Genomic DNA, 55,231 nt, shown 5'->3' on the forward strand with positions numbered 1-55,231 from the left:
CCCGCGCCGAGCAGGGCCAGGCCGACGCCGACGGTGATCGCGCACCGCCGGATTGTGGGCCGAGTCGACAGCTTGGCCGGCATGGATGCCTCCAGGGACGCCTGCCGCGGACCGGGTCCGGCGCCCGGTCCGAGCGCCCTCGATCACGATAGGCGCACCTCGCGGGGCCCGCCTCCGGGCGAGCGGGACGGCGGCGGCGGCCCTACCCTGTGCCCCCTCGATGCGCTTACGACGGTTTTGCCGACCGTTCGATGACCGTGACGCTCGATGGGGTGAAAGGCCGATAAGCCATAACTCCGATGGTTCACCGGCCGTTTTATCCGGTGCGGGCGAGTGCCCGCGACCATGTCTGGAAGGCAGGGACCCCATGAGACGGGTTACCCGAAACGGTGTGATCGCCGTCGCCGCCGCGTCCGGCGCGATGGCGGTGACGATGCCCGCGTACGCGGGCTCCGGCGCGGACGGCGCCGCGGCAGGCTCGCCCGGAGTGATCTCCGGCAACACCGTGCAGCTCCCGGTGCACCTCCCGGTGAACGTGTGCGGGAACACCGTGAACGTGGTGGGGCTGCTCAACCCGGCGGCGGGCAACAGCTGCGCCGCCCAGGACGGCGGTGGCGACGCGGCCGGGACGCCCGAAGGAACGTCCACGGACGGCGGGGCGACCGCGAACGGCGGCGGAAAGGATTCACCGGGCGTGCTGTCCGGCAACGGTGTGCAGCTCCCGGTCCACGCTCCGGTCAACGCCGGCGGCAACAGCGTGAACGTCGTCGGCATCGGCAACCCGGCCGTCGGCAACGAGTCCGTGAACACCTCCGGCGACCGGCCCGCGGACCCCCGGACGCCCGGGCAGCCGGCGCCGGAGCAGACTCCGTCGCCCGGGACCGACGCCGGTCCGCAGCCGGCGCCGCCCGCCCCGCGGCCGCACTTCACCGCCGAACTCGCCGAGACGGGCACGGACCAGACCCTGCCCGCCGTCGTGGGGAGCGCGGCGCTGATTCTCGGCGGAGCGGCCGTGTACCGGCGCTCCCGCCCGCGCGTGCCGCGCTGACCGGCCCTCTCGACGGAGGACGGAAGGCCTTGCCGGGCTCGACCGGTGGGGCCTGCGCCTGGCGGCGACGCGGTCGGCCGGCTTGCCGCACCGTCCAGGTGTTCACGCCGCCGACACCGCCGTGAGCAGCACCATCCCCGAGTCCCCGTAGTCGGGCAGGGTGGGGTCGGCGTCGATACGGGTGACGGCCAGCTCCCGGGTCAGCGGCGCGAACACCTCCGTGACGACGTCCGGGTCGACCGGGCAGCCCGGCCAGCGCGAGGCGGGCCCGATGCGGTACGTCGGCATGTTCTCCATGAACGCGGCCACCAGACAGCCACCCGGCGCCACACAGCGCACGAAGAGCCGGCAGAAGTCGGCGAACTCCGCGCGGTCCTCGGTCGCCCCTTCCGCGACGAAATGCATGGACGCCAGGTCGTACCGGCCCGGCGGGAGGTCACGGACGTCGCCGTGGACGACGTCGACGTGGGCCAGCGCCCCGGCCAGGGTCGCGGGCAGGGCCGGGTTCAGCTCGCGGCACAGCGCGTGGAACGGCACCCAGCTGGAGTCGGGCCCGCACAGGATCTGCCGCTCCAGATAGGCGACATTGCCGGCCCCCGCCTCGACGGCGTCGATACGGCGGCTCGCCGCGGCCGCGAGGATCAGCGGGTAGAGGTTCGGGCCGGCCCCCAACTCCACCGAGCGGCCGACGCTGCCCGGCGCGAGCCGCCGGTAGAACGCACAGTGGTGGGCGATGACCGCCGCGTCCGACGGGTGCACCTCGCGGTAGTTCTCGGCGAGATAGTCCGCGACCGGCCAGCTGTCCCAGTCCACGTCGTCGTTGTGCGTCGTGGCGGTTTCACCGGACTTCGAGACTCTCCAGGTCATCGGCGTGGTCCTCTCAGCCCTTGACATGGCCTTCTCGCTCCTTCGACTGAATGGGGAACCGTGCCGCCAGCCGGGTCAGCGTGCCGGTCAGGCGGTCGATGTCCTCGTCGGAGTTGAGAGCCGTGAGCTGGACGCGGAAGCCCACCCGGTCACGCGGTACGAGCGGATACGCGGCCACCGTCACGTAGATGCCCTCCTCCCACAGGAACGCGGCGACCGCGTCCAGGTCGGCCGGGTTCCCCAGCGGGATCTCCACGATGGGAAGCCGGTCCGTGTTCAGGGTGGCGATACCCAGGTCGTCGAGATGGTCGAGCACCCGGACCGTCTTGCGGTACAGGTCGGCGCGCAGAGTGTCGCCGCGGAGGTCGTTGACTTCCAGTCCGGCCATCGCGGTGGCCAGGGACGCGGTGGGGGAGGGGCCCGAGTACAGGTAGGGCGCGGCGGCCGTCTTGAGGCGGTTCTTCAGGTCGGTGGGCAGAGCGAGGAACGCGAGCAGCGACGAGTACGCCTTGGAGAAACCGCCGGCCAGCACGATCCCCTCGTACGACTCGTCGGTGTACCGCACCACGCCGTTGCCGCGCGAGCCGTACGGGGAGAGCTCGGTCGGCCCGCGCTCCCCGATCACGCCGAAACCGTGCGCGTCGTCGACGTACAGCGTCGCGCCCCGGTCGCGGCACAGCGTGGTCAGGGTGGGCAGCTCGGAGACGTTGCCGCTCATGCTGTTGACGCCGTCCAGGCAGACCAGTTTGGGCGCGCTCGCGGGCACCGCGGAGAGCAGGGCCTCCAGTTCCTCGGGCCGTTCGGCGTGGAAGCGGTGCAGGGTGGCACCCTGCCCGCGGGCGACGACGCAGCCGTCGTACACCGTGCGGTGGGCCGTCGCCTCGACGAAGACGTGGCCCGCGTCGGCGAGGACCGGGATCACCGAGGAGTGGATGACGGTCAGTGTCGGCAGCAGCAGTGTGTCCGGCGCGCCCAGCAGGGCGGCGAGCCGCTCCTCGATCTCGGGGTACAGCCGCGGGCTGCCCAGCAGCCGGGACCAGCTCGGGTGGGTGCCCCAGCGCCGTACGGCGGGTTCGATGCGGGCGGCGATCTCCGGGTCCCAGTCGAAACCCAGGTAGTTGCAGGAGGCGAAGTCGATCAGCCAGTGGCCGCGGCTGCGGATGTGCCGGCCGCGCACCTCGTCGATGACCGCGTCGGTCATCGGGCTGGTCCGGCGTAGATGGTCCAGGTCGGCCCAGCGGGTCTCCCGCTTCGACGTTTCGTGGCGTGCCGTCTTGCGCGCGGCACCGTTCGCGGGCGCGCGGCTCATCCCGTCGCGCAGCACACGCTCGCTCTGCTCCACCGTCATCGGCCGCGCGAAGAGGAAGCCCTGCCCGAACCGGCAGCCCATGCCCGCCAGCAGATCGCGCTGCGCCGCGTCCTCGATCCCCTCGGCGATCACCTGGAGTCCCAGCGTGTCGGCGAGGCGCACGATGCCCTCGACGAGCGCGCCCTGCTGCGCGTGGCGCGTGATGTCGTCGATGAACGTCTTGTCGATCTTCAGTACGTCGATGGGGAAGTCCCGCAGATAGCGCAGCGAGGAGAACCCGGTGCCGAAGTCGTCGACCGCGATGCTCACGCCCAGGTCCTTCAGCGCCCGCAGCATGTCCTGGATCTGGCTGTCGTGGCGCAGCAGCACCGTCTCGGTGAGTTCCAGCTGCAGCGATCCCGGCGCCAGTCCCGGCGTCCGCAGCACCTGGTCGACCTGCTCCACGAACCCGACGTCGCGGAACTGGCGGGCGGAGACGTTCACGCTGAGGTAGGGCGGCGCGCCCGGGCCGGGCAGGTGCTGCAGTCCCGTGATGTCCTGCACCGCGTTCTCCAGGACCCACGACCCGAGGGGCCCGATGTGCCCGGTCTCCTCGGCCAGGCTGATGAACTGCTCCGGCGACGCCGGCGGGTGCGGGGCACCCGGCCAGCGCACCAGCGCCTCGAAGCCGACCACCTCGCCCACGGTGATGTCCACGACCGGCTGGTAGCGCAGGGCGAATTCCTGGTCGTTGACCGCCCGGGCGAGCCGGTTCTGCATGTCGTGCCGCTCGACCATCCGGGCCCGCAGCATCGGCTGGAACCGCCGCCACTGTCGCTTGCCCGCCGTCTTCGCCGCGTAGAGCGCCAGGTCGGCGTGGCCGAGCAGTTCCTCCGCGTCCTCACTGTCGCGGGCGGTGGCCACACCCACACTCGCTGACACGGTCACCGATTCCCCGCCGAGCACGAACGGCCTGGTCAGCGTCTGGATCACCTGGGCGGCCAGCAGTTCGGCGTCCAGTGGTTCCCGCGCGTCCTCCATGAGTACGGCGAACTCGTCGCCGCCCAGCCGGGCAGCGGTGTCGGTGCGCCGCAGCGCCCCGGTCAGGCGCCGCCCGACGGCGGTGAGGAGGCGGTCGCCCGCCGAGTGCCCCAGCGTGTCGTTGACGAGCTTGAAGTCGTCCAGATCGACGAAGAGCAGACAGGTCAGGGACGACTCCCGGCGGCCACGCAGGAGCGCGCGCTCGATCCGCTCCAGCAGCAGCGTCCGGTTGGGCAGTCCGGTCAGCGAGTCGTGGAAGGCCCGCTCGGTCAGCTCCTGCTCCAGCCGGCGCTGCTCGGTGACGTCGCGCAGCGTGACCACCAGTCCGGCCACGGTGCGCTCGTCCCGGAAGTCGCTGCATCGCACCTCCACCTCCACCCGCCCGCCCCGGTGCCGTATCCACCAGTGGTCGTGGGTCGTCCGCGGTCCGTCGTCCCGTATCGCGGTCAGCTCCCGGATCGCCCGTTGCCGGTCGCGGGGGTCCAGCAGGTCGGGCAGCGCCGTACCCGCCAGGTCCGCGGTGCCGAAGACGGACGTGGCGGACGGGCTGACGTACCGGATGGTGTTGTCGTCCTCCAGGATGAGGATGACGTCGGAGGTGTTGCGCACGAGTGTGCGGAAGTACGCCTCGCTCTCCCGGCGCACGACCTCCTCGCGGAGCACGACGCGATCCATCGCCAGTCCCGCGTGCGAGGCGAGGATCTCCATGGAGCTCCACGTCTCGGTGAGCCGCCCGGGCGGACCGGCGACCAGCAGGACGCCCCGTCCCTCCGAGGCCGTGGGACGGTCGGGCGGGGTCATGGGGCACACCAGGACCGTCGGCAGGCCGCCCAGTTCGGCGGTGAGGGCGGGATCGAGGTCTTCGGCGGCGACGAACCGGGTGTGGCCAGGGGCCAGGCCCGCCGCCCGTTGGGCCGGCAGCAGCAGGGTCCGGTGGTGGACCGTGGACCCGAGGAGCGCGTCGACGGCCGACTCGCACGACCGCGCCACCTCCTGTTGCCGGACGGCCGACACCAGCGAGGCCGCGGCCGAGCGCAGCGCCTGTTCCCGCGTCACCGCCTTGCGATGCGCCACGACCATCCCTGCCAGACGCAGGATGACCAGCAGGAAGAGGACGCCGGAGAAGGCGGCGATCACGGCGGCGTCGTGCGGCGCGCTGGTGAGGCCTTCGTACAGCAGGAGCCCCGGTGCGATGAGCGTCGCCACGGCGAGCAGGACCAGCCGGCGCGGCGGCGGGAGCAGGGACGCCCGCTGCGGCACGGCCGCGGTCAGTTCCACCATCGACGGGTGCAGCGCGGCCAGGCCCCAGGCGGTGTAGAAGACGATCCACCCGACGTCCAGCACCGTGCCCGCCTGCCACAAGTCGTTGAGCTGCAGGATCCCGTACGCGATGTCGAAGCAGAGCAGCGTCACCGTGCCCACGACCAGCAACTGGAGGGACCGGTTGTGCCCATCCAGCGAATGCGGGGTCAGCAGCCGGGCCAGCAGCGCCAGGACCAGCACGTCGCCGAGGGGGTAGGCGATGCTGATGGCGCGTTGCTGCCAGGTCAGCCCTTCGACCTCGGTGAGCGGCTGGACCAGGTAGACCCACACCGGCAGCGCGAGCCCCGCGGTGAAGATCATCGCGTCGAGGAGGCTGGGCAGGTCGCGGCCCGCCCAGCGGTAGCGGACCAGGCCGAACAGCCCGGCGGCGAACAGCGGGTAGGTGGCCAGGTAGAAGGCGTCCGCGGGGGAGGGGAACGGGTTGGAGGCGTGAAAGTACTCCTCCGCCGCGTTGTAGTACGTGTCGCCCGTGATGAAGGTGAGCAGTCCGGCCGCGAGGATCCACCAGGGCCAGCGGTGCGCGGGCCGGTGCACTTGCGAACCGGTCACCACCGCGGCCACACCGGCGAGGCCGATGACGACCCAGAGGGGAGTACGGGCCGCCGGCACCGTCATGTAGATGCTCGTGGCAACCGCCGCCACCGCGAGATGAGCGGTCATCAGCCGATGTGCCGACAGCAAGGCAAGCGCCTCCCCCCGACGGAGGGAGACCGGGCGGTCCACCTGGCCTGGGTCTTCCTCGATCGTAGGCACCGCAGGACGCCGCCTGCATCTCGGGAGGGTCAGGGCGGTGCCGCGCCGGTCACGGGCCGTGTGGCCGTCAGTGCATGCCGCGATGGAAGCGGCGGTGCAACGCGCGGACCGCATCGGTCAGTTCGGGCACCGGGCCCTCCGCCAGCACGCCCGGCGCGACCTCGTTGACCGGCAGGGTGCGCACCGGCGGCTCGGGCACCCCCAACTCGGCCAGCCAGCCGGCCAGTTGCTCCGACGAGGCGACGTACACGATCCGCCCGAGGCCCACCCAGGCGTGCGCGGCCGCGCACATCGGGCAGTGCTCGCCCGAGGTGTACACGGTCGCGGCCGCCCGCTCCTCGGGGGACAGGCGGGACGCCGACCAGCGTGCCAGCTCGAACTCGGGGTGCCGGGTCCGGTCGCCGGAGGCCACCCGGTTGTGGTCCTCGGCGAGCACTGTGCCGTCCGCCCCCACCAGCACCGACCCGAACGGCTCGTCCCCCACCTCCAGCGCCCGGGCCGCCAGCTCCACACAGCGGCGCAGGTACGGCAGCTCCGTGTCCTTCACGGCCATGGCGAAGAACCCTCCTCGTGACGTGATCTCCGTGCCGCAGCCTACGGCCGCCGGAGCGCGGCCGGAAAGGCAAGGCCGACCGGCGGCGGTGCGGCCACCGACGGGGGACGACCGGTAAAGCTGTTGCCCCGGCAGGGCCCGGGTGCTGCAGTGAGCGCATGGATCATGCCGCGATACTCGCCCTGTACGACCGGGACATGCGGGAAGGCGCTCAGCCGGACGGCCCCGGCGCACGGATCGAGCGGGCGGGGCGTGTGGTCCGTCAGGTCTCCGCCGCGCACGGCTGGAACGGCGTCGTCTGGTCGGACCTGGACGAGGCGGGCGCCGAGACGGCGATCGCCGAGCAGGTCGCCCACTACTGCGGTCTCGGTCTCGACTTCGAGTGGAAGCTCTACGGGCACGACCGGCCCGCGGACCTCGGGCTGAAGCTCGGGGCCGCCGGGTTCACGCCCGAGCCGGAGGAGACGCTGATGGTCGCCGAGGTCGCCGATCTGGCCCTGGACGCCGAAACACCCGAGGGCATCCGCTTCCTTCCGGCCACCGACCGGGCGGGCGTCGACCTCGTGGCGGAGGTCCACGAGAAGGCGTTCGGCACCGACGGCACCCGGCTGCGCCACCAGTTGACGGACCGGCTGACGGACGACCCGGACTCCGTCGTGGCCGTCGTGGCGCTCGCCGGCGACACACCGGTCAGCGCCGCCCGCATGGAACTCGTGCCCGGCACCCGCTTCGCCGGTCTCTGGGGCGGCGGCACCGTCGAAGCCTGGCGTGGCCGCGGCATCTACCGCGCCCTGGTCGCCCAGCGGGCCCGCGCCGCCGCCGACCGCGGCTACCGCTACCTCCAGGTCGACGCCACCGGCCAGAGCAGGCCCATCCTGGAGCGCCTCGGCTTCCACACCCTGACCACGACGACGCCTTACGTGTACGTGCCGTAAGCCTCGTTCCTCCTGCGCGACCGTCAGTGCGGCCCCTCGCGGCTCAGTCGAGGCCGAACGCGTCCGCCAGGGCGTCGACCTGGGCGGTGAGCAGGGTGTCTCCGTCGTGGCCCATGCCCGCGAACTGGCCCGACACCTCCAGGCTGACCGCTCCGTGCAGGTGCGCCCACGCGAGCACCGCTCCGGCCAGCGCCGGGCCCTCGGCCCCGACGGCCACATGCCCGCGCACCCAGGCGGCCACAGCCGGATCGTCGTCCGCCCAGGCCTTCATCTGCGCCACCACCGGCGCCACAGCCGGCGACGGTTCGGACCCCTCGAAGGCCCTCAGGAAGGGCGAGAGCACCGCCCGCGCGCTGTCGAGCGTGTCCGGGGGCGCCGTGTAACCCGGCACCGGCGTGCCCTGGATCAGCAGATAGCGGTGCGGCTGACTCACCGCCCACTCCCGGCAGGCCGCCGCGAGCGCCCGCATCCGCGTGCGCGGTGAGGTGTCCGTGGCCGGCGCCTCCCCGGCTGCCGTCACGGCCGCCGCCAGGTCGGCGTACGCGTCACGGATCAGGTCCGTCAGCAGCGCGTCGCGGCTGTCGAAGTAGCGGTACAGGGCCGGCCCCGAGAGACCGACCTCCTTGGCGATCCGGCTCAGGGCCACGGCCGCCGTGCCCCCCTCGGCCAGCTGCCGGAGCGCGATCTCCTTGATCTCCGTGCGCGTCCGCTCGCGGTAGCGGGCCCTCGGACTCTGCACGTTCCCGGCCATCGGCGGCTCCCTTCTCGATGCGTGTGACACACCTTAATGGCGGCCCGAACCTCCCACTCTTGCTAGTGTTACTCGCAAGAGTTACAGTCTCTAACAGAAGTGATGAGCACTCGCTCGTCTCGGGGAAGGGATCACCATGACTGCCCACGCCAACGCCGTTCGCTCCCTGCACACCGTCCTCGGCTCCGGCCCCGCCGGCACCGCGCTGGCCCGCGAGCTCGTGCGCCGGGGTCACGCCGTGCGCCTGGTCGACCGCACGGGACAGGGGCCGGCCGTCGACGGGGTCGAGCGGTACGCCGCCGACGTCAGCACGGCCGAGGGGGCGCGCGAGGCCATGACCGGGGCCGCCGTCGTGTACCACTGCGTCAACGTCGCCTATCACCTCCAGGCTGAGGTGATGCCCCGCGTCCAGGAAGCCGTTCTCGCGGCCGCCGAAACCGGCGGTGCGCGGCTGGTCGTGCTCGACACCCTCTACCCGTACGGCGAGACCGGGGGAGCGGTGATGACCGAGGACTCCCCGTGGAAGGCGACCAGCCGCAAGGGCAGGATGCGCGCGGAGCTCGGCGAGAAGTACCTCGCCGCGCATCGCGAGGGCCGGGTCGGGGTCGCCCTCGGCCGGTCCGCCGACTTCGTCGGCCCCGGGGTGCTCAACTCGTCGCTCGGCGCGGCCGTGTTCCCGGGCGCGCTCACCGGCGGGCAGGTACTCGGCCTCGGGGACATCGACCTGCCGCACAGCTACACGAGCATCGCGGACGTGGCCCGGGGCCTCGCGACCCTCGGTGAGCGTCCGGAGGGCGACGGCCGTGTCTGGCACCTGCCGACCGCGCCCGCCGTCAGCACACGCGAGATCCTCACCATGATCGAGAAGCGGGTGGGCCGGACCCTGGACGTCGTGATCATGGCGGAGCTCCACCCCTTCGGGCCGTTCGACGAGCAGTTCGTCGCCGAGTACGCGGAGATGTTCTACCAGCACACCGAGCCCCAGATCGTGGACTCCTCCGCGTTCGAGCAGACCTTCGGCGCGACGCCGGCACCGCTCACCGACACCGTCGGCGACACCGTGGCCTGGTACGGCGAGTGGCTCGCGCGGCAGTGACGCGGAGGAGGGCGACGCCGCCGGATGTCACATCCCGGGCGGCCCGATCCGTCGCACGGTCATGGCGACCAACGACACGACCCACCAGAGCCGGAACATCCTCCTCGCCGGCGCGACCGGCGTCCTCGGCCGGCACATCACCCGCGCCCTGACCGAGTCCGGCCACCAGGTCACCGGACTCGGCCGCGGGCCGGCGGCCGGCATCCGCGCCGACCTCATGGACCGCGACGCGCTGCTCCGAGCCGTCGACGGACACCGCTTCGACACGGTGATCCACGCCGCGACCGCCCTGCGCAAGGCCCCCATGCGCCACCGCGACATGAGCGCCACCAACGCCTTGCGCACCGAGGGCACCGCCCACCTCGTCGAGGCCGCGCAGGCCGTCGGCGCCCGCCGCCTCGTCACCGAGTCGATGGTGTTCGGATACGGCTACGGCGACCACGGAGACCACCCGGTCACCGAGGACGACCCCTTCGGCCCGCCCGGCACCACGCCCGAACGGGAAAGGCACCTCGCGGCCATGCGCACCAAGGAACAGCTCACCTTCCACACCCCGGGGCTGGAGGGCATCGCCCTCCGCTTCGGCCTGTTCTACGGCCCCGGCGGAACCGACACCCTCCTGACCCTGCTCCGCAGGCGGCAACTGCCCGTGTCCGACGACCACGGCCGGGTCTTGCCGTGGGTGGAACTCACCGACGCGGCGCGGGCGGTGACGGCTGCCCTCGAACGCGGCCGGCCCGGCCAGGCGTACAACGTCGCCGACCGCACGCCGCTCGGCTTCCGGGCGCATGTGCTGTGCGTGGCCGAGGAGTTCGGACTGCCGAAGCCGATGACCGTACCGCTCTGGCTGATGAAGCCGATGTCGTACGCGCACACGGTGATGTCGACGACTCTGCGCGTCTCCACGGCGAAGGCGGAGCGGGAACTGGGATGGACACCGGTGCATCCGTCGGCCCGGGACGGCCTCGCGGAGATGAGGGGCATGGCGGGCACGGTGGAGAGGGGGCATGAGGGACCCGGATCGGTGAGCGGGCTACGGCGCCATGGCCAGGGGAGCGGTCCGCAGGTCGAGCTGGTACTCCACCGACCGATGCGTCGGTACGTAACCCAGCGCCTCGTTCACCGCACGCATCGGCGCGTTGCTGTCCGCCGTGTCGGTGCACAGCCCGGCGAGTTCAGGGTGCCGCGCCCGGGCCCGGAGGATCGAGGCGGCCTTCATCCAGCGGGCGAGGCCGTGGCCGCGGTGCTCGGGAAGCACCGCCGTACCGTAGTGCCGGCCGTCGCCCCGGCCGTCTCCGGGGACGACCAGCTCGGAGAAGCCGATCACCGAGCCGTCGGACGCGTCCACGGCGGCGACGGTGTGCAGCAGGTCTCCGCGCTTCGCGACCGCCTCGGCCACCGCGATCACCCGTTCCACGTCCCAGACGACCGTGCCGTAGTCGGTGCCTTCCATCGGCATGTCGTCCATGGCCCGCCGCGCGTCGGCGTAGGACTGTGCCAGCTCGGGCGGCACGGTGCCGTCCCACTCCGTCAACCGGTACCCCGGACGCGGGAGTCGGGCGACCTTCCCGATCGCCGCGAGGTCGGCGTCGGCCGGCGGCAGCCGGGCGAACGTCAGTCCCAGCACCCGGCGAAAACCCCGCGCCGCCAGGAAAAAATCGGCGGGGGAGTCCCGCTGGGCCTGCGCGAGCACCGACCGCCGTCCTTCCTCGCGCGCCGCCGTGACGGCGGCCTCCAGCAACTGCGTGCCCACGCCACGCCGCCGTTCCGCGCCGTGCACCGCGATGTCCAGCTCGGCGAGGTGCTCCTGGCCCGCCCTGGTGAACAGCCGGAGAAACGCGGACCCGAGCGGAACGCCCTCGGCTCCGGAGGCCAGCCAGGCCAGACGACGGCTGGAGGCGCCCGCCTCGGGATCGGCGAGCGGGGTGATGCGCGGGGTCAACGGGGCTCCGTCACGGTCGGTTCGGGCGCGAGCGGCCGAAGCCGGCCGTCGCGACGTGCCGTCCGCAACGCCATTCCCGGGCGGGGGCGGGCGGGGCGCCTGGCGCGGTTCGGGCGCGCCCCCGCGGCGCGCGAGAGGTGCACGAGGGCAGGTGAGAGGTGCACGAGGGCAGGTGAGGTGCGCCCTGACTGCGCAGGGCGCGCCTCACCTCGCGTACGCCGCCTGCGACCCGCCGCCAACCGCACGCCTCAGCGGCGGCGTGCCTTCGACCGGTCCAGTGCGCTCACGCCGAGCGCGGCGAGGCCGATCTGGATGAGCCACTCGACCCAGTCCACGCCCTTGGTGTCGGCCACGCCGAACGCGCCGGCGAGCGCGGAACCGATCAGCGCGGCGATGATGCCGACGAGGATCGTCCACAGGATTCCGATGCGCTGGCGCCCGGGGATCACGAGCCGGCCCAGGACACCGATGACGATGCCGATCACGATCGCACTGATGATGCCGTCGATCTCCATCTCCGCCCCTTTCGTCAAGACCCACGCATTTGCGTCAAGACCCCCGCATCAGTGCGTCTGCCCCCTGGAACCGCGGACAGTCCGGTCCTGTACCAAGCATTGGCCAAGGCCGGGACGACGCACGGATACTCCTTGGTGTCGGAGCCGAGCGGTGACAGGAAGGCGGCCGGGGTGGAGGAGACGTCCCTCGAAGGCGGTGCCGTCAGCGAGGCCGTGCGAATCGGCGCGACCGTGCGGCGCACGCCGACGGCACGGTCGCCGTACGTGCGGGAACTGCTCGCGCTGTTCGAGCGGCGGGCGTGGCCGGGGGCGCCGCGCTTCCTGGGGACGGACGAGCGGGGCCGCGAGGTGTTCGGCTACATCGAGGGGCGGTCGGCACTTTCCCCGCGCGACCGGGCCGCCGCCCGCACCGACGCGAGCCTGGTCCGCGTCGCCCGACTGGTCCGCGCCTTCCACGACCTGACACACGGCACCCCGTCCGCCGGTGACCAGGACGTGGTCTGTCACAACGACCTCGCCCCGAAGAACACCGTGTACGCCGTGGACGGCGACGAGTGGCGGCCGCTGGCCTTCGTCGACTGGGATCTCGCGGCTCCCGGCGAACGCGTCCACGACGTCGCCCACCTGTGCTGGCAGTACCTGGGCCTGGGCCCGGAGCTGAGCGACGTGCCGGAGGCGGCGCGCCGCCTCCGTCTCGTGTGCGACGCCTACGGACTCGACGAGCGGGGCGGCCTCGTCGACACGATCCTGTGGTGGCAGGACCGCTGCCGGCGGGGCATCGACGCCGGCGCGGACCGTGGGGAGCCTGCCATGGTCGCCCTGCGTGAGGCCGGGGCCGTCGACGATGTGCGGGGCGCCTGGGAGTGGGTCGCCGGGCACCGTCGCGAGCTGGGCGCCTTGCTGGGCTGACGTCGACGCCGTGCGTCCCCTCACCAGGCGCCCGACGGCCGGTCCGCGCGGGCGCGGGCCGGCCCGGGTGCGCGTCTGTCCTCCGTCGTTGTGGGCGCCTACGCCCTCGGGACGCTCTTCGCCGCCGTAGCGATGCACATCAGCCCCAGGACCACGGCGAGGGCACCGATGATGATGTTGTTCCAGATGACCCCGGCGTCCGGGCTCTCGCCGACGATCCACGGCGAGACGATCATCCACACGCCCAGCGCGCACATGGCCCAGCTCAGGCCGTACATGCGCTCGGGAGCCCGGGTGAACCCGAGGGCCAGCAGGCCGATCGCTATGCCCACGACCAGGTTGTGGGTCACGAGGTCGGGCTGGCTCGTCGTGTAGTGGAGTATCCACGGGGACACGGCACAGTACAGACCGAGCAGGAACACCGGTCCGTCCACGAGTGCCACATCGCGACCGCCGAGCATGCGGGCGTAGCGGTCCCGCATCTCCGGAGCATCAGGGTGGGTGGTGATGTCACCTCGGGTGGGCGAGACGTTGGCCATGACTCGTCTCCTTTGACTTGCTTGGCCTGACCGCGTCGGCGCGGTATGCGGTGTAAACGCCGCGTAAGTGCATTCTGCTCTTATTTCCCCTTTATGTGTAGAGGCGGGCGTCTATGGCGCCTTCTCACTCGCGGCCGCGGGCCTGTCTGAAGCGGGCCAGCCCGTCGGACAGCCCGATGATCGGGTCCGGATAGTCGATCGCCGCCCGGTCCAGGCCTCGGAGATTCCAGGGTTCGTGCACCGACGGTCCGGCGAGGCCCGTCAGTTCGGGAACCCAGCGCCGCACGTACGCCCCGTCGGGGTCGTGCCGCCTTGCCTGGGCGGTCGGGTTGAGGACCCGGTGGGGGCGGGTGTCCGTGCCGGTCCCGGCCACCCACTGCCAGTTGAGCTGGTTGTTCGCGACGTCACCGTCGACCAGCAGGTCGAGGAAGTGCCGGGCGCCGACGCGCCAGTCGACGTACAGCGTCTTCGCCAGGAAGGAGGCGGTCAGCAGGCGTGCCCGGTTGTGCATCCAGCCTTCGTGGCGCAGCTGGCGCATGCCCGCGTCGATCACCGGGTAGCCGGTGCGGCCCTCCCTCCAGGCCTCGATGTCCGCGCGGGCCGTGCGGTCGGACCGCCAACGGTCGTGCTTGGTGCGGTAGTCGGCGGTGGCGACGCCCGGCCGCGCCGCGAGGACCTGCCGGTGGAAGTCGCGCCAGGCCAGCTGACGTACGAAGGCCTCCGCGCCGGGGCCGCCCGTCCGGCGCGCCCGGTGGACCAGCTCGACAGGGGAGAGGGTGCCGAAGTGCAGGTGCGGCGACAGGCGTGAGGTGGCGTCACCGGCGAGGTCGTCGTGCCGGTCCTCGTACGTGGCGACGCCGTCCCTCAGCCATGCCGACAGGCGTTTCCTGCCTTCCTGCTCGCCACCCCGGGCCAGGCCCCCGGACACTCCGGAGAGACCGTCGCGGGTGGGGAGTTCCTCGGAGCCGATGCCGTCCGGCACCCGTACGGCACGGGGTGCGGTGAGAGTGTCGCGCAGGTGCCGGCCGGACCACTGGCGGAAGTACGGGGTGAACACGGCGAAGTGGTCGGAGGAGGCAGGAGTGACCGCACCCGGCGCGAGGGCCGTGGTCACGGTTTCGTGCACGTGCAGCCGGCGCCCCTGCGCCGCCAGGGCGAGACGCAGGCGTTCCTCGCGCCGGTGCGCGTAAGCGCTGACGTCGGCCGCCAGGTGCACCTCGTCGGCGTCCGCCTCGGCGGCCACCTTGCACACCTGGTCGACCACGTCCCCGGAACGGACGACGAGCCGGCCGCCCCTCTCGCGCAGACCGGTGTCCAGTTCCCGCAGGCAGTCGGCCAGGAACGCCAGCCGGTTGGCGGCGGCGAAGCCGGCCCTGTCCACGGCCCGGTCGCGTACGAACAGGGGCACCACCTGGCGGTTCCCGTCTGCTGCCGCCCGCAGGGGAGGGTGGTCGTGCAGCCGCAGGTCGGCGGTGAACAGGACGACCGAGACGTTCATGACGCGTGCTCCGGGGACGAGGGGAAGGTGCCGGTGGTCTGTTTCCCGGGTGGCCGCCTTCGTGGATGCGATGGTCAACGAGCGGGCGTCCGGTCGGGCGCGGGAGTGAGCGGCGCGCGGGCCGCGGCCTTCGCGATGTTGCGCGCCATGCCGCCGAACACCAGGGCGTGGAAGGGGGAGACGGCCCACCAATAGGCGTGCCCCAGCAGTCCGCGGGGGTGGAAGAGGGCCCGCTGGCGGTAGCGTGTGCGGCCCTCGCGGTGCGCCGTGCCGCCACTCGCGAAGTCGGTCCCGCCCTCCTCCTCGCCCTCCGTCTCGGCGTACATCTCCAGCCAGGCCAGACCGGGCAGTCGCATCTCCGCCCGCAGCCGCAGCAGCCGGCCCGGCACGATCTCCTCGACGCGCCAGAAGTCCAGCGAGTCGCCCGCCCGCAGCCGGGCCGCGTCCCGCCGTCCCCGGCGCAGACCGACCCCGCCGAACAGCCGGTCCAGCCGGCCCCGCACCGCCCAGGCGAGCGGGAACGAGTACCAGCCGTTGTCCCCTCCGATCCCCTCGATCACCCGCCACAGTGCCTCGCGGGAGGCGTCCACCGACAGCTCCCGGTCGTCCGTGTACAGGCTGCCGCCGGCCCAGTCGGGGTCGGTGGGCAGCGGATCGCTCGGGGCGCCGGGAACGGAGGCGGACGACCAGCGGGTCGCCACCTGGGCGTCCCGGACGCGCCGCAACGCCAGCCGTACGGCTTCGTCGAAGCCGACGGGATGGCCGGGCGGATCGGGAACGTACCGGGCGATGTCGTGTTCGTGGCACACCACCTCGTGCCGCAGCGACTCGGTGAGCGGCCGTGCGATCGCCGCGGGGACCGGGGTCACCAGCCCGACCCAGTGGCTGGAGAGGCCGGGGGTCAGAACGGGGACGGGGACGATGACGCGGCGCGGAAGCCCGGCGACGGCGGCGTACCTGTTCATCATGTCCCGGTAGGTCAGGATGTCCGGCCCGCCGAGGTCGAAGGCCCGGTTCACGTCGTCCGGCATGCGCGCGCTGCCGACGAGCGCGCGCAGCACGTCCCGTACCGCCACGGGCTGGATCCGGGTGCGTACCCAGCTCGGGGTGACCATCACCGGCAGCCGCTCGGTGAGGTAGCGCAGCATCTCGAAGGAGGCCGAGCCGGAGCCGATGACCACCGCGGCCCGCAGCACGGCCGTCGGAACGCCCGAGCCCAGCAGGACGCGGCCCACCTCGGCGCGGGAACGCAGGTGCGGCGACAGTTCCTGCTCGGGCACACCCGTGGGAGTGAGGGCGCCGAGGTAGACGATGCGACGCACCCCGGCGGCGCGCGCCCGCTCGCCGAAGATGCGCGCCGCCTCGCGGTCGGTCTCCTCGAAGCGGCTGCCGGTGCCCAGGGCGTGCACCAGGTAGTAGGCGACGTCGACGCCCCGCAGCGCCCCGGCGACGGACGCGGCGTCGGTGACGTCCCCGCGCACCACCTCCACGTCGTCCGCCCATGGATGGTCGCGCAGCTTTCCGGGGGAGCGGGCCAGACAGCGCACCCGATGCCCCTCGGCAAGCAGCTCAGGCACGAGCCGGCCGCCGATGTACCCCGTGGCGCCGGTCACCAGGCAGCGCAGCCCCGGCCCCGGGTCGTCCGTTCTCATCACGCCTCGCTCCCTCGGTATCGGTGTTCCCGTCATCCCTTCCACCGATCGGGCCGAATCGGACGCGGAGATCCGCGTGGGATTCGACGGAGGTATCCGGTGGGTTGCGCGGAGCGACACATGCCCGGGCCGTTCGCGGGCAGGCGAATCGTACGAGAGTGGTGGTTCTGGAAGTCGAGAGTCGAGCTGGAGGTGGCTGCCGCTATGGGCGCGAAGGTGTTGGAGCGGTTTCCTGCGGGGGCTCCGCGCGGATCGTGGCCGGCGGAGGAGTACGCGGCGGCGCGCCGCGCCGCGGGCGAACCTGCAAAGGTCGTGATGGACCTGAAGTCGGACGCGTTCCTCGTGGTGGTACCGGCGCACGAAGAGGACCAGGGCGCCTGACCGGCTGATCACGTCGCGGGACAGCCGCGGCGCCTCGTCGACGCAGACCGGCGTGCCGGCCCCCGCGTCTGCGGCATGATCCGCCGGACAGACCCTGGCCGAGGACGGGTTCCGGGGCCTGGCCGGAGCGGGCGGGCTCAGCGCCCGCCGAGCGTTCCGCCCAGGTCCCGGGCCCGGCGTACGAACACCTCGTGCAGGTCCTGCGCCGCCCGCGGCACCGATTCGGCCTTGCGGCGCTGGAGCATCAGCAGGACCCGGGTCGTGTCGCCCTCGATCGGCCGGTAGGTGATCGTGCCGAGCCGTTCCAGAGGATCCCCGGCCACGCTGAAGTCCGGCAGGACCGTCGCCCCGAGCCCTTCGGCGACCATCAGCTTGCCCATCTCGGCACCGTCGGTGGAGTACGAGAAGGACGCGGCGCGGCCGTCCAGGAGCCGGTGGACATAGCGGTGCATGACACAGCCGGAGCGCATCGCGATCAGCGGCTCGGCGAGCAGTTCGTCCACCGTCACCGCGGGCCGTGAGGCGAGCGGGCTGTCGGGGCGCACGCACACGACCGGCCGGCCGTGCAGCAACTGGGTCGACTCGACGCCGGCGGGCACGTCGTCGCCGTCCAGGTGGTTGACCAGGCCGAGGTCGAACCCGCCCTCCGACAGGGCCCGGTGGATCTCCGTCTGCTGTGCGCCGACCACCTCGATCTGGGTGACCGGATGCGCCGCGCGGAAGTCGCGGACCACCGGGACGAGCAGCGGCACGGTCGCGGCGTTCACCGTGCCGACGCGCACCATACGGCTGATGCGGTGCTGCTCGCCGGCCGCCACCCGCAGCCGGTCCACCGCCTCCAGCACCTGCACGATGTACGGCAGCAGCTCCCGGCCCTCCGCGCTCATCGTCGCCCCGGACCGTTTGCGCTCCAGGAGGTCGACTCCCAGCTCGCGTTCCAGGTTTCTGACGGTCTCGCTCAACCCGGGCTGCGACAGGCGCAGTTCCTCCGCCGCTCGGCGCAGGGAACCGAGCCGTGTCACCGCCGCGATGTATTCCAGCTGTTCGGTCCGCACCCCGGCAGAATGCGGGTGATTTCACGGGCCGTTCGAGGGTTTCCCTGTCACACGTTCGTGAAATTCAACGGTCCGCGATACGAGACCGGTCGGGTTTTCCTTGACGGCCCTCGCGCCGACTGCGACGATCGACGGCATGAAGATGCGACTGGGCCTCACGCGGCGACGCCATGTCGACCTCGCGCGCGTCTCCAGCGCCTCCTGTTGCTGCGCGGCCTGATCCCTCCGATCCGCCGCCGTCCCCTTTCCACGCCGCACCCGCATCCACGCCTGTCGTTCGGACAGGCATGTGCCGCGTTTTCACTTCACCGCCTGAATTCGGCGCACGCGTGCCTTTCGAATTCGGCGTGACTCCCCGTTCCGCAACAGGAGTTCCGCATGCCCGCAGCACCCCTCCAATTCGCCTACTGGGTCCCCAACGTCAGCGGCGGCCTCGTCACCAGCAAGATCGAGCAGCGCACCGACTGGGGCTACGACTACAACCGCGAACTCGCCGTTCTCGCCGAGAACAACGGCTTCGACTACGCCCTCAGCCAGGTCCGTTACATGGCCGGCTACGGCGCCGAGTACCAGCACGAGTCGACCAGCTTCAGCCTCGCCCTGCTGCTCGCCACCGAGCGCCTGAAGGTCATCGCCGCCGTCCACCCCGGCCTGTGGCACCCCGGAGTCCTCGCCAAACTCGGCGCCACCGCCGACCACCTGTCCAAGGGCCGCTTCGCCGTCAACGTCGTCTCCGGCTGGTTCAAGGGCGAGTTCACCGCCCTCGGCGAGCCCTGGCTGGAGCACGACGAGCGCTACCGCCGCTCCGAGGAGTTCATCCAGGCCCTGCGCCAGATCTGGACCGAGGACCACACCGAACTCGCCGGTGACTTCTACCGGTTGCGCGACTTCTCCCTCAAGCCCAAACCGCTCAACACCCCCGAGCGCCCGCACCCGGAGATCTTCCAGGGCGGCAACTCCACCGCCGCCCGCGCCATGGCCGGCCGCGTCTCCGACTGGTACTTCTCCAACGGCAAGGACTTCGACGGGGTCGTCGAACAGATCGAGGACGTCCGCAAGTCGGCCGCCGAAGTCGGCCGCCGCCCACCGAAGTTCGGGCTCAACGGCTTCCTCATCGCCCGCGACACCGAGGCCGAGGCCCGCGACACCCTTCGGGAGATCGTCGCGCAGGCCGACACCGAGGCCGTCGAGGGCTTCGGAGCCGCCGTGAAACAGGCGGGACAGTCCGCCGCCGACGGCAAGGGCATGTGGCAGGACTCCACCTTCGCCGATCTGGTGCAGTACAACGACGGGTTCCGCACCGGACTGATCGGCACGCCGGAGCAGATCGCCGAGCGCATCGTCGCCTACAAGAAGCTCGGCGTCGACCTCTTCCTCCTGGGCTTCCTGCACTACCACGAGGAGGTCGAGTACTTCGGCCGCCGGGTGCTGCCCCTCGTACGCGAGCTGGAGGCCCGGCTCCCGGACACCGAGTCCGCGTCCGTCCACGCCCACGCCTGACCGCCCCCCACAGCTTCCGCACCGCACTGCGAGAGAGGTCACCCCCGCATGAGCACCGTCACGCCCACCGACTGGCAGCAGAGCCCCGCCCCGCGGACCGCCGAGGACTGGATCGCCCGCGCCGCCGAGGTCGCCGCCGTCCTCGCCACCGACGCCGTCGCACGCGACCGGGCCGGCGCCACCCCGTACGCCGAGGTCCGGCTCCTCAAGGACTCCGGCCTGGTCACCCTGCTCGGCCCCACCGAGCACGGCGGCGCGGGCCAGGACTGGCCGACCGCCTACCGGGTGGTCCGCGAGGTCGCCAAGGCCGACGGCTCCATCGGCCAGCTCCTCGGCTACCACTACCTGTGGAACTGGGCGGCCCGCCTGGTCGCCACCCGCGAACAGTGGGAGCACGTCGAAGCGGAGGCCGCCAAGAACCGCTGGTTCTTCGGCGGGGCCGTCAACCCCCGCGACAAGGACGTGACCGTCACCGAGGACGGCGACGACCTCGTCTTCACCGGCCGCAAGTCCTTCTCCACCGGCAGCAAGGTCTCCGACGTCACCGTCCTCGAAGGCGTCCTGGAAGGCACCGACAGCCACGTCTTCGCGATCGTGCCCTCCGACTCCGAGGGCCTGACCTTCCACGACGACTGGGACAACATCGGCCAGCGCCTCACCGAGAGCGGCGGCGTCACCCTCGACGGCGTGCGCACGCCGTGGTCCTCGGCGGCCGGCTACGTCGACAGGGTGTTCCAGCCGCGGACCTACAACACCCTCAACGTCCCCACCATCCAGCTGGTCTTCGTCAACTTCTACCTCGGTATCGCGGGCGGCGCGCTGGAGACGGCCGCCACCTACACCCGCACCAAGGCGCGGTCCTGGCTGCACGGCGGCCACGAGCGGGCGGTCGACGAGCCCTACGTCATCGACACCTACGGCGACCTCACCGCGAAGCTCTGGGCGGTCGAGGCCCTCGCCGACACCGTCGCCGCCGAGGGCCAGAAGCTGCACGACGACCCAGACGCGGTCACCGAACAGACCCGCGGCGACTTCGAGGTCCGGGTCGCCGCGGTCAAGGCCCGCGCCACCGACGTCGCCCTGGAGATCTCGAACCGCATCTTCGAGGTCACCGGCGCCCGCTCCACGGCCACCGCGGAAGGCCTCGACCGCTTCTGGCGCAACGTCCGCACCCACACCCTCCACGACCCCGTCGCCTACAAGCGGCGCGAGGTCGGCCGCTGGGTCCTCGAAGGCGAACTGCCCGAACCCACCTGGTACTCCTGACCACCGGGGGCGCCTCCCGTGCGGAGGCGCCCCTCCTCCCCGAAAGAGGCCCCATGGCCACCGTCCTGTCCGTCTCAGGCAGCCCCTCCGCCTCCTCCCGCACCGCGAAGCTCCTGCGCCACCTCGACGGCCGCCTCGCCGCACAGGGACACGAGGTGATCCCGCTCGACGTCCGCACCATCCCGGCCGAGGCCCTGCTCGGCGCCGACTTCCGGCACCCCGCGATCGTCGAGGCCACCGAGCTCTTCGAACGTGCCGACGGTCTCGTCATCGGCACCCCCGTCTACAAGGCGGCCTACTCCGGCGTCCTCAAGGCGCTCCTCGACCTGCTGCCGCAGTACGCCCTCGCCGGCAAGACCGTCCTGCCCCTGGCCACGGGCGGTTCGACCGCCCACGTGCTGGCCATCGACTACGCCCTGCGGCCGGTGCTGAGCTCCATGGGCGCGGGGCACATCGTGCAGGGCTGGTTCACACTCGACAAGGACATCACCGCCCACGAGGACGGCACCCTCACGGTCGCCCCCACCGCGAGCGAGTCCCTGACCCACGTGCTCGACCAGTTCTCGACCGCCCTCGGCCGTACGCCCCTGCTGGCCGCGGCGGGCTGACCCGTGACCGCGAAAGTCGTCGCCGACGACCTGGAGGCCCTGACCGTCGCCCGCGCTCTCGCCGACGAGTTCCACGCCACCGCGTCCGAGCGGGACGCCGAACGCCGTCTGCCCCGGAAGGAGCTGGACCGCCTCACCGCCTCCGGCCTCCTCGCGGTCACCGTGCCCGCCGAGCACGGGGGAGCGGACGTACGCCAGGAGACCCTCGCCGAGATCTTCCGGCTGCTCGCCTCGGCCGACGCGAGCCTCGCGCAGATCCCGCAGAGCCACTTCGTGTACGTCAATGTGATCCGCCGTCAGGGCACGTCGGAGCAGAGGAAGTTCTTCTTCGGCGAGGTCCTCGCCGGGCGACGTTTCGGCAACGCCCAGTCGGAGGCGGGCACGCGACACGTCCAGGACATCCGCACCCGCCTGGAACCCCGCCCCGACGGCTCGTACACGCTGACCGGCGTCAAGCACTACTCCACCGGCGCCCTCTTCGCCGACTGGATCCCGGTGCTCGCCCGCGCCGAGGACGACCACCTGCACGTGGCGTACGTACCCAGGGACGCCCCGGGGCTCACGGTGATCGACGACTGGGAGGGCATGGGCCAGCGGACGACCGCCAGCGGCACCGTACGCCTGGAGGCGGTGCCGGTACCCGCCGACCGGGTCCTGCCGCACCACCTCACCTTTCAAGGGCCCCAACTCCACGGAGCGGTCGCTCAGTTGCTGCACGCCGCCATCGACGCCGGCATCGCGGGCGGAGCGCTGGCCGAGGCCGCCGAGTTCGTCCGCACCAGGAGCCGCCCCTGGTTCGAGAGCGGAGTCGAGACGGCCGCCGAGGACCCGCTGCTGATCCAGCGGTTCGGCGAACTCGCCATCCAGGTACGCGCGTCCGAGGCGCTTTTGCGGGAGGCCGCCCGTGCCGTGGACTCGGCCCGCGCGGACCTCACCGACGACTCCGCGGCCGAGGCGTCCGTCGCGGTCGCCGCGGCCAAGGCGCACGCCGCGCAGACCGCCGTGGAGGTCGGGAGCGCCGTGTTCGAGGTGTCCGGCACCCGTTCCGCGCTCGACTCCCTCAACCTGCACCGCCACTGGCGCGACGCGCGCACCCACACCCTGCACGACCCGGCCCGCTGGAAGGTCCAGCACATCGGCAGGTACGTGCTCACCGGCACGCGGCCGCCGCGCCACGGCCTCCTTTAAGAGATCTTCCGGAACGGAGACCCCACGTGTCCCTCACCTTCCACTGGTTCCTCCCCACCAACGGCGACAGCCGCCATGTCGTCGGCGGCGGCCACGGCACCCCGGCCACCGCCTCCGGACGGGACCGGCCCCCGACGGTCGCCTACCTGAGCCAGATCGCCCGCGCCGCCGAGGACCTGGGCTTCGTGGGTGCGCTCACCCCCACCGGCGCCTGGTGCGAGGACGCGTGGCTGACCACCGCGATGGTCGCCCAGCAGAGCGAACGCCTCAAGTTCCTGGTCGCCTTCCGCCCCGGCTTCGTCTCACCGACGCTCGCCGCGCAGATGGCCTCCACCTTCCAGCGGCAGACCGGCGGACGACTCCTGCTCAACGTCGTCACCGGCGGTGAGAGCCACGAGCAGCGGGCCTACGGCGACTTCCTCGACAAGGACGCGCGGTACCGGCGCACCGGCGAGTTCCTCGAGATCGTCCGGGGGCTGTGGGAGGGCAAGACCGTCGACCTGCACGGCGAGCACCTTCAGGTCGAGGACGCGAAGCTGGCGCGTGTGCCGGACCCGGTGCCCCAGGTGTACTTCGGCGGGTCCTCGCCGATCGCCGGCGAGGTCGCCGCGAAGTACGTCGACGTCTACCTCACCTGGGGCGAACCGCCGGCCCAGGTCGCCGAGAAGATCGCCTGGGTCAGGGGGCTCGCGGCGAAGGAAGGGCGGACGGTGCGGTTCGGTGTCCGGCTGCACGTCATCACCCGGGACACCTCCGAAGAGGCCTGGGCAGAGGCGCATCGGCTGCTCGACGGGTTCGACGCGGAGACCGTGAAGTCCGTCCAGGCCGGGCTGGCACGCAGCGAGTCCCAGGGGCAGCAGCGGATGCTCGCGCTGCACGGCGGCAGCCGGGACGGACTGGAGATCCATCCGAACCTGTGGGCCGGTATCGGGCTGGTGCGCGGGGGTGCGGGGACCGCGCTGGTGGGCAGCCACGAGGAGGTCGCCGAGCGGATCAAGGAGTATGCGGCGCTCGGTATCGAGGAGTTCGTGCTGTCCGGGTATCCGCATCTGGAGGAGGCCTACTGGTTCGGCGAAGGAGTGCTGCCGCGGCTGGCGGCGCAAGGCGTGTGGCGCCATCCGTTCCGCACGGGGAGTGCCCCCGTGGCGCAGGTGCCTTTCGCGAGCTGAAAAGGTACCCGGAACGGCCCGACGGCCCGAATTCAATGAATATTCAACTGGCCGTTGTTCGCGGGTATTTCCCGTCTTTCCCCAAGTCGAACTATTCCCGATCCGTCACTAGCATGGACGTATGAACGGCACACCTGAGTTCTACGTGGTAAGGGAGGGCGACACGCTCTCCGACATCGCGGCCAGGCATCACGTGTCACTGGCCCAGATCCTGAAGTGGAATCCTCAGATCAAGAACAAGAACGTCATTCACCCGAAGGACCGGATTCGTGTGGTCGCGCCCATCGCGGGGCACGGCGGCGGGGACGAGCCCTTTCCGGGCAGGGACTTCTTCCGGCCGTCCGTGAGCAGCCCGATCATCCAGGCCATGGGCTGGCGCCTCATCGAGGAGGAGTGCTCGGCGTATCCCGACGAGCCCGACTTCCGGTGGAGCGAGGCGGACCGGCAGTCCTATGCCAAGTTCCAACGGAAACTGGGCTTCACGGGCAGCGACGCCGACGGAATCCCGGGACGGGTGTCGTGGGAGAGACTTCATGTGCCCGCCCTCCACATGAGTGAATAGCCCGCCTACCGGAAGGGCCCGCCGCACGGTGAACCGGGCCACGGCCGGCCGGCCTCAGCCGGTCAGAGCGGCGAGGTGAGCCGTGCGTGACTCCCGCGTCTGACCCTGCACCAGCAGGAACAGCGCCTCGCGGGCCAGGCGTTGGGCCCGGCTCGTCAGCAGCATCGAGCGGCCTCCCGCGCTCACCACGGCTGCCGTGGTGGCCGCCTGCAGCACCTCGTACGCCTGTGTCCTGAGCGCGAGGCGTTCCGCGACCCGCTCATGGGGCGCCGCGTCCGCGGCCAGGGCGTAGGCACGGCCGCGCACTTCGCTCAGCCGGGCGCGCAGGGGGGCCGCCGTCTCCTCGTCCAGGAAGGGCAGGGCCGCCTCCGCGACGCCGAAGACCGCCGGGTTGGCGTTCACCGTCTTGAGACGGTCCGCCGCCGCCCAGCGGTCGTACGGGGTGTGCAGGACCACCGCCTCCTCCGGCAGCCACAGGCCGTCCAGCTCCAGCGAGACCGTGCGGGACGCGGTGAGGGCCGCCAGCCGCATCGGCTCCGACGCCCGCAGGCCCGGCTGCTCCCTCGCCTCCGTGAAGGCGAACAGGGCCTCCTCCGCGTCGGTCACTCCGGCGAGCATCATGACGTCGTTCAGCCCCCACCCGGTGTACCAGGGCACCGACCCGTCGAACCGCCAGCCGCCCCGGTCCCGGGTGACCCGGACGGGCGTGCGCGGGTAGGCCCGCAGATGGGCGTACGCCACCCCCGACAGCAGCTCGCCGCTCGCCAGCCGGGCCAGCAGGCGCTCGCGCACCGGGCCCTCGCTCTTCGCGAGCGTCAGGACCGGCGTGTGGTGCTGCGTCTGCACGAACCAGGTCGAGCAGCACGCCCCGGCCAGGATCTCCGCCGTTTCACGTACCACCGCACCGGGCGCCGCGGCCCCGCCGTACTCCCGCGGCGCGTTCAGGCCGAGCAGACCCGAGCGCCTGATCTCGGCGAGATGGCTTACGGGCACCTGAGTCTGGTCGACCCGTTCGGCGTGCGGTGCGAGCAGGTCGTCCGCGAGCCGGCGGGCGCGGACGACGAGGGGATGCGGGTATGCGGCGATGGTCATGGAGGAAATCTTCCCGTGGCCTTCGTGCGCGGTGCCGGTTCCGTGCGGGGTCTGCCGTTCGGGCGGCACCTCACACGAGCCGCCACCGCGTCACACGCTCAACGCCTCCCGCACGGACCGCTCGGCATCCTGGCCGCCCTCGCCGGAGGAGGTGACCCGGCCGGCCTCCAGGACGTAGTACCGCTGTGCCGCCCGCATCGCGAAGCCCACGTGCTGCTCGACCAGGAGCACCGACAGCCCGCCGCGCGCCGCCAGGGTCAGGATCGTGTCCTCGATCTCGGCGACCACCGACGGCTGGATGCCCTCGGTCGGCTCGTCCAGAAGCAGGATCCGAGGCTCCGTCACCAGAGCGCGGGCGATGGCGAGTTGCTGCCGCTGCCCGCCGGACAGCAGCCCCGCCCGGCGGTGGGACAGCGCCCGCAGCGCCGGGAACAGGTCCAGCGCCTCGCCGATCGCCGCCCTGCCGCGTCTGCGGCCGTCCGCGACGAGCTGGAGGTTCTCCGCCGTGGTCAGGTGCGGGAACGCCTGCTGGCCCTGCGGGACGTACGCCATCCCGCGCGCCACCCGCTCGTGCGGCCTGCGCCGGGTGATGTCCTCGCCGTCGAGGCGGACCGTGCCGCTGCTCGGCGTGAGCAGTCCGACGGCGGCCCGCAGCAGGGTGCTCTTGCCGGCGCCGTTGTGCCCGAGCACGGCGGCCACCCCGTCCTTCGGCACCTCGACGGTGACCCCGTGCAGCACGCTGCTGCGGTGGTAGCCGACCCGGACGTCCTCGATCTGCAGCATCACGCCTCCTGTACGACCGCGGTGTCCGAGGCGCCCTCGGCGGCTGACGCGTCCGCCGCGTGCCCGAGGTACACCTCCTGCACCTTCGGATCGGCCTGGACCTCGGCCACCGTGCCCTCGCTGAGCACCTTGCCCGCGTGCAGCACACTGACGCTGCGCGCGAAGGACCGCATGAAGTCCATGTCGTGCTCGATGACGACCACGGTCCGTTCCTCGCTGATCCGCTGGAGCAGTTCGCCGGTCGCCTGGCGCTCGTCGTGGCTCATGCCGGCGACCGGCTCGTCGAGCAGCAGCAGCCGTACGTCCTGCACGAGCAGCATGCCGATCTCCAGCCACTGCTTCTGGCCGTGCGCGAGCGTCCCGGCGAGGGAGCCGGCGAGCTCGGTGAGCCCGACCGTCTCCAGCGCCCTGGCGACCGGCTCCGGAACGTCCTTGCGGCGCCGGAGCATGGTCCACATGCTCCGGCCGGCGCCCGCCGCGATGTCCAGGTTCTGCAGGACCGTCAACTCCTCGAAGACGGTGGCCGTCTGGAAGGTACGGCCGATCCCGGACCGGGCGATCCTGTGGACACTGCGTCCGAGCAGCTCGTCGTCGCCGAAGCGCACCGAGCCCGTCGCCCGCGCCAGTCCGGTGACCGCGTCGACCAGGGTGGTCTTGCCCGCGCCGTTCGGCCCGATGAGGAAGCGCAGGTCGCCGGGGCGGACGTCGAGGTCCACCCCGTCGACGGCGGTGAAACCGTCGAAGGACACCCGCAGTTGCCGTATCTCGAGACCCGAGAGCTCACTCATGCCGCTTCTCCCACCGGTACGACGGGCGCCTTCTGCTCCGGCGCCTTCGGGGCTCTGCGCCGGCGTACCAGCACCGCCAGGGAGGCCAGACCGCCGGGCAGGAACGCCAGGGCGACGATGAACAGCAGCCCCTGGAAGTACGTCCAGGCCGCCGGGAACTCCTCCGACAGGGCCGTCTTGGCCCAGGCGACCGCGACCGCGCCGAGTACCGCGCCGGCCAGGATCGCCCGGCCGCCCACGGCGGCACCGATGACGAACTCGATGGACGGCACGATGCCGATCAGGGCGGGCGAGATGATGCCGACCGCCGGGACGAACAGCGCGCCCGCGAGGCCGGCCATACCCGCCGCGACGACGTACGCGACCAGCTTGACGTTCGCCGGGTCGTAGCCGAGGAAGCGCACCCGCTCCTCGGAGTCCCTCACGGCGACCAGGAGTTCGCCGTAGCGGCTCTGGATCAGCTGACGTGCCAGGGCGATCAGGAGCAGCAGGACGGCGGCGATGACGAAGTACACCATCCGCTGGTTGACCGGGTCGTCGAGGGAGTAGCCGAAGAAGCCCTGGATGTCGGTGAGACCGTTGGTGCCGCCGGTCGTGGCCTGCTGGCCGATCAGCCAGATCGCGAAGGCGGCGGCGAGGGCCTGGCTGAGGATCGCGAAGTAGGCGCCCTTGACCCGGCGCCGGAAGACGAACAGGCCGAGCAGCGCGGCGACCGCCATCGGCAGCAGCACGGTCGCGGCGATCGCGAACAGCGGGTTCGCGAACGGCCGCCACCACCAGGGCAGTTCGGTGGCGGTGCCGTACAGCTGCATGAAGTCGGGGAGGTTGCCGGGCCCGGCGTCGGCGATCTTCAGGTGCATCGCCATGGCGTAGCCGCCGAGCCCGAAGAACACGCCCTGGCCGAGCGTCAGCAGACCGCCGCGGCCCCAGGCGAGGCAGATGCCGACGGCGACGATCGCGGTGCACAGGTACTTGGCGAGCAGCCCGAGCCGGAAGTCGGACAGCACGAGCGGGGCGAGGGCGAACAGCGCGACGGCGGCAGCCGCGAAGCCTGCCGCGGCCCGCGCGGAACGGCCTTTCAGCGGGTTCATACGAGACTCCTGGTCCGCAGCGTGTACAGCCCCTGGGGCCGCCACTGGAGGAACGCGACGATGGCGACGAGCACCAGGACCTTGGCGACGCTGACGGTGGTGGAGTACTCGAGGACCGACTGCAGCGCACCCAGCACGAAGGCGACGATGACCGTGCCCTTGAGCTGCCCGATGCCGCCGACCACGATCACCAGGAAGGCGTCGATGATGATGTTGGTGCCCATCGTCGGCCCGATCGGGCCGACCAGTGTCAGCGCGACCCCGGCGACGCCCGCGAGCCCGGATCCGAGGAAGAACGCGGTGCGGTCGACCCGGCTCGTGGAGATGCCCGACACCTCGGCGAGGTCCCGGTTCTGCACCACGGCCCGCACCCGGCGGCCCAGCGGCGTCAGCCGCAGCGTCAGGGACAGCGCGACCACCGCCGTGACCGCCAGGCTCAGGATGAACAGCCGGCTGTTGGCGAAGGTGAGCGGGTCGTCGCCGCCGATCACCGTGATGTTCCCGGTGAGCCAGTCGGGCGCCCGGGTCTGCACATTCGGAGCACCGAAAATGTCCCGGGCGAGTTGCTGGAGCATCAGCGAGACACCCCACGTGACGAGAAGCGTGTCAAGTGGCCGGAGATACAGGCGCCGTATCAGCAGCCATTCGAGCAGCGCGCCCAGAGCACCCGAGACGACAAAGGCGACGGGCAGTGCGACGAGAAGGGAGATTCCCGCGCTGGAAATGGACTTCTGGAGGACGTACGTGGTGTAGGCGCCGGCCATGATGAACTCGCCGTGGGCCATGTTGATGACGTTCATCTGGCCGAAGGTGAGGGAGAGACCGAGCGCGATGAGCAGCAGGACGGCACCGATGCTGATGCCGGTGAAGGTCTGACCGAGGATCACGGTCATGCGGCGGCTCCCGGGAGGAGTGCGGGCGGGCGCGGGGGCCCCGGCGGTGCGAGGCCCCCGTGCGACGAGCGGTCAGGACAGGCCGGAGGCCCAGGGGTAGCCCTTGAGGTACGGGTCCGGCTTGATGGGCTTGCCGGAGTCCCACACCTGCTCGATCAGACCGTCGCTGCCGATCTTGCCGATCCGGGCGGTCTTGTAGATGTGCTGCGAGGCACCGTCCACGGTGACCAGGCCCTCGGGCGCGTCGAAGGTGATGCCGTCGGAGGCGGCCTTCACCTTCTCCGGGTCGAAGGACTTCGCCTTCTCGACCATCGCCTTCCACAGGTAGACCGAGGTGTACGCGGCCTCCATCGGGTCACTGGTCGGCTTGTCCGCGCCGTACTTGGCCTTGTACGCCTTCACGAACGTGGTGTTCGCCGCGCCCGGAGTGGTCTGGTAGTAGTTCCAGGCCGTCAACTGCCCTTCCAGGTACTGCGTTCCGATCGACTTGACCTCCTCCTCGGCGATCGACACCGAGACGACCGGCATGGTCGCGGCGCTCAGGCCGGCGGACTTGTACTCCTTGAAGAAGGCCACGTTCGAGTCGCCGTTGAGGGTGTTGAAGACGGCGTCCGCCTTCGACGCCTTCACCTTGTTGGCGATCGTGCTGAACTCCGTCGAGCCCAGCGGCGCGTAGTCCTCGCCGAGGATCGTCATGCCGTTGGCCTTCGCGTACGCCTTGATCTCCTTGTTGGCGGTCCGCGGGAAGACGTAGTCGCTGCCGACCAGGTAGAGCTTCTTCTTGCCCTGGCTCTTGAGGTAGTCGAGGGCCGGGATGATCTGCTGGTTCGTCGTGGCACCCGTGTAGAAGATGTACGGCGACTCCTCCAGGCCCTCGTACTGCACGGGGTAGAAGAGCAGCGACTTGTTCTTCTCGAACACCGGCTTGACGGCCTTGCGGCTGGCGGAGGTCCAGCAGCCGAAGGTGGCCGCGACGTTGTCCTCCTTGATCAGCTTGGTGGCCTTCTCGGCGAAGGTCGGCCAGTCGGAGGCGCCGTCCTCGCTGATCGGCTTGATCGTCTTGCCGAGGACACCGCCCTTGGCGTTGATCTCCGCGATGGCGAGCTGCAGCGAGTTGCGTACGGTCACCTCGCTGATCGCCATCGTGCCGGAGAGCGAGTTGAGCAGGCCGACCTTGACCGTGTCGCCGCTGGTGTCGATCTTCGCGGCCTTGTCGGACGAGCCTGCCGCGTCGGTCTTCGCGCCGCACGCGGAGAGGGCGACGACGGCGGCGAGCGCCGCGGTTCCGGCCAGAAGCCGACGCCGGTGAATGCTGGGAACGCTGGACAAAAGAACCTCCTTGTCCCCTGGAGGACACCTGAAAGGGAAGGAAAGAACAGCTCTTCAGGCGCGGTGGTGGCGCGAGCGTCCAGCTTTCCCTTGTTGGTGTACCGGCTGGTTCCCTGAAGTGCGGTCCACAGCCTCAAGTCAGCCTGTTTCCGAAGCGTTTCGCGATACTTAACCGGCTGTATCTTCCGACTCTCGGCGGGAGGCGAAACGGGAAACAAAAAAACCTCGGGACGAACTCCTCACCGGAATTCACACGACGCCCGAGGCATTCTCTTTACTTCCTGCGTGAAGTATCGAGGCGAGGTCGGTACATGTCAAGGGCGGGCCGGGTCGAGGTCCAGCTGGGTCAGCACGTCGAAGTCCACCCCGTCCGCACGCGCCAGGTAGATCCGCTGCCGTACGTGGCTGTCCCGCAGCCGCAGCAGCCCCCGTGGCCCCTCGTACGACACCGACTCGGCCGCCCTGCCGATCGCCGTCACGTCCAGGGTCCGCGCGCCGGCGATGAGCGCCGCGAGCAGCAGCACGCCTTCGTAGCAGGATTCGCCGAGGCTGCCCGCGGCCGGTGCCTCGACGCCGAACCGTCCCGCGTACCGCCCGTGGAAGTCCAGGGTGTCCTGGTTCGCCAGCGAGGCGAAGAACCCGGCGGTGCTGTACAGGTCCCCCGTGGCCGTGGGGCCGCTGGCCATCAGCATGTTCTCGTCCATGAGCGTGCTCAGCCTCAGACACCGCTGGTCGAGTCCGGCGGCGGCGAACGCGCGGTTGAAGCGCACGGCGTCACTGCCCACCAGAAGCATCAGGACGGCATCCGCCCGCGACTCCTCGATGCGGCGCAGCACCGCGTCGAACTCATGGGTGCCGAGCGGGAGATAGGCCTGGCCGCAGATGCCGCCCCCGGACTCGTGCGCGTAGGCGCGGGCGGCCCGCGCGGTGCGGCGCGGCCACACGTAGTCGTTGCCGACGACGAACCAGCGGCGCACCCCGCGCTCGCCCGCCAACAGCCTTAGCGCCGGGCGAAGTTGGGCGTCGGGCGTCTCGCTGGTCAGGAAGACGCCCGTGGTGTGCTCGCCGCCCTCGTACAGCGCGGTGTAGACGTACGGCACGTGGTGCGCGATCCGCGGCGCCAGTGCCTGGCGCACCGAGGAGATGTGCCAGCCGGTGACGCCCTGGACGACGCCCAGCCGCACCAGCGCTTCGACCCGGTCGGCGATCTCCTCCGGCTCGCCGCCGCCGTCGACCGGCAGCAGCCGCAGCTCCCTGCCGAGCACCCCGCCCGCCTGGTTGACCTCCTCCATGGCCAGGCGCGCACACAGCTCGCAGGCCGGCCCGAAGATCCCCGCCGCGCCCTGCATCGGGAAAACGAGCGCCACGCCGATCGTGGAGTCGTCGACTGTGAACCAGTCGAGCGGGTGGGGATCGAGCTCGAACATGTGGTCATGATTCCGGGTCCGCCCGGTGAACTCCAGCGCGTCTCGTGGACCGGGCGGCGGGGGAGTGCGGCGCGGGCGCGAGCGGGGAGACGATCCGTTGCGGAAGCGGGCACTTGTACGATGTCCGCACCCCGGGACCGAGGAGAAGGATGCCCACCCCACCTCCGCGCCAGCCCCAGGATCTGATGCAGCTGTTGACGCGGGCCGAACGACTGGCCGCGCGGAGGCTCCAGACCGTCCTCGACGAGGACGGCTGCTCGCTCGATTCCTGGCGGGTGCTCGCCCTGCTCGCCGACGGCGAGGGGCACAACATGACGGCGGTGGCCGAAGCGGTGTTCCTGCCGCCGCCGACGCTCACCAAACTGGTCGACCACCTCGTCGACCAGAATCTCGTCCACCGGCGGGTGGACCCCCTGGACCGCCGCCGGATACTCGCCCACCTCACCCCGCGCGGCCTGACCTACTGGCGGCGCATCAGCCGTGAGGTCCGCGAACGCTGGCCGGTCCTGAACGAGGGCGACGACGAACTGCTGCGCGCCCTGCTGGGGCGGCTCGTCGGCACCCTCGAAGGGACGTCGGCGGAGTTTTCCGGCTGATCACGGCCTGTTCGGCCAAGATCGCGCACGGTGTTTTTCGTGTATCCGGAATTATTTCCGCACCGTAATGGTTGGCCTATACATCTGATAGGGAACGACCATGACCGACCAGCACCGAGCAGCGAGGCACCGTGAACCAGCCCACCCCCGAGCAGCCCGCCGACATCGTGGCCCGCCTGCGCGCCACCTTCCGCACCGGCCGCACCAAGCCCGTCGAGTGGCGAGGCGCCCAACTGCGCCGCCTGCGCGAGATGCTCACGGAGAACGGCGCCGACCTGGCCGCCGCCCTCCATGCCGACCTGGGCAAGAGTGCCACCGAGGCCCACCGCACCGAGATCGGCTTCACCGTCCGCGAGATCGACCACACCCTCGACCACCTCGCCGACTGGCTGCGCCCCGAACCGGCCCCGGTCCCCGCGCACCTCGGCGCCGACGCCACGGCCTGGACGCAGTACGACCCCCTCGGTGTCGTCCTCGTCATCGCCCCCTGGAACTATCCCGCCCAGCTCCTGCTCGCCCCGGTGGTCGGCGCCCTCGCCGCCGGCAACGCGGTGGTGGCCAAGCCGAGCGAAATGGCCCCCGCCACCTCCGCCGCGCTGGCCCGGCTGCTGCCCGCCTACCTCGACACCGACGCGGTCGCCGTGGTCGAGGGCGGCATCCCCGAGACCACGGCCCTGCTGGCCGAGCGCTTCGACCACGTCTTCTACACCGGCAACGGCACGGTCGGCCGCATCGTGATGCGCGCCGCCGCCGAACACCTCACCCCGGTCACCCTCGAACTCGGCGGCAAGTCCCCGGCGTTCGTCGACCGCGGCACCGACCTCGACGTCGTCGCCGACCGGCTGGTCCGCGGCAAGTTCCTCAACGCCGGCCAGACCTGCGTCGCCCCCGACTACGTCCTGACCGACCCGGCCACCGCCGCCGCCCTGGAGCCGGCGCTCGCCCGGGCCGTCGAGACCCTGTACGGCACCGACCCCGCGGCCTCCGGCGAGTACGGCCGCATCGTCAACGAACGGCACTTCGACCGTCTGTCCGGCCTGCTCGACTCGGGCCGCGTGGTCGTCGGCGGTGTCGGCGACCGTACGGCGAAGTACCTCGCGCCGACCGTGCTCGCCGACGTCGACCCCAAGTCGCCCGTGATGCGGGAGGAGATCTTCGGTCCGATTCTGCCGATCGTCACGGTCTCCGGCCTCGACGAGGCGATCGACTTCATCAACGACCGCGACAAGCCCCTGGCGCTGTACGTCTTCTCGGAGGCCGGCGAGACGCGGCGCCGGATCGCCGAGGAGACCTCGTCCGGCGGTCTCGGGTACGGCCTGCCGCTCGCCCATCTCACCGTCTCGGACCTGCCGTTCGGCGGCGTGGGGGAAAGCGGGATGGGCAACTACCACGGCCGCTACTCGATCGAGACGTTCAGCCACCGCAAGGCGGTGCTGCGCAAGCCGTTGCGCTGACCCGGTCCCGTTGACACGAGTGAACTGGTCTATACCCTTGACTGGTACATACCAAAGCGGTTGAGTGTGGCTCCACACCCCCCACCCACGGCCGCCCCCACGCCGTGGCCGGTCCTTCCGGCACGTGCGCACAAGGGTCCGCCTCGCGCTGCCCTTGTCAGGGAGCGGCCGTGCTCCGCAGAGGAGTTGACCTCGTGTCGAGACGCCGCACAGCCGCAGTCGTGACCGCACTCGTCCTCGGCAGCATCGCGCCGATCACCCTGCCCGCCACCAGCGCCACCGCCGCCGCCTGCTCCAGCTACCCGAGCTGGGCGGCCGGACGGTCGTACGCCGCCGGGGACATCGTCCGCTACACCGACGGCAAGGCGTACATCGCCGAACACGCCAACCCGGGCTACGACCCGACGATCAGCACCTGGTACTGGGAGCCCTACGCCTGCGACAGCGGCCCCGGCACGCCCGTCGGCACCTTCGTGGTGAGCGAGGCGCAGTTCAACCAGATGTTCCCGAGCCGGAATTCCTTCTACACCTACCGCGGCCTGACCGCTGCCCTCAGCGCCTACCCCGGCTTCGCCAACACCGGCGGTGACACGGTGAAGAAGCAGGAGGCCGCCGCGTTCCTCGCCAACGCCGGCCACGAGACCGGCGGGCTGGTGCACGTGGTCGAGCAGAACACCGCCAACTATCCGCACTACTGCGACTGGAGCCGGCCGTACGGCTGTCCGGCGGGGCAGGCGGCGTACTACGGCCGCGGCCCGATCCAGCTGAGCTGGAACTTCAACTACAAGGCCGCGGGCGACGCGCTCGGCATCGACCTCCTGGGCAACCCGTGGCTGGTGCAGAACGACGCGGCCGTCGCCTGGAAGACCGCCCTGTGGTACTGGAACACCCAGAGCGGCCCCGGCACCATGACCCCGCACAACGCCATGGTCAACGGCGCCGGCTTCGGCCAGACGATCCGCAGCATCAACGGCTCCCTGGAGTGCGACGGCAAGAACCCGGCGCAGGTGCAGAGCCGGGTGACCAAGTACCAGCAGTTCTCCCAGATCCTCGGGGTCTCGCCGGGCGGCAACCTCTACTGCTGAGGTGCCGTGAAGGAGTTCGCACCGTGCGTACGGCGGTGAACCGCCCGTATGCCAGACTCCGCCGATGACCTCCGAAACGATCACCGCGGACGCCGCGGGAACCTGGAAACTCGGCGACCTCACCGTCAACCGCATCGGTCTCGGCGCGATGCGGTTGACGGGCAGCGCGGCCTTCCACCACGGGACACCCAGCGACCGGGAACGCTCGATCGCCGTCCTGCACAAGGCGGTCGAACTCGGCGTGAACCACATCGACACGGCCGCCTTCTACTTCTCCGCCCTGCGCTCCGCCAACGAACTCATCAACAGCGCGCTGTCGCCGTACGCCGATGACCTGATCGTCGTGACCAAGGTCGGCCCGTACCGCGACTACTCGGGGCAGTGGGGTACGTCGGCCCGCCCCGACGACCTGCGCGGCCATGTCGAGGAGAACCTGCGCCAGCTCGGGCGCGACCACCTCGACGTCGTCAACCTCCGCCGCATGCGCCAGGACTCGATCGCCGAGCACTTCGGGGCCCTGGCCGAACTGCGCGAGGCGGGCCTGATACGGCACCTCGGGATCTCCGGCGTCGAACCCCGCCACCTCGCCGAGGCGCAGGCCATCGCGCCGGTGGTGTGCGTGCAGAACCGGTTCGCGCTCGACACCTACGACCCCGCCACCGACGAGGTCCTGCGGCTGTGCGGCGAGCAGGGCATCGCCTTCGTGCCGTTCTTCGCCGTCGCGGGCGACGCCGGTGCCAAGGGCGCGACCGCCCATCACGACGACGAGGTGACCGCGGTCGCCCGGGCCCACGGCGTGAGCCCCGCCCAGGTCAGGATCGCCTGGACCCTCCACCAGGGTCCGCACGTCCTGGCCATCCCGGGCACCGGCAACCCGGACCACCTCGCCGAGAACGTGGCCGCGGGCGCCGTCCGCCTCACCGACGAGGAGCTGGCCACGCTCAACAGGCTGCATCACCAGACCGGTTGAGCGCAGGCGCGGGCGCCCTCGGGCGCACCTCACGGGCAGGGCCCGGGGTGCACCTCACGCGCACCTCACACGACCCACGCCCCGTCCCTCATCAGATGCCGCCCGCGCATTTCGTGCTCCCCGTGCCAGGCCTGCACGGCGCGCGGCCGGACCTGGAAGAAGGCGTACGACGCGCTGTCCTGCCTCGGATCCCAGCCCGTCTTCGCCACGAACGCACCGACCGCCGAGTCCGGCACGGCCCGCCCCTCGAACGTCCGCACCTCCCCGTCGAGCAGCACGACGTCCTGGGTGTCCCCGAACGCGAGCCGGGCCCGGCCGCCCTCGCGCAGATTGCGGCCCGTGGGGCTGGTCAGCCGCGTGCACATCCACGCGGCCTCCCCGTCCCACATGAACCACAGCGGCACCAGGCACGGCAGCCCGTCGGTGTCGGCCGTGGCCACCCAGACGTCCAACTCCCCTTCCAGGCGGGCCAGTACGTCCTGCTTGCGCTGCTCGGCGGTGCGGGCCGGCTCGGTGATCTTCATAACGGGGACGCTACCCCCCGGGCGCCGATGCGAAAGTGTGAAGGCCCGCATCCATCACGGAAAGAGAGCCGCCGGAATGGCCGTCATCCACCACACCACCCTGAAGCCGACCAAGCTCGAACTGCTCACCGCCTGGCTGCCCACCCGCCCCTGGTACTCCGGAGGTCCGGACGCACCCGAACTGGCGAAGGCCGGCGGCTTCCGGCTGGACGATCCGGCGGGTGAGGTCGGCATCGAGTTCATGGCCGTCACCGACACGTCCGGCGCCCGGCCTGCCACCTACCTGGTGCCGCTGACCTACCGCGGGGCCCCTTTGGACGGGGCGGAGGACGCCCTCGTCGGCACCATGGAGCACGGAGTGCTGGGACACCGCTGGGCCTACGACGGCTGCCACGATCCGGTGCTGGTGGCCGAGTTGCTCGCCCTGATCGCGGGCCGCGCGGAGGCCCAGGCACAGAGCGTCGACCACACCCCCGACCGGGACGTCACCCGCTCCTGCGCGGGCGAGGTGCCCGCCCCTTCCGCCGCTCTCACGGTCACCGACGACGAGGAGGGCACCCGACTGTCCCTCCCGCAGGGTGCGACCCTCCGCCTGCACCGTGTCCTGCGCCCCGCCCCCGGCGGCACCCCCCTCCTGCCACAGGGCGCCATCGGCCACGTCGCCGCCCCTTGGAGCGCGCCGGACGGCACCCGCGCACAGGGCCTGTTCGCCGTCCTGCGTCCCGGTTCCGGGGGCTAGGGCCGGTTCAGCCCAACTGCTCGTGCAGGAAGGGCACGGTGCTCTGCCAGGCGCGGGCGGCCGACTCGGCGTGGTAGACCGGGCGGCCGTCGTTGAAGAAGGCGTGGCCGGCCGGGTAGTGGCGGAAGTCGGGGACCATCCCCGACTCCTGCTGAATGGCGTCGGCCAGCCGCTCGACCGTCTCGGCCGGGATGCTGTCGTCGAGTTCGCCGAAGTGCCCCAGGATCTGCGCCTTGAGCCCCGAGAAGTCGGGCATCTCCCCCTGGATGACGCCGTAGAACGGCACGGCGGCGCTCACCCGTGCGTCGGCCGCGGCCAGGTACAGCACGAAGCCGCCGCCCATGCAGAAGCCGACCGCGCCGACGGTGTCCGAGGTGACCTCGGGCAGCGACAGCAGGTGGTCGACGGCGCCGGAGAGCAGTTCGACACCGCGCGGGACGGGGAGGGCCTGCATCATCCGCAGGGCCTCCTGGCTCTCGTGGGCCACGTTGCCGCCGTAGAGGTCGGGGGCGAGGGCGACGAAACCCTCCCGTGCGAGCCGGTCGGCCACGTCGGCGATGTGGTCGGTCAGGCCCCACCACTCCTGGATGACGATGACTCCCGGTCCGCGCCCGGAGGGCGGCAGCGCCAGGTAGCCGTGCGCGGTGGTCCCGTCACTGGGGAAGGTGACGTTCTGACGGGCCGGGGCACCGGTCGACTTCGGCAGTTCGGTCATGGCACTCGACTCCTGTACGGCAGTACGTGGTGGGGGCGCGGCCCCCGGACGTGATCTCCACCCTGTCACGCAGGCGACGGCCTCCCTCACGGCCCCCTCGGGACGGACTGGCGCACCACAGGTTTTACGTATAACCTCTCCCGTCAATCACCCCTCCCGGAAGGCCCCGATGAGACGCATCGCCCTGGTCACCCTCGTCGTCGACGACTACGACGAGGCGATCCGCTTCTACACCGAGGCCCTCGGTTTCCGGCTTGCCGAGGACACCCCGCGCCCCGACGGCTCCCGCTGGGTCGTCGTACGGCCGAGCGCGGAGCCGGGCTCCGATCTGCTGCTGGCCCGTGCGAAGGGCGACTCGCAGCAGAGCCGGGTGGGCGACCAGACCGGCGGGCGCGTCGGCTTCTTCCTGCACACCGACGACTTCGCCCGCGACCACGCCCGCATGCTCGCCGCGGGCGTGACCTTCCTGGAGGAGCCGCGCCACGAGCCGTACGGCTCGGTCGCCGTCTTCCAGGACCTGTACGGAAACCGCTGGGACCTGCTCCAGCCGGCCACCGACCTCCAGCCCGCCACCGACTGAGAACCACTGCCGAGGAACACGCACATGACCGCGCCCCGCATCGACACCGAAACCCTCCGCCGGCTGCCCAAGGCCGTGCTGCACGACCACCTCGACGGCGGTCTGCGCCCCGCCACCGTGGTGGAGCTCGCGGACGCGGTCGGCCACACCCTGCCGACCACCGACCCCGACGCGCTGGCCGCCTGGTACTTCGAGGCCGCCAACTCCGGTGACCTGGTCCGCTACATAGCCACCTTCGAGCACACCCTCGCCGTGATGCAGTCCCGCGAGGGCCTGCTGCGCACCGCCGAGGAGTACGTCCTCGACCTGGCCGCGGACGGGGTCGTCTACGCCGAGGTGCGCTACGCCCCCGAGCTGATGGTCAACGGCGGGCTGGCCCTGCCCGAGGTCGTCGAGTCCGTCCAGGAGGGCCTGGCCGCGGGCATGGCGAAGGCGGCGGCCGCGGGCACCCCGGTGCGGGTCGGCACCCTGCTGTGCGGCATGCGGATGTTCGACCGCACCAAGGAGACCGCCGACCTGGCCGTCGCCTTCCGCGACGCGGGCGTCGTCGGCTTCGACATCGCCGGCGCCGAGGACGGCTTCCCGCCCGCCGACCACCTGGCCGCCTTCGAGCACCTGCGCCGGGAGAACGTGCCCTTCACCATCCACGCCGGCGAGGCGCACGGCCTGCCCAGCATCCACCAGGCCCTCCAGGTGTGCGGCGCCCAGCGCATCGGCCACGGCGTCCGCATCACCGACGACATCGTGGACGGCAAGCTCGGGCGGCTGGCCGGCTGGGTGCGCGACCGCCGCATCGCCCTGGAGATGTGCCCGACGTCCAACCTCCAGACCGGCGCGGCCACCTCGATCGCCGAGCACCCGATCACCGAGCTGAAGGACCTGGGCTTCCGCGTCACCCTCAACACCGACAACCGTCTGGTGTCCGGCACGACCATGACCCGTGAGATGTCCCTGCTGGTCCAGGAGGCCGGCTGGAGCGTCGAGGACCTGCGCACGGTCACGGTGAACGCCCTGAAGAGCGCGTTCGTCCCGTTCGACGAGCGCTGGGCCCTCATCGAGGACGTCGTGCTGCCGGGCTACGCGTCCGCGCTCTGAAGCAGACCGCGGACGTAGGCGGCCTGTCCGACGTGCTGGAGATCGTCGGACAGGACGCTGACCAGGCGAACGGCCAGGGTGACCGGCGGATCCCAGCGCTCGTCCACGACGCGCTCGAAGTCCTTGGCGGTCAGCCCGCGCAGGTACCCGAGGGTCTGTTCGTGCACGGCGTCGTAGTAGCCGGTCAGCAGGTCGCCGGAGTCGACCCGCACCTTGGCGACCTTCGCCGAGGTGTGCCCGTACCCGGTGTCCCGGCCAGGGAGGTCGAGCCCGAAGCGCTTCTCCCAGCCCTGCGACAACCAGACCTGGTCCAGCCCTGAGGCGTCGGCCACATGGTCGTCCTGGACCCGGGTGAGATGCCAGACCAGCCACGCGAGGGAGTTCGCGTCGGCGGCGGGACGGGCGTTCAGGCCGTCCGGGCCGAGGCCCTCGACCGCGGCATGGACCTCTTCCCGGATGCGGCTGTACGCGTCGATGAGGATGTCCTTGGCATGCATACGCTCCACCATCGCGCATCAGCGTCCGTCACGCGCCCTCTGTCCCCAGAAGCGTCATCAGCGCCCGCGCCGCCGGGCTGGCCGCCTCCGGGGGCGGCAGCAGCGCGACCGTCTCGTACGCCGCCTCGTCGGTGCCCTTCAGCGGGAGGGCGGTGAGGGCCTCCCGCTTGTGCCGGAAGTGCCTCGGTACGACGGCGATGCCGAGGTTCTCGTCCACCAGGTCGAGCAGGCTGTGCACGTCGTTCACCTCCAGGGAGACAGTCCGCCGTACGCCGGCGGCCGCGAACGCGGCGTCGGTGATGCGGCGCGGCCCCCAGTCGGGGTGGAAGTCGACGAAGACCTCGCCGCCGATCTCGTCCGGCGTCACCGCCGCGCCGCCGGTCGCGAGCCGGTGACCGGAATGGCACAGCACGGTCATCGGCTCACTGGTCAGCGGTACGGAACGCAGCTGGTCGGAGTCCGCCTGGGTACGGACCGCGAACGCGAGGTCGAGCCGGCCCGCGGCGACCTCCTCGGCGAGAGCGCCCGCGCCCGCCTGCCGCAGCCGGATCTCCACGTCCGGATGGAGCCGCCGGAACGCGGCCAGCAGCCTCGCCACGTGCACGCCCGCGACGCACTGCTCGGTGCCCAGTGCCAGCGTGCCGCGCAGCACGCCCTGCACGGCGGCGACAGCCTCGTGTGCCGAGCGCACCTGCGCCAGGATCCGCTCGGCCTCACCCAGCAGCGCCCGCCCGGCCTCGGTGAGCGTCACCCGCCGGGTGGTGCGGACGAACAGCGGGGTCCCCAGCTCCCGCTCCAGGGCGCGAATGGAGGCGGACAGGCCGGACTGGGACACCAGCAGCCGTTCGGCGGCCCGGGTGAAATGCTGGTCCTCGGCGACCGCCACGAAGTGCTGAAGATGGCGCAGTTCCATGATTGAGAAGCCTATCCGCTGAATTCCATCGGATTCTCCTGTTGGACCACTGCCCCCAGGCCGCGAAAGAGTGGGCACCGGTTCTCAGGGAACCTGGTTCCACCGTGCCAACCCTTCTGGAGTCGCGTTGTACACCGCACACCCCGACCGCTACGCGGACATGCCCTACCGGCGCACCGGACGCAGTGGCCTGAAGCTGCCCGCGCTGTCGCTCGGCCTGTGGCACAACTTCGGCCCGGACCGCTCGGTGGAGACCCAGCGCGCGATCCTGCGCCGCGCATTCGATCTCGGCATCACCCACTTCGACCTGGCCAACAACTACGGCCCGCCCCCCGGCGCCGCCGAGTCCGCCTTCGGCGAGGCGCTGAAGGACGACTTCGCGCCGTACCGCGACGAGCTGGTGATCTCCACCAAGGCCGGTTACCTGATGTGGCCCGGCCCGTACGGCGAGTGGGGTTCGCGCAAGTACGTCCTGTCCTCGCTCGACCAGAGCCTGAAGCGGATGGGCCTCGACTACGTCGACATCTTCTATTCGCACCGCCCCGACCCGGAGACTCCCCTCGAGGAGACGATGGGCGCCCTGCACTCGGCGGTCCAGCAGGGCAAGGCGCTCTACGTCGGCGTCTCCAACTACTCCGCGGAGCAGACCCGTCAGGCCGCCCGCATCCTGGGCGAGCTGGGCACCCCCCTGCTCATCCACCAGCCCCGCTACTCGATGCTCGACCGCCGCCCCGAGGACGAGGGCCTGCTGGACGCGCTGGACGAGCTCCAGGTCGGCTCCATCGTCTTCTCCCCGCTGGAGCAGGGCCTGCTGACCGGCCGCTACCTGGACGGCATCCCCGAGGGCTCGCGGGCGGCCAGTGACAGCCCCTTCCTGAACTCGGACGCGGTGACCGAGGACCTGGTGGGCCGGTTGCGCGACCTGGACGACATCGCCAAGTCCCGCGGGCAGACCCTGGCCCAGCTGGCGCTGGCCTGGGTGCTGCGCGGCGGCCGGGTGACCTCGGCCCTGGTCGGCGCGAGCAGCGCGCGGCAGCTGGAGGACAGCGTCGGAGCCCTCGGCAACCTGGACTTCGACGCGGACGAGCTGGCCCGGATCGACGCGGTGATCAAGCCGTAATCCGCTCCTCGAGCCGCACGGTCACGGTGTCGCCCTCCTCCTTCCCGATCGCCTTGCGCACCTCGGCCTTCACGGGCAGCTTGTGGGTGCCGTCGCCCAGGGCCATGAAGGAGCTGCGGAAGGGGTGCCCGTCGATCGTGCCGCGCACCTTGACCAGTCCTCGGGTGCCGAAGAACGCGACGGAGTCGGGCCACAGGAGGTAGGTCCAGCCGCCCTCCTGCGGGCTTTTGCGCAGGACGGCGGTGAATTCGGTGTCCAGTTTCGCGGTCGTACCCATGATGTTCTCTCCGCTCCCGGTGGTCTCTGTCTCAGGAGACCGCCGGGAGTGCGGAAACTCATCGCCGGACCGGTCCTCAGTCTCCGGCGGGTATCCGGTCCAGGAAGCCGAGCACGTTCCTGATCCGCCCGCCGGAGTCCAGCGTGATCACGTCGGAGCCGGCCACGGGCGCAGAGCCGTCGCTCTCGTTCACGAGCTCCCAGGAGAAGCGGGCCGTGTGGTGGTGGCCGTCCACCGTGCCGGTGAGCCGGAAGGCGAAGCCCGGGAACTGCACGTGCGTCGCCGCGATGACGGCCGCGATCTGTTCGTGGCCGTCGACATCGCTGAACGGGTCGGTGTAGGTGCCGTCCGCGGCCCAGGCGGCCGCGACCGCCTTGACCCGGGCCTCGGTCTCCCGGGCGTTCCAGGCCTCGAAATAGCGGGCGACGGCACTGTCGTACCGGTCGGTGTTCGCGGGCATGGGCGATCAGCCTCCATCGAGGTCGTTTCCGCTGGTCGGGACCGGGTTCCGTGTGTCGGCGACCCGGTACCGCAACCATGCCCCGACCGCGGCGGACGGTCGATTACCCCCCAGGTAATGACGGCATCGCCATGTACTCGCCATTTTTCGGCCATGAGAGGCCGTGAATATGCCAGGAGAGTGGCCAAAAAGTCGTGGTGACAGTGTTTCAGTAGTGAACATACTCGACTGTTAGGGCTTCACATCCAGCGAAGCCCCAGTCACGCACAGCACATGAGCCGCAGGGAAAGCGAGGCCCGGCCGACAGGCTAGCGAAGCAGCGGGGGAGTGGATCGTGCACGACGAATTCCTGTGCCATGTCACGGGGTACGGCACTTGCGGCGGCCGACGCATCGGTGTGCCCCTCGGAACCTACCGGGCCCCCACCCTCGCGCTCGCGCTGTGGTGGCTGCGTGACCGCGCCGCCTGGATCGCCGAGCGCCTCGACCCTCAGCCGGAGGCCGAGCACTTACCGGCCGGCGCGCTCGTCCCGGTCGCCGCCACGGTGCCCGACGTACCCGCCGTGCTCCGGACCTGGTGCGGGGATCCGGCCCAACAGGAGTTCGTCGCCGACGAGTTGGCAGCGGGGCGGCTGGTGCGGATCGCCGCCGTCGACGACACCACCGAGTACGAGCTGCTGGCGGAGTCCGTGGACGCCCTGCGCATGCAGCGCACCGCCTCGATGCTGTTCACGCCCGTGGCCTGACGGGCGACACCGGGCGCGGATCGGTACCAATCGGTAGAATTCAGGTATGGCGAAGCGGCCGGTGGCACCCACGGCGCCCGAACTCGTGGTGGAGACCGAAACCGGCTCCACGGTGATGAGTCCGGGCCACGACTACCACGTCGGCCGCGATCCGTTGTGCGACATCGTCATCGACGACGCCCGGGTCTCGTGGCACCACGCGGTGCTGCGGCCCGAGGCCGACCACTGGATGCTCGAGGACGAGAACAGCACCAACGGCACCTACGCCGACGGCCGCCGGGTCCACGAGTGGGGCGTCGGCCCCGGCAGCGTCATCCGCTTCGGCAGCCCGGCGGCCGACGGCCCGTGCGCCGTCCTCGCCGGCCTCCCGCCCCCGGAACCGGAGCGCCCCTCCGCGGTCTCGATGCCCGCCCTGACCAGCACCTTCCGACAGCCCACGACCGTACGGCCGCTGCCCACCCGCACCGTCCGCATCGGCCGCGCCGAGGACAACGACCTGGTCATCGACGACCTGGGCGTCTCCCGCCGGCACGCCGAACTGCGCGCCCTGCCGGACGGGACGTACGAGATCGTCGACCTCGGCAGCCACAACGGCACCTTCCTCAACGGCCTGGCCGTCACCCGCGCCCTCATCGGCCCCGGCGACATCGTCGGCATCGGCCACTCGGCGTTCAGCCTGGTCGGCGACCAGCTGCAGGAATACGTCGACACCGGCGAGGTCTCCCTCGACGTGCAGGACCTCACCGTCGCCGTCGACCACGGCCGCAAGACCCTCCTGGACCACGTGTCGTTCCCGGTCGGCGAGAAGTGCCTGCTCGCCGTCGTCGGCCCGAGCGGTGCCGGGAAGTCCACGCTCCTCAACGCCCTGACCGGACAGCGCCCCGCCGACCACGGCACGGTCCTGTACGACGGCCGTGACCTCTACCGCGACTACGCCGAACTGCGCCAGCGCATCGGCCTGGTCCCGCAGGACGACATCCTGCACTCCCAGCTGACCGTCCGCAGCGCCCTGTCCTACGCCGCCGAACTGCGCTTCCCGCAGGACACCGCGAAGGCCGAGCGCCGCGCCAGGGTCGACGAGGTCATCAGGGAACTCGGCCTTCAGGAGCGGGCACGGCAGCCCGTGCACAGCCTGTCCGGCGGCCAGCGCAAGCGCGTCAGCGTGGCCCTCGAGCTGCTGACCAAGCCGTCCCTGCTGTTCCTCGACGAACCGACCTCGGGCCTGGACCCCGGCATGGACCGCTCGGTGATGCACATGCTGCGCGGTCTCGCCGACGACGGCCGCACGGTCATCGTCGTCACCCACAGCGTCCTCAGCCTCGACGTCTGCGACCGGCTCCTCGTCCTCGCGCCCGGCGGGAAGATCGCCTACTACGGCCCGCCCGAGGACGCCCTCGCCTACTTCGGCTTCACTCAGTGGCCGGAGGCCTTCGAGGCCTTCGAACGGGACCGCGACCGCGACTGGGCGGGGGACTTCCACACCTCGCCGTCCCGGCGCCGGTACGTCCAGGACGCGAGCGCGCAGCCCCGGCGGCCCCGCGAGGGCCCCGTCCTCATCACACCCCCCGCCAGGCCCCGCAGCCGCGGTGCCCAGCTCGGCACCCTCGTGCGCCGGTACGCGGCCGCGCTCAGCGCCGACCGCACCTTCCTCGCCATCATGATCGCCCTGCCGTTCGTGATGGGCGCCATGGGCAGAGCCCTGGCCGGCAGCAAGCTGACCCAGGAAACAGCCATGAACGCCCTGCTGATCCTGTGCGTCGGCGGAGTCCTCACCGGCGCGGCCAACGCCGTGCGCGAACTCGTCAAGGAACGCGTGATCTACCAGCGCGAGCGGGCCGTGGGCCTGTCCAGATCCGCGTACCTGATGTCCAAGGTCGTCGTCCTCGGCACGATCACCGTCCTGCAGGCCGTCGTACTGACCCTGGTCGCCCTGCTCGGCGTCGACCTCAACGCGCCCGGAGGCGAAGGCGTGTTGATGCCGCCCCTTGCCGAAATCACCGTCGCCGTCGCCCTGCTGGCGTTCACCGCGATGATGCTCGGCCTGCTGGTCTCCGCGATGGTGCGCAAGGAGGAGGTGACGATGCCGCTGCTCGTGCTGCTCGCCATCGTCCAAGTGGTCTTCTGCGGCGCCCTGCTGAAGCTGGACGGCGTGCCCGGGCTGGAACAACTGGCGTGGCTGGTGCCCTCACGATGGGCGCTCGGCGCGATGGCCGGCACCGTCGGCCTGGCCCGGATCGTGCCCGGCGAGCTGACCGGCGACCCGCTGTTCGAGCACTCGGCCGGGGTGTGGCTGCTCAACGTGGCCATGCTGGTCGTCCTGTCGGCGGCCTTCGGGTTCCTCGTCTCCCGGCTGTTGCGCCGGCACGAGCCCGCCGTGATGCGGAAGTAGCGGCGCGCGATGACGGCCCCCGGATTCCGGCCCACCCACGTCGTGCCCCAGAACGGCATGCCCGCCTGGGAGGCCCCCGACCCCGCCCGGCCCACCGTGCCCCTCGACGCGCTGCTGCCGGTCCAGCTCGTCGAGCGACGCGGCGACTGGGCGTACGTCCTGTGCGCCAACGGCTGGTCGGCCTGGGTCGACGGCCGCCACCTGGTCGCCGTACCCCAGGACCCCCCGCTCGCCGACGGTCCGCTCGGACATACCGCCGACCCCCGCCCCCTGCTCACCCGCGCCGAACAGGCACTGGCCCGCTACCGGGCCGCGGTCGAGGAACTGACGGCCGGCGCGCTGGAGGGGGAGGCCTTTCGCGTGCGGACGCGAGGACTGCGGCTCGGGGTCGTCGTGGACGGGGAGTCGATGTGGCTCTACGACGACGAACGCGGGCGGTGGGCGTACGCGGACGGGGCCCGGCTCAGCACCTACGCCACGGACGACGGGCCCCGTGCCGCCGCCGCGGAGCCCGGACACGCCCCCACCCAGGTCGTGACACCCGATGGACCATGAAGCGAGCCTCTTCTCAGGGCGGCCCTCCGAGCTGATCGGCAAGCAGGTCGCCGGCTACCGCATCGAGCGCGAGATCGGACGCGGCGGCATGGCCGTCGTCTACCGTGCCCGGGACCTGCGCCTGGACCGGACCGTCGCCCTCAAACTGCTCGCCCCCGAACTCGCCCGCAACGACACCTTCCGCCGCCGCTTCACCCACGAGTCCCACGTGGCCGCCGCGATCGACCACCCGAACATCGTGCCGGTCTTCGAGGCGGGCGAGACGGACGGCGTCCTGTACATCGCGATGCGCTACGTCCCCGGCAGCGACCTGCGCCACCTCCTGGACCGCGACGGACCCCTGCCGCTCCCGACCGCGATCCGGATCGCCGCCCAGGTCGGTTCCGCGCTGGACGCGGCCCACGAGCACGGCCTGGTCCACCGGGACGTGAAGCCCGGCAACATCCTGGTGGCCCGCGGCACCGACAGCGACCACCCCGAGCACGTCTACCTCACCGACTTCGGCCTGACGAAGAAGTCCCTGTCCCTGACCGGCTTCACCACGGTCGGCCAGTTCGTCGGCACGCTCGACTACGTGGCCCCGGAGCAGATCTCCGGACGCCCCGTCGACGGCCGCTGCGACGTCTACGGCTTCGCCTGCGTCGTCTATGAGACCCTCGCGGGCCGCCCGCCCTTCCGCCGCGACGACGACATGGCCCTCCTGTGGGCCCACCAGTACGACGAACCGGCACCCCTGACCGAGGCCCGCCCCGAGCTCGCCCCCCACCTCGACACCGTCTTCGCCAAGGCCCTGGCCAAGAGTCCCGACGACCGATACGACTCCTGCCTCACCTTCGTGGCCGCCCTGCGCGGCGCCCCGGCGGGCGGCCACCCGCCGACCGAGGTCGCCCGGGGCGTCGTGGCCCCGGCACCCGACCGGCCGAAACCGCCGCCACGGTGGGCCGAACCGGTCATCGGGCAGCCGGGCCGTCAGCCCTGACCGGGCCCACCCAGGTCCTGCACCGCCTGGATCGATGTGCGAGTGGGTTGACCTCGGCTCATCATGGAGATGTAAGCGAACCGGCCCCGCCTGTCATCAGAGATACGCGGGAGGCCTGCGACCGTGCGGGTCTTCCGGGAACGGGGTGGCGATGGCCACCGTCCTGGAATTGCAGATCTGCCCACTTCATCCGGACGATTGCGAGTATGAGGTCCGGGTGGTGAAGGCGGCCGCGGGCGGAGAGCCCCGGGCCTCGATGACGCTCGACGTCGACGAGTTGCTGTCGCACCGCGGTGAGCTGGAGGACAAGGTCCTCGCCTCCGCGGCTGCGACTCGTCGGGTGGTGCCGATGAGTGAGCAGGCCGTGCAAGACGTAGGCCGTCAACTGTTCGAAGCGCTGTTCGCCGGCCCGGTCTCCGGAACGTACCGAGCGAGCCTGGGCGTGGCACGGGAGCGACAGGAGCGGCTGCAGATCGTACTGCGGATGGAGGCACCGAAGCTGGACCTGCTTCCCTGGGAGGCACTCTTCGACTCGCACGACGGGACCTATCCGTGCCGACGATGGCCGATCGTCCGACACCTCCCCGCCTCGTACACACCCAAGCCCCTGGCTGTGGAACTGCCGTTGCGGATCCTCGTAGTGATCGCCTCGCCGCGGGGGCTTCCCATGCTGGACACCGACGCCGAACGTGAACGACTGCAGCAGGCCCTCTCGGCACAAGTCCGCGACGAGGAGGTGGAGTTGGTCTGGGTGACGCAAGCGAGCTGGACAAGTCTGCAGTCCCGCCTGCTGAGTGGCCGGTGGCACGTACTCCACTTCATCGGCCACGGGTACTACGACACCCTCTCCGACGAGGGCCAGATCGCGCTCGTGAGTGAGGGCGGGGGCGGCGGCGCTCAGATGGTGGACGCTTCCAGTCTGGCGGACCTGTTGGGGGAGGCGGATCCACCTCCACGACTGGTGGTGCTGAATTCCTGCTCGTCCGCCCAGGGTGGGGTGGACGACAGGTTCTCCAGCGTGGGAGCAGCCCTCGTGCGAGGTGGTATCAGCGCGGTGGCGGCGATGCAGTTCGCGGTCAGCGACCAGGCCTCAGTGCACTTTGCCCAGGGGTTCTACACCGCGTTGGCCCATGGCCGTCGCATCGACGATGCCGTCAGGAGCGGAAGAATCTCCATACTCGGTGGCAGCAAGTCCCTGGAATGGATCACTCCAGTGCTGTACGTGCGTGGCGAGGCTGACAGCCTCTTCGACGTGGCCGCATCGCCGCCCGGGCGGCACGTCCCCGAACACACTGCATCGCATCCGCCGCACGCTGACCCGCAGCCATCCGTCGACCTCAACAAACGCCACGCGCAGTTGCGCACGCTTCACGCCATGGCCGGCGCACAGTTGCGCATGGGCCATCCCGGCGAAGCCATCAAGCTGCTTGACGACCTGCTCATCCTGGACCCGAAAGACGCCGACGCGGCCATGCTTCGGCAAAAGGCTGCCGACCAGCAGCAGATCGTCGAGCTCCGTCATCGAGCGACAGAGGCGGAGGAATCTGAGGACTGGCCCAGTGCGATCGACATCTATGATCAAATTCTGCGGAAACAGCCGGAGGACCAAGACGCTGCCGGACGACGGGACTTCTGTCGTGATCGCCGCCGTATCACGCATCTCCAGGAGGAATTGCGCATCCACGCGGACGCGGGCCGGTGGCAGCCAGTCCTGGACGTGAGTGAAGAGATCGGCCGACTGGATCCGAGTGCCGCCGATCCCGACCGGCTGGCCACGAGGGCCCGCGAGGCGATGAAAGAGGCGCAGCGGGCAGCCCGGCTGGTGCGATTGCGCGCCCAGGGTGCGGCAGCTGAGGAAGCGGGAGACTGGTCCACCGCGATCGACACCTACGAGCAGATCCTGCAGCTCGATCCGGAGTCCCGAGATGCCGCCACGCGAAGCGAGTTCTGTCGCGACCGTCGACGCATCGCTGCTCTCCGGGAAGAACTGTGCCGTCATGCGGGCGGAAACCGATGGCAGGCAGTTCTGGACATCAGTGAAGAGATCAGTCAGTTGGATCAGGACGCCGCTGATCCCGACGGGCTGGCCACAAGGGCCCGTCAGGCGGTGAAGGAGGCACAGCGCGCAACCCGTCTGGACCATATGTACGTCCGAGCCCTCGCGGCCGAGGAGGTGGAGGACTGGTCCACCGCGATAAAGATCTATGATTCCCTTTCGCATGACGGCGATGGGTACCGGGACAGCGTACGGCGTCGCGACCTCTGCATACAGCGTCAGAGGGAGGGCGAGCTGACGGCCGATTCCCGAGATGACTCGACTGCGCCCCCTGTTTGGTCAGTCGAGCTGGCCGCCCCTTGTGGAGCCCTCGCGTGGAACCCGAGTTGGCAGATAATAGCCGTCAATATTCGATCCGACGCACGCATTCGCCTGTACGACCTCAGTGGTGAAGAACAACTGGATTTCAAAACCGGAGACAAGTGGGGTCCTTATGCCGTAGCTTTCAGTCCGGACGGCACGCGCCTTGTCGGGAATTTCAGGCAAGGTTGCAAGATATGGGACACCCAGACAGGAGAAAAATACCGTCAGATCCGCTTCCCGGCGGGGATGACCTCAGCGGATTTCAGTCCGGACGGCGCGCGGCTCGCTACCGGCCTCTACGGCTACGCCTTTGTTTGGGATGTCGAGACGGGAAAGCAAGTGTTCCAGTCTCGCCAGCGAGCAGCAACCTCGGTCGCCTACAGCCCGGATGGCACTCGATTGGCCATCGCTGATCAAGGTGGGCTGAGTGTGTTTGACACAAGCAGCGGCCGAGAAATCGGAAAAGATCACAGAGGATTCTTGAATGCCGTGGCCTTCAGCCCGGACAGTACATATCTCGCCACCGCCAGTGAAGACTGCCTAGTACGCATCTGGGACGTCAGTGCTCGCGTGCGCGAGGCCTGCGAAATAGCCCACGACTACCCGGTCGGTACAGTGGATTTCTGCCCGGACGGCACTCATCTCGCCATGGGAGGTGAAGACCAGGTGGCTCGTGTCTGGGACATCTTCGACGGGGTCACGGTATTCGAAATAACTCACGAACACCCTGTTCTGTCGGTGCGCTTCAGCCCGGACGGTGCCCGTCTTGCCACCGGCACCCTGAACGCCGTCACTGTGTGGGAGTTTCAATAGCCGGCAAGGGGCGCCTGGGAAAAGGAGAAGCATTCATGGGACGACTTGTCGAATTCCCTGCGGAGGATGGCGGTACCGTACTGGTCGAGGTGAGCGGCCAGCCAGTGGGGACAGTGACACGGGGAATTTACGGCCCTTCGATCTCCGAGCGGGCGCAGCAGACCTTCGAGGACGCAGTCCACCACGTGCAGCCCGCCATGCGGGCGATCGTTTCCCATATCCAGTCCGCAGCGCAGTCTCCCGACGAGATCCAAGTCGAGTTCGGCCTCAACATGCACGCCCAGGCAGGCGCCTTCATCGCCGCCGCCGGCGCCACCGCCAATTTCACCGTCACCCTCACCTGGCGCCGGAACGGATCGCCATCCTGAGTTCGATCTTCAGGACGCCATCTCATGTGGCGTCAGGGCTTCCTGGCGTTCACCGCCGCACCCCGCCGCCGCACCGGTCCGGCCAGCAGGCCGCCGAGAAACCCGGTGACCAGCCCCCACAGCAGGGCCAGGCCGATCGCCGACCACAGCTCGGGCTTCAGGAACAGGTCTCCGCCCAGATCCCCGCCCAGGTCCCCGATGCCGAGCACCGACAGGCCGTAGTTCGCGGAAATCCGGCCGACCAGGCAGATCATCAGCACGGTCAGGGCTAGGGCGACCGCCATGTGCACGGCGTGCTGCCAGGGACGCATCCGGGCCGGGGAGCGGGCCGCCATGACGAAGGCGGCGGCCGACAGCAGCACCGCGTTCACGGCCACGAGCCACCACACCCTGCCGTCGTGCTCGGCGAGCGCGCCCAGGTTCAGCGTGGCGGTGTCGGAGGAGCGCAGCACCTCGTCGAGGACCTGCGGCATCGGCAGCCCGAAGGGTCCTTCCACCCGGCCGTTCCAGGTGGCGCCGAGGCCGATGGTGAGGGTGAGCCAGACCAGGTTCGGCATGCCGAGCAGGATCACCGCGAAGGTCTCGGCCGCGTGGCCCCGGGTCACCGCGACGACCAGGGCGATGACGATGCCCAGGGCGACGTACGCGAGCAGCAGCACGACCATGGCGTACGCGGCCGGCCGCACCGATGCCTGGAACCGCAGCAGCCGGGGCGGCAGCGGTGCCCCGCGTGAGACGAGAACGGCCAGCACCAGGACCCCGACCAGCCACAGCAGGCCGAAGAACAGGGTCGGCGGCACGTCCGTGGTGAAGCCGACCTTCGGCGACACGCCGAACAGGTCCCCGAGATCGCCCAGCGTTTCGTCGCCGAGGGAGAGCTGGAAGGTCTGGCGGGCCGCCAGGGCGAGGCCGATCAGCGCGAGCAGCCACAGTACGGCGATCCGTGCCGCCCACCCGGCCAGTTCCCCCGCCCCCGCGACCGCCCGGTGCCGCAGCGGCCGAAGGAAGCCCGCACCGAGGACCAGTGCCCCGACGAGCGTGACGGAGAGCGGGATCACGGTGAGCCCCGCCTTCGTGTCGGCGAGCGGACCGGCGTTCCCCGACAGCTCGATGGTGCCGCCGACGGCCGTCACCACGGTCGCCGCCACCACCCGGGGGAACGCGTTTTCCGGAAGGTCCGCCGCACCGGCCGCCCACAGGCCCAGCCCGGCGACCACCACCATGGCGATCAGCGCGGCCAGGACCGTAACCATCGCCTGCACCCAGCCGTGGCGGGCGACGACAGCCTCGTCGGAGCGGGTTCGGACACTCACGCTGCCACGCTAAACAGCACCCGGGCGGCGCGCCCGCCGGGAGGGCCGTCCGCGTCGGCTTGCGGGCAGCACGGGAGCGGAGCACACAATGGGTATGTTCCGCAAAACAAGCGGCAAAGCATTCAAAGTGCAGACAAAGACGCTGGAATCCCTCGTCGGGAAGAAGAGCTCGTGAGCGTCGAACCGCCGTCCTCCGGCCGCCCCACAGGACCCCCCTCCGGCCCGCTGTCCGGCCCCTCCCAGCCGCCCTCGGGGCCGCCCTCGCAGCCCCCCGGCAGCGGCGGGGCGCACGCGCCGGAACCGGGCCGCCCCTGGTGGCGGTCGGTCCCACGTGTCGCGGTCCTGGCCACCCTGGTGGTGGCCGCCGTGCTCCTCGCCGTCGTCTTCACCCGGCCCGACGGCGGTGGCGGTGGCGGCGGCTCCGCCAAGGGCGGCGAGGTCTTCCTCCAGGCCGCGGGCAAGACCGGCCCCGACCCCTTCACCGAATCCACGGCGACCGACAGCTCCGCCCCGCCGCTCTCGGTCTCCCCGACCACCGGGTCCGCCCCTGCCAACGCGGTACGGGGCGTCGACGGCGGGGCCCCCGGCCTCTACGGCGGCACCCGCAACGTCTCCAGCTGCGATGTGGAGAAGCAGATCACCGCCCTCCAGGCGGCCCCGCCGAAGAACAGTGCGTTCGCCGCCGTCGCCGGCGTGGCCCCCTCCGAGGTCCCCGCCTACCTGCGCTCCCTCACGCCTCTGCAACTGCGCATGGACACCCGCGTCACCAACCACGGCTACCGCGACGGATCCGCCACCGGCTACCAGGCCGTACTGCAGTCCGGCACCGCCGTCCTCGTCGACAACCGCGGAGTGCCCCGGGTCCGCTGCGCCTGCGGCAACCCGCTCACCCCGCCCGTCGCCCAGCAGACCACGCCCCGGTACACCGGCGACTCCTGGCCGTCGTACAACCCGTCGAACGTGGTCGTGGTCGCGCCCGCCGCGCAGGTCGTCAACGTCTTCGTGATCTACGACCCCGACCGCGGCGACTGGTTCGCCCGGCACCGCGGCGACACCGGCGGCAAGGACAAGAAGACCGACCCGCCCACCCACCGTCCGACCCCCTCGGTGAGCCTGTCCACGCCGACGTCACCCGGCTCCTCGTCGCCGCACACCTCCACCGCCCCGTCCTCGCCGAGCTCGGAGTCGTCGTCCTCCGCGCCCTCCTCCCCGGCCACCCTCGACCCGGATCCGAGCAAGCCGGAGTCATCCGTTTCCTCGCCGCCACAGCCCCCGCTGGCGCCCGACACGACGCCACAGTCCGCGTCCGTCGAGTTGCCGCCGGCGTCCCCCGAGTCGTAAGGCCGTAAGACCCCCGCTGTTCGGTCAGGGCGTAAGCGCCGTCACGGCGAATCGGGGACTGGGGTGCGCGGCTCGGGGTACGAGGACTGGTGCAGCAGCGTCCGGCCAGTCCGGCTTCCGAGAGAGAAACGCATGATCGAGCATCTGGACGGGGCAGTGATACCGACTGGTTTCGACGTGCCCGTGGAACCGCTACGGCGGGCGGCGCACTACACGGGCGAACCGGGATGCATAGCGCAGGCGAGGTCCTTCGCCGCGGCGTTCCTCGAGCAGCTCAGGACCGAATGGTGCGCCGACGTGGCGAACCGGGCCGAGGACGCGGTGCTCCTGGTGGTGAGCGAACTGGTCACCAACGCCGACCGGCACAGCAACGGGCCGTACATCCTGGAGCTGGAGGGCACGGACGCCGAGGTGGCGGTGATCGTCTACGACAGCAGCGCCGCCCTGCCCCGGCGTTTCCCCAAGGATCCCGAGCGCATCGGCTGCCACGGCCTGGAGATCGTCCACGTGCTGGCGGCCGACCTCGACGTCGAACGGGTTCCGGTCGGCAAGCGCGTACGCGCCGTGGTGGGCATCGGCGGAGAGTGAATCCTCGATCCGCGATCAGCCCGGTCGATCGATGTTCCTGTGATCGATGTTCCTGTGCCCGGTCGCGGGTGCCGCCCCCGTACCTGCATCCGGGGCGGCACCCGCTCTCGGTCTGTCCGGATCAGGCGCAGCCCAGCTCGCCCAGCATGCCCTCGCGCAGGCGCAGGATGATCCGCTTGATCAGCCGCGACACGTGCATCTGGGAGCAGCCGAGGCGTTCGCCGATCTCCGCCTGCGTGGCCTCCTCCACGAACCGCATATGGATGATCTGACGGTCGCGCTCGCTCAGTTCGGCCATGAGCGGGATCAGCGACTGGAAGTCCTCCACCAGCCGCAGGCCGTTTTCCTCCACGCCGATGAAGTCGGCGAGAACGGCCTCGCCGCCCTCGGGACCGTCGCCCGTGAGCGCGGCGTCCAGAGAAGAGGAGTTGTAGCCGTTGGAGGCGATCTGCGCCTCGACGACCTCGTTCTCGGGGATGTTCATCAGCGTGGCGAGCTCGGCCACGGTCGGCTCGCGGTCGAGACGGCTGGCGAGCTCCTCACGGGCCTTGGCCAGCTCCACACGAAGCTCCTGGAGCCTGCGCGGCACATGGACCGCCCAGGTGGTGTCACGGAAGAACCGCTTGATCTCACCCACGATGTAGGGGAGGGCGAACGACGTGAACTCGACCTCGCGCGTGAGGTCGAAACGGTCGATGGCCTTGATCAGGCCGATCATGCCGGTCTGGACGATGTCCTCCATGTCGTCGCCGCGACCGCGGAACCGGCCGGCCGCGAAACGCACCAGGGACATGTTCATCTCGATGAGCGTGTTGCGCGCGTACTGGTACTCGTGGGTGCCTTCCTCGAGTTCCGTCAGGCGCTGGAAGAACTGACGGGACAGCTCTCGCGCATCACGCGGAGCCACGGTCCGC

General features: G+C 71.0%; 52 protein-coding genes and 2 pseudogenes (2 of these 54 running past the window's edge). 28 read left to right on the top strand and 26 right to left on the bottom strand.

The window, feature by feature from the left end; translation table 11 throughout:
• A protein-coding gene (locus ACZ5XS_RS26180) for an alpha/beta hydrolase (RefSeq protein WP_468655218.1) crosses the window boundary here: on the bottom strand, nucleotides 1-83 show its 5' end (the start). Its footprint begins 1,516 nt before the window's first position; only the first 83 of its 1,599 coding nucleotides appear in the window; its start codon is at nucleotides 81-83; its stop codon lies off the left edge, out of view.
• A gap of 284 nt (nucleotides 84-367) precedes the next feature.
• Here ACZ5XS_RS26180 and ACZ5XS_RS26185 point away from each other — a divergent pair, with 284 nt between their 5' ends.
• Nucleotides 368-1,048 carry a chaplin gene (locus ACZ5XS_RS26185; RefSeq protein WP_468655220.1) on the top strand — a complete coding sequence of 227 codons (681 nt, stop codon included), beginning with the start codon at nucleotides 368-370 and terminating at the stop codon, nucleotides 1,046-1,048.
• Between the two features lie 102 nt (nucleotides 1,049-1,150).
• Here ACZ5XS_RS26185 and ACZ5XS_RS26190 read toward each other — a convergent pair whose 3' ends face one another.
• The 3 genes from ACZ5XS_RS26190 to ACZ5XS_RS26200 form a co-directional block, all read right to left on the bottom strand.
• The gene (locus ACZ5XS_RS26190) at nucleotides 1,151-1,915 is read right to left on the bottom strand and encodes a class I SAM-dependent methyltransferase (protein ID WP_468655222.1); all 765 of its coding nucleotides are present in this window, start codon (nucleotides 1,913-1,915) and stop codon (nucleotides 1,151-1,153) included.
• Nucleotides 1,916-1,928: 13 nt separating this feature from the next.
• Nucleotides 1,929-6,227 carry an aminotransferase class I/II-fold pyridoxal phosphate-dependent enzyme gene (locus ACZ5XS_RS26195; RefSeq protein WP_468655224.1) on the bottom strand — a complete coding sequence of 1,433 codons (4,299 nt, stop codon included), beginning with the start codon at nucleotides 6,225-6,227 and terminating at the stop codon, nucleotides 1,929-1,931.
• Nucleotides 6,228-6,387: 160 nt separating this feature from the next.
• Nucleotides 6,388-6,873 (bottom strand): nucleoside deaminase, encoded by a 486-nt coding sequence (locus ACZ5XS_RS26200; RefSeq protein ID WP_468655226.1) that lies wholly within the window; start codon nucleotides 6,871-6,873, stop codon nucleotides 6,388-6,390.
• A 158-nt stretch (nucleotides 6,874-7,031) separates the two neighbouring features.
• On the opposite strand from ACZ5XS_RS26200, the gene ACZ5XS_RS26205 reads away from it, so the two are divergent.
• Nucleotides 7,032-7,808 (top strand): GNAT family N-acetyltransferase, encoded by a 777-nt coding sequence (locus ACZ5XS_RS26205; RefSeq protein ID WP_468655228.1) that lies wholly within the window; start codon nucleotides 7,032-7,034, stop codon nucleotides 7,806-7,808.
• A gap of 43 nt (nucleotides 7,809-7,851) precedes the next feature.
• Here ACZ5XS_RS26205 and ACZ5XS_RS26210 read toward each other — a convergent pair whose 3' ends face one another.
• Nucleotides 7,852-8,559: a TetR/AcrR family transcriptional regulator gene (locus ACZ5XS_RS26210; RefSeq protein ID WP_468655230.1), complete on the bottom strand. Its 708-nt coding sequence runs from the start codon at nucleotides 8,557-8,559 to the stop codon at nucleotides 7,852-7,854.
• 136 nt (nucleotides 8,560-8,695) lie between these two features.
• Between ACZ5XS_RS26210 and ACZ5XS_RS26215 the strand changes: the two genes are divergently transcribed.
• Nucleotides 8,696-9,655, top strand: a complete 960-nt coding sequence (locus tag ACZ5XS_RS26215) for an NAD-dependent epimerase/dehydratase family protein (protein WP_468655232.1) — start codon at nucleotides 8,696-8,698, stop codon at nucleotides 9,653-9,655.
• Nucleotides 9,656-9,716: 61 nt separating this feature from the next.
• A pseudogene (locus ACZ5XS_RS26220) lies at nucleotides 9,717-10,355 on the top strand (NAD-dependent epimerase/dehydratase family protein); the annotation flags it as partial.
• Nucleotides 10,356-10,688: 333 nt separating this feature from the next.
• Here ACZ5XS_RS26220 and ACZ5XS_RS26225 read toward each other — a convergent pair.
• Nucleotides 10,689-11,597, bottom strand: a complete 909-nt coding sequence (locus ACZ5XS_RS26225; RefSeq protein ID WP_468655234.1) for a GNAT family N-acetyltransferase — start codon at nucleotides 11,595-11,597, stop codon at nucleotides 10,689-10,691.
• A 248-nt stretch (nucleotides 11,598-11,845) separates the two neighbouring features.
• Entirely contained in the window at nucleotides 11,846-12,112 is a 267-nt protein-coding gene (locus ACZ5XS_RS26230) for a GlsB/YeaQ/YmgE family stress response membrane protein (protein ID WP_468655236.1), read from the bottom strand.
• A 135-nt stretch (nucleotides 12,113-12,247) separates the two neighbouring features.
• On the opposite strand from ACZ5XS_RS26230, the gene ACZ5XS_RS26235 reads away from it, so the two are divergent.
• On the top strand, nucleotides 12,248-13,021 hold the full coding sequence (locus ACZ5XS_RS26235; RefSeq protein WP_468655238.1) for a phosphotransferase: 774 nt from the start codon (nucleotides 12,248-12,250) through the stop codon (nucleotides 13,019-13,021).
• Nucleotides 13,022-13,119: 98 nt separating this feature from the next.
• Here ACZ5XS_RS26235 and ACZ5XS_RS26240 read toward each other — a convergent pair whose 3' ends face one another.
• The 3 genes from ACZ5XS_RS26240 to ACZ5XS_RS26250 all read right to left on the bottom strand — a co-directional run bounded on the left by ACZ5XS_RS26240 (nucleotide 13,120) and on the right by ACZ5XS_RS26250 (nucleotide 16,710).
• A complete protein-coding gene (locus tag ACZ5XS_RS26240) occupies nucleotides 13,120-13,560 on the bottom strand; it encodes an SPW repeat protein (RefSeq protein ID WP_468655240.1) in 441 nt (146 codons plus the stop codon).
• Nucleotides 13,561-13,684: 124 nt separating this feature from the next.
• Entirely contained in the window at nucleotides 13,685-15,058 is a 1,374-nt protein-coding gene (locus ACZ5XS_RS26245; protein WP_468655241.1) for a cryptochrome/photolyase family protein, read from the bottom strand.
• Nucleotides 15,059-15,132: 74 nt separating this feature from the next.
• The gene (locus ACZ5XS_RS26250; protein WP_468655243.1) at nucleotides 15,133-16,710 is read right to left on the bottom strand and encodes an SDR family oxidoreductase; all 1,578 of its coding nucleotides are present in this window, start codon (nucleotides 16,708-16,710) and stop codon (nucleotides 15,133-15,135) included.
• Between the two features lie 120 nt (nucleotides 16,711-16,830).
• On the opposite strand from ACZ5XS_RS26250, the gene ACZ5XS_RS26255 reads away from it, so the two are divergent.
• Nucleotides 16,831-17,091 carry a hypothetical protein gene (locus ACZ5XS_RS26255; protein ID WP_468655390.1) on the top strand — a complete coding sequence of 87 codons (261 nt, stop codon included), beginning with the start codon at nucleotides 16,831-16,833 and terminating at the stop codon, nucleotides 17,089-17,091.
• A gap of 137 nt (nucleotides 17,092-17,228) precedes the next feature.
• Here the strand turns inward: ACZ5XS_RS26255 and ACZ5XS_RS26260 are convergent, their stop codons facing one another.
• The gene (locus ACZ5XS_RS26260) at nucleotides 17,229-18,146 is read right to left on the bottom strand and encodes a LysR family transcriptional regulator (protein WP_468655245.1); all 918 of its coding nucleotides are present in this window, start codon (nucleotides 18,144-18,146) and stop codon (nucleotides 17,229-17,231) included.
• Between the two features lie 378 nt (nucleotides 18,147-18,524).
• Between ACZ5XS_RS26260 and sfnG the strand changes: the two genes are divergently transcribed.
• The 6 genes from sfnG (at nucleotide 18,525) to ACZ5XS_RS26290 (ending at nucleotide 24,439) form a co-directional block, all read left to right on the top strand.
• A complete protein-coding gene (gene sfnG, locus ACZ5XS_RS26265) occupies nucleotides 18,525-19,646 on the top strand; it encodes a dimethylsulfone monooxygenase SfnG (RefSeq protein WP_468655247.1) in 1,122 nt (373 codons plus the stop codon).
• A gap of 48 nt (nucleotides 19,647-19,694) precedes the next feature.
• A complete protein-coding gene (locus ACZ5XS_RS26270) occupies nucleotides 19,695-20,912 on the top strand; it encodes an acyl-CoA dehydrogenase family protein (RefSeq protein ID WP_468655249.1) in 1,218 nt (405 codons plus the stop codon).
• 53 nt (nucleotides 20,913-20,965) lie between these two features.
• Nucleotides 20,966-21,520, top strand: coding sequence for an NADPH-dependent FMN reductase (gene ssuE, locus ACZ5XS_RS26275; RefSeq protein WP_468655251.1), 555 nt, complete (start codon nucleotides 20,966-20,968; stop codon nucleotides 21,518-21,520).
• A gap of 3 nt (nucleotides 21,521-21,523) precedes the next feature.
• A complete protein-coding gene (locus tag ACZ5XS_RS26280) occupies nucleotides 21,524-22,708 on the top strand; it encodes an SfnB family sulfur acquisition oxidoreductase (protein ID WP_468655253.1) in 1,185 nt (394 codons plus the stop codon).
• Nucleotides 22,709-22,734: 26 nt separating this feature from the next.
• Nucleotides 22,735-23,877 (top strand): LLM class flavin-dependent oxidoreductase, encoded by a 1,143-nt coding sequence (locus ACZ5XS_RS26285; RefSeq protein ID WP_468655255.1) that lies wholly within the window; start codon nucleotides 22,735-22,737, stop codon nucleotides 23,875-23,877.
• A gap of 121 nt (nucleotides 23,878-23,998) precedes the next feature.
• A complete protein-coding gene (locus ACZ5XS_RS26290) occupies nucleotides 23,999-24,439 on the top strand; it encodes a peptidoglycan-binding protein (RefSeq protein WP_468655257.1) in 441 nt (146 codons plus the stop codon).
• A 54-nt stretch (nucleotides 24,440-24,493) separates the two neighbouring features.
• On the opposite strand, the gene ACZ5XS_RS26295 is transcribed toward ACZ5XS_RS26290, so the two are convergent.
• From ACZ5XS_RS26295 to ACZ5XS_RS26325, 7 genes are all read right to left on the bottom strand, one after another.
• Entirely contained in the window at nucleotides 24,494-25,525 is a 1,032-nt protein-coding gene (locus ACZ5XS_RS26295) for an acyl-CoA dehydrogenase family protein (protein ID WP_468655384.1), read from the bottom strand.
• 96 nt (nucleotides 25,526-25,621) lie between these two features.
• Nucleotides 25,622-26,314 carry an urea ABC transporter ATP-binding subunit UrtE gene (gene urtE, locus ACZ5XS_RS26300; RefSeq protein WP_468655259.1) on the bottom strand — a complete coding sequence of 231 codons (693 nt, stop codon included), beginning with the start codon at nucleotides 26,312-26,314 and terminating at the stop codon, nucleotides 25,622-25,624.
• The gene (gene urtD, locus ACZ5XS_RS26305; RefSeq protein ID WP_468655261.1) at nucleotides 26,314-27,102 is read right to left on the bottom strand and encodes an urea ABC transporter ATP-binding protein UrtD; all 789 of its coding nucleotides are present in this window, start codon (nucleotides 27,100-27,102) and stop codon (nucleotides 26,314-26,316) included. The genes urtE and urtD overlap by 1 nt, the downstream gene beginning before the upstream one ends.
• Nucleotides 27,099-28,193: an urea ABC transporter permease subunit UrtC gene (gene urtC, locus ACZ5XS_RS26310; RefSeq protein WP_468655263.1), complete on the bottom strand. Its 1,095-nt coding sequence runs from the start codon at nucleotides 28,191-28,193 to the stop codon at nucleotides 27,099-27,101. The genes urtD and urtC overlap by 4 nt, the downstream gene beginning before the upstream one ends.
• A complete protein-coding gene (urtB, locus tag ACZ5XS_RS26315; protein WP_468655265.1) occupies nucleotides 28,190-29,086 on the bottom strand; it encodes an urea ABC transporter permease subunit UrtB in 897 nt (298 codons plus the stop codon). The genes urtC and urtB overlap by 4 nt, the downstream gene beginning before the upstream one ends.
• Before the next feature lie 72 nt (nucleotides 29,087-29,158).
• Entirely contained in the window at nucleotides 29,159-30,415 is a 1,257-nt protein-coding gene (gene urtA, locus ACZ5XS_RS26320; protein WP_468655267.1) for an urea ABC transporter substrate-binding protein, read from the bottom strand.
• Nucleotides 30,416-30,729: 314 nt separating this feature from the next.
• Entirely contained in the window at nucleotides 30,730-31,842 is a 1,113-nt protein-coding gene (locus ACZ5XS_RS26325) for a substrate-binding domain-containing protein (protein WP_468655269.1), read from the bottom strand.
• A gap of 149 nt (nucleotides 31,843-31,991) precedes the next feature.
• Here ACZ5XS_RS26325 and ACZ5XS_RS26330 point away from each other — a divergent pair, with 149 nt between their 5' ends.
• From ACZ5XS_RS26330 to ACZ5XS_RS26345, 4 genes and pseudogenes are all read left to right on the top strand, one after another.
• On the top strand, nucleotides 31,992-32,438 hold the full coding sequence (locus ACZ5XS_RS26330; RefSeq protein WP_468655271.1) for a MarR family winged helix-turn-helix transcriptional regulator: 447 nt from the start codon (nucleotides 31,992-31,994) through the stop codon (nucleotides 32,436-32,438).
• Nucleotides 32,439-32,554: 116 nt separating this feature from the next.
• Nucleotides 32,555-33,892: pseudogene (locus ACZ5XS_RS26335) on the top strand (aldehyde dehydrogenase family protein); the annotation flags it as partial.
• 194 nt (nucleotides 33,893-34,086) lie between these two features.
• A complete protein-coding gene (locus ACZ5XS_RS26340; RefSeq protein WP_468655273.1) occupies nucleotides 34,087-34,977 on the top strand; it encodes a glycoside hydrolase family 19 protein in 891 nt (296 codons plus the stop codon).
• Between the two features lie 64 nt (nucleotides 34,978-35,041).
• Nucleotides 35,042-35,947, top strand: coding sequence for an aldo/keto reductase (locus ACZ5XS_RS26345; protein WP_468655275.1), 906 nt, complete (start codon nucleotides 35,042-35,044; stop codon nucleotides 35,945-35,947).
• Nucleotides 35,948-36,012: 65 nt separating this feature from the next.
• On the opposite strand, the gene ACZ5XS_RS26350 is transcribed toward ACZ5XS_RS26345, so the two are convergent.
• The gene (locus tag ACZ5XS_RS26350) at nucleotides 36,013-36,471 is read right to left on the bottom strand and encodes a pyridoxamine 5'-phosphate oxidase family protein (RefSeq protein WP_468655277.1); all 459 of its coding nucleotides are present in this window, start codon (nucleotides 36,469-36,471) and stop codon (nucleotides 36,013-36,015) included.
• A gap of 76 nt (nucleotides 36,472-36,547) precedes the next feature.
• On the opposite strand from ACZ5XS_RS26350, the gene ACZ5XS_RS26355 reads away from it, so the two are divergent.
• Entirely contained in the window at nucleotides 36,548-37,210 is a 663-nt protein-coding gene (locus ACZ5XS_RS26355; protein ID WP_468655279.1) for a maltokinase N-terminal cap-like domain-containing protein, read from the top strand.
• Between the two features lie 7 nt (nucleotides 37,211-37,217).
• Here ACZ5XS_RS26355 and ACZ5XS_RS26360 read toward each other — a convergent pair whose 3' ends face one another.
• Entirely contained in the window at nucleotides 37,218-37,925 is a 708-nt protein-coding gene (locus ACZ5XS_RS26360; RefSeq protein ID WP_468655281.1) for a dienelactone hydrolase family protein, read from the bottom strand.
• A 169-nt stretch (nucleotides 37,926-38,094) separates the two neighbouring features.
• On the opposite strand from ACZ5XS_RS26360, the gene ACZ5XS_RS26365 reads away from it, so the two are divergent.
• Together ACZ5XS_RS26365 and ACZ5XS_RS26370 are read left to right on the top strand one after the other, a co-directional pair.
• A complete protein-coding gene (locus tag ACZ5XS_RS26365) occupies nucleotides 38,095-38,505 on the top strand; it encodes a VOC family protein (protein ID WP_468655283.1) in 411 nt (136 codons plus the stop codon).
• Between the two features lie 24 nt (nucleotides 38,506-38,529).
• Nucleotides 38,530-39,600, top strand: coding sequence for an adenosine deaminase (locus ACZ5XS_RS26370; RefSeq protein ID WP_468655285.1), 1,071 nt, complete (start codon nucleotides 38,530-38,532; stop codon nucleotides 39,598-39,600).
• Here the strand turns inward: ACZ5XS_RS26370 and ACZ5XS_RS26375 are convergent.
• Entirely contained in the window at nucleotides 39,582-40,097 is a 516-nt protein-coding gene (locus ACZ5XS_RS26375; protein WP_468655386.1) for a mycothiol transferase, read from the bottom strand. The genes ACZ5XS_RS26370 and ACZ5XS_RS26375 overlap by 19 nt on opposite strands.
• Nucleotides 40,098-40,125: 28 nt before the next feature.
• A complete protein-coding gene (locus ACZ5XS_RS26380) occupies nucleotides 40,126-41,010 on the bottom strand; it encodes a LysR family transcriptional regulator (protein ID WP_468655287.1) in 885 nt (294 codons plus the stop codon).
• A gap of 127 nt (nucleotides 41,011-41,137) precedes the next feature.
• Between ACZ5XS_RS26380 and mgrA the strand changes: the two genes are divergently transcribed.
• Nucleotides 41,138-42,130 (top strand): L-glyceraldehyde 3-phosphate reductase, encoded by a 993-nt coding sequence (mgrA, locus tag ACZ5XS_RS26385; protein WP_468655289.1) that lies wholly within the window; start codon nucleotides 41,138-41,140, stop codon nucleotides 42,128-42,130.
• Here mgrA and ACZ5XS_RS26390 read toward each other — a convergent pair.
• Both ACZ5XS_RS26390 and ACZ5XS_RS26395 read right to left on the bottom strand, forming a co-directional pair.
• The gene (locus tag ACZ5XS_RS26390; RefSeq protein ID WP_217242693.1) at nucleotides 42,120-42,407 is read right to left on the bottom strand and encodes a DUF1905 domain-containing protein; all 288 of its coding nucleotides are present in this window, start codon (nucleotides 42,405-42,407) and stop codon (nucleotides 42,120-42,122) included. The genes mgrA and ACZ5XS_RS26390 overlap by 11 nt on opposite strands.
• A gap of 76 nt (nucleotides 42,408-42,483) precedes the next feature.
• Nucleotides 42,484-42,867: a nuclear transport factor 2 family protein gene (locus ACZ5XS_RS26395; RefSeq protein WP_468655291.1), complete on the bottom strand. Its 384-nt coding sequence runs from the start codon at nucleotides 42,865-42,867 to the stop codon at nucleotides 42,484-42,486.
• A gap of 334 nt (nucleotides 42,868-43,201) precedes the next feature.
• Here ACZ5XS_RS26395 and ACZ5XS_RS26400 point away from each other — a divergent pair, with 334 nt between their 5' ends.
• The 6 genes from ACZ5XS_RS26400 (at nucleotide 43,202) to ACZ5XS_RS26425 (ending at nucleotide 51,075) form a co-directional block, all read left to right on the top strand.
• Nucleotides 43,202-43,612: a hypothetical protein gene (locus ACZ5XS_RS26400; protein ID WP_468655293.1), complete on the top strand. Its 411-nt coding sequence runs from the start codon at nucleotides 43,202-43,204 to the stop codon at nucleotides 43,610-43,612.
• Between the two features lie 46 nt (nucleotides 43,613-43,658).
• Nucleotides 43,659-46,001, top strand: coding sequence for an ABC transporter ATP-binding protein/permease (locus ACZ5XS_RS26405; RefSeq protein WP_468655295.1), 2,343 nt, complete (start codon nucleotides 43,659-43,661; stop codon nucleotides 45,999-46,001).
• A 9-nt stretch (nucleotides 46,002-46,010) separates the two neighbouring features.
• Nucleotides 46,011-46,556 carry an SH3 domain-containing protein gene (locus ACZ5XS_RS26410; RefSeq protein ID WP_468655297.1) on the top strand — a complete coding sequence of 182 codons (546 nt, stop codon included), beginning with the start codon at nucleotides 46,011-46,013 and terminating at the stop codon, nucleotides 46,554-46,556.
• Entirely contained in the window at nucleotides 46,546-47,535 is a 990-nt protein-coding gene (locus ACZ5XS_RS26415; protein WP_468655299.1) for a serine/threonine-protein kinase, read from the top strand. The genes ACZ5XS_RS26410 and ACZ5XS_RS26415 overlap by 11 nt, the downstream gene beginning before the upstream one ends.
• A 151-nt stretch (nucleotides 47,536-47,686) precedes the next feature.
• Nucleotides 47,687-50,707 (top strand): CHAT domain-containing protein, encoded by a 3,021-nt coding sequence (locus ACZ5XS_RS26420; RefSeq protein WP_468655301.1) that lies wholly within the window; start codon nucleotides 47,687-47,689, stop codon nucleotides 50,705-50,707.
• 35 nt (nucleotides 50,708-50,742) lie between these two features.
• Nucleotides 50,743-51,075 (top strand): CU044_2847 family protein, encoded by a 333-nt coding sequence (locus tag ACZ5XS_RS26425; protein ID WP_468655303.1) that lies wholly within the window; start codon nucleotides 50,743-50,745, stop codon nucleotides 51,073-51,075.
• A 32-nt stretch (nucleotides 51,076-51,107) separates the two neighbouring features.
• Here ACZ5XS_RS26425 and ACZ5XS_RS26430 read toward each other — a convergent pair whose 3' ends face one another.
• Entirely contained in the window at nucleotides 51,108-52,328 is a 1,221-nt protein-coding gene (locus tag ACZ5XS_RS26430) for a streptophobe family protein (RefSeq protein WP_468655388.1), read from the bottom strand.
• Nucleotides 52,329-52,559: 231 nt separating this feature from the next.
• Here ACZ5XS_RS26430 and ACZ5XS_RS26435 point away from each other — a divergent pair, with 231 nt between their 5' ends.
• Together ACZ5XS_RS26435 and ACZ5XS_RS26440 are read left to right on the top strand one after the other, a co-directional pair.
• Nucleotides 52,560-53,729 (top strand): DUF6777 domain-containing protein, encoded by a 1,170-nt coding sequence (locus ACZ5XS_RS26435; protein ID WP_468655305.1) that lies wholly within the window; start codon nucleotides 52,560-52,562, stop codon nucleotides 53,727-53,729.
• 132 nt (nucleotides 53,730-53,861) lie between these two features.
• Nucleotides 53,862-54,317, top strand: coding sequence for an ATP-binding protein (locus ACZ5XS_RS26440; protein ID WP_468655307.1), 456 nt, complete (start codon nucleotides 53,862-53,864; stop codon nucleotides 54,315-54,317).
• A 121-nt stretch (nucleotides 54,318-54,438) separates the two neighbouring features.
• On the opposite strand, the gene ACZ5XS_RS26445 is transcribed toward ACZ5XS_RS26440, so the two are convergent.
• Nucleotides 54,439-55,231: the 3' portion of an RNA polymerase sigma factor SigF gene (locus ACZ5XS_RS26445; protein WP_468655309.1), read on the bottom strand. It continues 98 nt past the right edge of the window; only the last 793 of its 891 coding nucleotides appear in the window; its start codon lies beyond the right edge, outside the window; the stop codon is at nucleotides 54,439-54,441.

This window comes from Streptomyces sp. NPDC033131 (genome assembly GCF_055578365.1).

What these genes read in the sequence shown, in the direction of transcription:
- ACZ5XS_RS26195 (WP_468655224.1), bottom strand. Translation starts at nt 6,227, where the DNA reads ATGACCGCTCATCTCGCGGTGGCGGCGGTTGCCACGAGCATCTACATG.
- urtE (WP_468655259.1), bottom strand. Translation starts at nt 26,314, where the DNA reads ATGCTGCAGATCGAGGACGTCCGGGTCGGCTACCACCGCAGCAGCGTG.
- ACZ5XS_RS26240 (WP_468655240.1), bottom strand. Translation starts at nt 13,560, where the DNA reads ATGGCCAACGTCTCGCCCACCCGAGGTGACATCACCACCCACCCTGAT.
- ACZ5XS_RS26355 (WP_468655279.1), top strand. Translation starts at nt 36,548, where the DNA reads ATGGCCGTCATCCACCACACCACCCTGAAGCCGACCAAGCTCGAACTG.
- ACZ5XS_RS26350 (WP_468655277.1), bottom strand. Translation starts at nt 36,471, where the DNA reads ATGAAGATCACCGAGCCGGCCCGCACCGCCGAGCAGCGCAAGCAGGAC.
- ACZ5XS_RS26330 (WP_468655271.1), top strand. Translation starts at nt 31,992, where the DNA reads ATGCCCACCCCACCTCCGCGCCAGCCCCAGGATCTGATGCAGCTGTTG.
- urtB (WP_468655265.1), bottom strand. Translation starts at nt 29,086, where the DNA reads ATGACCGTGATCCTCGGTCAGACCTTCACCGGCATCAGCATCGGTGCC.
- ACZ5XS_RS26390 (WP_217242693.1), bottom strand. Translation starts at nt 42,407, where the DNA reads ATGGGTACGACCGCGAAACTGGACACCGAATTCACCGCCGTCCTGCGC.
- ssuE (WP_468655251.1), top strand. Translation starts at nt 20,966, where the DNA reads ATGGCCACCGTCCTGTCCGTCTCAGGCAGCCCCTCCGCCTCCTCCCGC.
- ACZ5XS_RS26420 (WP_468655301.1), top strand. Translation starts at nt 47,687, where the DNA reads ATGGCCACCGTCCTGGAATTGCAGATCTGCCCACTTCATCCGGACGAT.
- ACZ5XS_RS26325 (WP_468655269.1), bottom strand. Translation starts at nt 31,842, where the DNA reads ATGTTCGAGCTCGATCCCCACCCGCTCGACTGGTTCACAGTCGACGAC.
- urtD (WP_468655261.1), bottom strand. Translation starts at nt 27,102, where the DNA reads ATGAGTGAGCTCTCGGGTCTCGAGATACGGCAACTGCGGGTGTCCTTC.
- ACZ5XS_RS26395 (WP_468655291.1), bottom strand. Translation starts at nt 42,867, where the DNA reads ATGCCCGCGAACACCGACCGGTACGACAGTGCCGTCGCCCGCTATTTC.
- ACZ5XS_RS26205 (WP_468655228.1), top strand. Translation starts at nt 7,032, where the DNA reads ATGGATCATGCCGCGATACTCGCCCTGTACGACCGGGACATGCGGGAA.
- ACZ5XS_RS26200 (WP_468655226.1), bottom strand. Translation starts at nt 6,873, where the DNA reads ATGGCCGTGAAGGACACGGAGCTGCCGTACCTGCGCCGCTGTGTGGAG.
- ACZ5XS_RS26375 (WP_468655386.1), bottom strand. Translation starts at nt 40,097, where the DNA reads ATGCATGCCAAGGACATCCTCATCGACGCGTACAGCCGCATCCGGGAA.
- ACZ5XS_RS26250 (WP_468655243.1), bottom strand. Translation starts at nt 16,710, where the DNA reads ATGAGAACGGACGACCCGGGGCCGGGGCTGCGCTGCCTGGTGACCGGC.
- ACZ5XS_RS26440 (WP_468655307.1), top strand. Translation starts at nt 53,862, where the DNA reads ATGATCGAGCATCTGGACGGGGCAGTGATACCGACTGGTTTCGACGTG.
- ACZ5XS_RS26425 (WP_468655303.1), top strand. Translation starts at nt 50,743, where the DNA reads ATGGGACGACTTGTCGAATTCCCTGCGGAGGATGGCGGTACCGTACTG.
- ACZ5XS_RS26215 (WP_468655232.1), top strand. Translation starts at nt 8,696, where the DNA reads ATGACTGCCCACGCCAACGCCGTTCGCTCCCTGCACACCGTCCTCGGC.
- urtC (WP_468655263.1), bottom strand. Translation starts at nt 28,193, where the DNA reads ATGAACCCGCTGAAAGGCCGTTCCGCGCGGGCCGCGGCAGGCTTCGCG.
- ACZ5XS_RS26230 (WP_468655236.1), bottom strand. Translation starts at nt 12,112, where the DNA reads ATGGAGATCGACGGCATCATCAGTGCGATCGTGATCGGCATCGTCATC.
- ACZ5XS_RS26380 (WP_468655287.1), bottom strand. Translation starts at nt 41,010, where the DNA reads ATGGAACTGCGCCATCTTCAGCACTTCGTGGCGGTCGCCGAGGACCAG.
- ACZ5XS_RS26245 (WP_468655241.1), bottom strand. Translation starts at nt 15,058, where the DNA reads ATGAACGTCTCGGTCGTCCTGTTCACCGCCGACCTGCGGCTGCACGAC.
- ACZ5XS_RS26415 (WP_468655299.1), top strand. Translation starts at nt 46,546, where the DNA reads ATGGACCATGAAGCGAGCCTCTTCTCAGGGCGGCCCTCCGAGCTGATC.
- ACZ5XS_RS26190 (WP_468655222.1), bottom strand. Translation starts at nt 1,915, where the DNA reads ATGACCTGGAGAGTCTCGAAGTCCGGTGAAACCGCCACGACGCACAAC.
- ACZ5XS_RS26370 (WP_468655285.1), top strand. Translation starts at nt 38,530, where the DNA reads ATGACCGCGCCCCGCATCGACACCGAAACCCTCCGCCGGCTGCCCAAG.
- ACZ5XS_RS26185 (WP_468655220.1), top strand. Translation starts at nt 368, where the DNA reads ATGAGACGGGTTACCCGAAACGGTGTGATCGCCGTCGCCGCCGCGTCC.
- ACZ5XS_RS26410 (WP_468655297.1), top strand. Translation starts at nt 46,011, where the DNA reads ATGACGGCCCCCGGATTCCGGCCCACCCACGTCGTGCCCCAGAACGGC.
- ACZ5XS_RS26290 (WP_468655257.1), top strand. Translation starts at nt 23,999, where the DNA reads ATGAACGGCACACCTGAGTTCTACGTGGTAAGGGAGGGCGACACGCTC.
- ACZ5XS_RS26365 (WP_468655283.1), top strand. Translation starts at nt 38,095, where the DNA reads ATGAGACGCATCGCCCTGGTCACCCTCGTCGTCGACGACTACGACGAG.
- sfnG (WP_468655247.1), top strand. Translation starts at nt 18,525, where the DNA reads ATGCCCGCAGCACCCCTCCAATTCGCCTACTGGGTCCCCAACGTCAGC.
- ACZ5XS_RS26360 (WP_468655281.1), bottom strand. Translation starts at nt 37,925, where the DNA reads ATGACCGAACTGCCGAAGTCGACCGGTGCCCCGGCCCGTCAGAACGTC.
- ACZ5XS_RS26255 (WP_468655390.1), top strand. Translation starts at nt 16,831, where the DNA reads ATGCCCGGGCCGTTCGCGGGCAGGCGAATCGTACGAGAGTGGTGGTTC.
- ACZ5XS_RS26430 (WP_468655388.1), bottom strand. Translation starts at nt 52,328, where the DNA reads ATGGTTACGGTCCTGGCCGCGCTGATCGCCATGGTGGTGGTCGCCGGG.
- ACZ5XS_RS26210 (WP_468655230.1), bottom strand. Translation starts at nt 8,559, where the DNA reads ATGGCCGGGAACGTGCAGAGTCCGAGGGCCCGCTACCGCGAGCGGACG.
- ACZ5XS_RS26270 (WP_468655249.1), top strand. Translation starts at nt 19,695, where the DNA reads ATGAGCACCGTCACGCCCACCGACTGGCAGCAGAGCCCCGCCCCGCGG.
- ACZ5XS_RS26345 (WP_468655275.1), top strand. Translation starts at nt 35,042, where the DNA reads ATGACCTCCGAAACGATCACCGCGGACGCCGCGGGAACCTGGAAACTC.
- ACZ5XS_RS26405 (WP_468655295.1), top strand. Translation starts at nt 43,659, where the DNA reads ATGGCGAAGCGGCCGGTGGCACCCACGGCGCCCGAACTCGTGGTGGAG.